This window comes from Streptomyces antioxidans (assembly GCF_000968685.2).
GTDB lineage: Bacteria > Actinomycetota > Actinomycetes > Streptomycetales > Streptomycetaceae > Streptomyces > Streptomyces antioxidans.
The window spans coordinates 1-53,110 of record NZ_LAKD02000005.1 but is presented as its reverse complement, the minus strand read 5'-3'; the positions used below and the strand labels follow the sequence as shown (position 1 = coordinate 53,110).

General features: G+C 70.9%; 67 protein-coding genes (1 of these 67 cut by a window edge). 53 read left to right on the top strand and 14 right to left on the bottom strand.

Going from position 1 to position 53,110, the window contains the following annotated elements; translation table 11 throughout:
- The 36 genes from rplC to VT50_RS03985 all read left to right on the top strand — a co-directional run.
- Positions 1-414 carry the 3' portion of a 50S ribosomal protein L3 gene (gene rplC / locus VT50_RS04165; protein WP_046086844.1) on the top strand. Its footprint begins 231 nt before the window's first position, so 414 of the gene's 645 nt are visible here — the last part of the coding sequence; the start codon falls outside the window, past its left edge; the stop codon is at positions 412-414.
- Positions 415-424: 10 nt separating this feature from the next.
- A complete protein-coding gene (gene rplD / locus VT50_RS04160; RefSeq protein ID WP_046086845.1) occupies positions 425-1,084 on the top strand; it encodes a 50S ribosomal protein L4 in 660 nt (219 codons plus the stop codon).
- Positions 1,084-1,410: a 50S ribosomal protein L23 gene (gene rplW / locus VT50_RS04155; protein WP_030835099.1), complete on the top strand. Its 327-nt coding sequence runs from the start codon at positions 1,084-1,086 to the stop codon at positions 1,408-1,410. Before rplD ends, rplW begins: the two co-directional genes overlap by 1 nt.
- A 47-nt stretch (positions 1,411-1,457) precedes the next feature.
- Entirely contained in the window at positions 1,458-2,294 is an 837-nt protein-coding gene (gene rplB / locus VT50_RS04150) for a 50S ribosomal protein L2 (RefSeq protein WP_046086846.1), read from the top strand.
- 12 nt (positions 2,295-2,306) lie between these two features.
- Complete coding sequence (rpsS, locus tag VT50_RS04145; RefSeq protein ID WP_030016988.1) at positions 2,307-2,588, top strand: 30S ribosomal protein S19; 282 nt, start codon at positions 2,307-2,309, stop codon at positions 2,586-2,588.
- 40 nt (positions 2,589-2,628) lie between these two features.
- A complete protein-coding gene (gene rplV, locus VT50_RS04140; protein ID WP_014054168.1) occupies positions 2,629-2,976 on the top strand; it encodes a 50S ribosomal protein L22 in 348 nt (115 codons plus the stop codon).
- On the top strand, positions 2,976-3,806 hold the full coding sequence (gene rpsC / locus VT50_RS04135; protein ID WP_046086847.1) for a 30S ribosomal protein S3: 831 nt from the start codon (positions 2,976-2,978) through the stop codon (positions 3,804-3,806). Before rplV ends, rpsC begins: the two co-directional genes overlap by 1 nt.
- A gap of 4 nt (positions 3,807-3,810) precedes the next feature.
- Complete coding sequence (gene rplP / locus VT50_RS04130) at positions 3,811-4,230, top strand: 50S ribosomal protein L16 (RefSeq protein WP_014178774.1); 420 nt, start codon at positions 3,811-3,813, stop codon at positions 4,228-4,230.
- Complete coding sequence (rpmC, locus tag VT50_RS04125) at positions 4,230-4,454, top strand: 50S ribosomal protein L29 (RefSeq protein WP_009715874.1); 225 nt, start codon at positions 4,230-4,232, stop codon at positions 4,452-4,454. Before rplP ends, rpmC begins: the two co-directional genes overlap by 1 nt.
- Positions 4,454-4,741 (top strand): 30S ribosomal protein S17, encoded by a 288-nt coding sequence (rpsQ, locus tag VT50_RS04120; RefSeq protein ID WP_014054172.1) that lies wholly within the window; start codon positions 4,454-4,456, stop codon positions 4,739-4,741. Before rpmC ends, rpsQ begins: the two co-directional genes overlap by 1 nt.
- Before the next feature lie 101 nt (positions 4,742-4,842).
- Complete coding sequence (gene rplN, locus VT50_RS04115) at positions 4,843-5,211, top strand: 50S ribosomal protein L14 (RefSeq protein ID WP_003992364.1); 369 nt, start codon at positions 4,843-4,845, stop codon at positions 5,209-5,211.
- Positions 5,212-5,214: 3 nt separating this feature from the next.
- Positions 5,215-5,538 (top strand): 50S ribosomal protein L24, encoded by a 324-nt coding sequence (rplX, locus tag VT50_RS04110; RefSeq protein ID WP_014054173.1) that lies wholly within the window; start codon positions 5,215-5,217, stop codon positions 5,536-5,538.
- Complete coding sequence (rplE, locus tag VT50_RS04105) at positions 5,538-6,098, top strand: 50S ribosomal protein L5 (protein WP_020869255.1); 561 nt, start codon at positions 5,538-5,540, stop codon at positions 6,096-6,098. The genes rplX and rplE overlap by 1 nt, the downstream gene beginning before the upstream one ends.
- 3 nt (positions 6,099-6,101) lie before the next feature.
- Positions 6,102-6,287 carry a type Z 30S ribosomal protein S14 gene (locus VT50_RS04100; protein ID WP_027749272.1) on the top strand — a complete coding sequence of 62 codons (186 nt, stop codon included), beginning with the start codon at positions 6,102-6,104 and terminating at the stop codon, positions 6,285-6,287.
- Positions 6,288-6,549: 262 nt separating this feature from the next.
- Positions 6,550-6,948 carry a 30S ribosomal protein S8 gene (gene rpsH / locus VT50_RS04090; RefSeq protein WP_046086848.1) on the top strand — a complete coding sequence of 133 codons (399 nt, stop codon included), beginning with the start codon at positions 6,550-6,552 and terminating at the stop codon, positions 6,946-6,948.
- Between the two features lie 20 nt (positions 6,949-6,968).
- A complete protein-coding gene (rplF, locus tag VT50_RS04085) occupies positions 6,969-7,508 on the top strand; it encodes a 50S ribosomal protein L6 (protein WP_046086849.1) in 540 nt (179 codons plus the stop codon).
- A gap of 3 nt (positions 7,509-7,511) precedes the next feature.
- Positions 7,512-7,895: a 50S ribosomal protein L18 gene (rplR, locus tag VT50_RS04080; RefSeq protein WP_046086850.1), complete on the top strand. Its 384-nt coding sequence runs from the start codon at positions 7,512-7,514 to the stop codon at positions 7,893-7,895.
- A 43-nt stretch (positions 7,896-7,938) separates the two neighbouring features.
- Positions 7,939-8,544 (top strand): 30S ribosomal protein S5, encoded by a 606-nt coding sequence (gene rpsE, locus VT50_RS04075; protein ID WP_020869250.1) that lies wholly within the window; start codon positions 7,939-7,941, stop codon positions 8,542-8,544.
- A 2-nt stretch (positions 8,545-8,546) separates the two neighbouring features.
- Positions 8,547-8,729: a 50S ribosomal protein L30 gene (gene rpmD / locus VT50_RS04070; RefSeq protein ID WP_037952898.1), complete on the top strand. Its 183-nt coding sequence runs from the start codon at positions 8,547-8,549 to the stop codon at positions 8,727-8,729.
- 1 nt (position 8,730) lies between these two features.
- On the top strand, positions 8,731-9,186 hold the full coding sequence (gene rplO, locus VT50_RS04065) for a 50S ribosomal protein L15 (protein WP_020869248.1): 456 nt from the start codon (positions 8,731-8,733) through the stop codon (positions 9,184-9,186).
- Positions 9,187-9,390: 204 nt separating this feature from the next.
- Entirely contained in the window at positions 9,391-10,704 is a 1,314-nt protein-coding gene (secY, locus tag VT50_RS04060; RefSeq protein ID WP_046086851.1) for a preprotein translocase subunit SecY, read from the top strand.
- Positions 10,704-11,360, top strand: a complete 657-nt coding sequence (locus VT50_RS04055; protein ID WP_046086852.1) for an adenylate kinase — start codon at positions 10,704-10,706, stop codon at positions 11,358-11,360. The genes secY and VT50_RS04055 overlap by 1 nt, the downstream gene beginning before the upstream one ends.
- Positions 11,361-11,492: 132 nt before the next feature.
- Positions 11,493-12,329, top strand: coding sequence for a type I methionyl aminopeptidase (map, locus tag VT50_RS04050; RefSeq protein WP_046086853.1), 837 nt, complete (start codon positions 11,493-11,495; stop codon positions 12,327-12,329).
- Between the two features lie 167 nt (positions 12,330-12,496).
- Complete coding sequence (gene infA, locus VT50_RS04045) at positions 12,497-12,718, top strand: translation initiation factor IF-1 (protein WP_003956442.1); 222 nt, start codon at positions 12,497-12,499, stop codon at positions 12,716-12,718.
- Between the two features lie 28 nt (positions 12,719-12,746).
- Positions 12,747-12,860 carry a 50S ribosomal protein L36 gene (gene rpmJ, locus VT50_RS04040; RefSeq protein ID WP_003956441.1) on the top strand — a complete coding sequence of 38 codons (114 nt, stop codon included), beginning with the start codon at positions 12,747-12,749 and terminating at the stop codon, positions 12,858-12,860.
- Positions 12,861-13,056: 196 nt separating this feature from the next.
- A complete protein-coding gene (gene rpsM / locus VT50_RS04035; RefSeq protein WP_046086854.1) occupies positions 13,057-13,437 on the top strand; it encodes a 30S ribosomal protein S13 in 381 nt (126 codons plus the stop codon).
- Between the two features lie 68 nt (positions 13,438-13,505).
- Entirely contained in the window at positions 13,506-13,910 is a 405-nt protein-coding gene (gene rpsK / locus VT50_RS04030; RefSeq protein WP_009715860.1) for a 30S ribosomal protein S11, read from the top strand.
- A 27-nt stretch (positions 13,911-13,937) separates the two neighbouring features.
- Positions 13,938-14,564 carry a 30S ribosomal protein S4 gene (rpsD, locus tag VT50_RS04025; protein WP_046086855.1) on the top strand — a complete coding sequence of 209 codons (627 nt, stop codon included), beginning with the start codon at positions 13,938-13,940 and terminating at the stop codon, positions 14,562-14,564.
- Between the two features lie 106 nt (positions 14,565-14,670).
- Positions 14,671-15,693, top strand: coding sequence for a DNA-directed RNA polymerase subunit alpha (locus VT50_RS04020; protein WP_009715858.1), 1,023 nt, complete (start codon positions 14,671-14,673; stop codon positions 15,691-15,693).
- 114 nt (positions 15,694-15,807) lie between these two features.
- A complete protein-coding gene (gene rplQ, locus VT50_RS04015; RefSeq protein ID WP_046086856.1) occupies positions 15,808-16,320 on the top strand; it encodes a 50S ribosomal protein L17 in 513 nt (170 codons plus the stop codon).
- Between the two features lie 85 nt (positions 16,321-16,405).
- A complete protein-coding gene (truA, locus tag VT50_RS04010; protein WP_046086857.1) occupies positions 16,406-17,272 on the top strand; it encodes a tRNA pseudouridine(38-40) synthase TruA in 867 nt (288 codons plus the stop codon).
- Between the two features lie 199 nt (positions 17,273-17,471).
- Positions 17,472-18,350: an STAS domain-containing protein gene (locus VT50_RS04005; RefSeq protein ID WP_046086858.1), complete on the top strand. Its 879-nt coding sequence runs from the start codon at positions 17,472-17,474 to the stop codon at positions 18,348-18,350.
- Positions 18,347-18,757 (top strand): STAS domain-containing protein, encoded by a 411-nt coding sequence (locus tag VT50_RS04000; protein ID WP_046086859.1) that lies wholly within the window; start codon positions 18,347-18,349, stop codon positions 18,755-18,757. Before VT50_RS04005 ends, VT50_RS04000 begins: the two co-directional genes overlap by 4 nt.
- A complete protein-coding gene (locus tag VT50_RS03995) occupies positions 18,741-19,220 on the top strand; it encodes an ATP-binding protein (RefSeq protein WP_078840745.1) in 480 nt (159 codons plus the stop codon). The genes VT50_RS04000 and VT50_RS03995 overlap by 17 nt, the downstream gene beginning before the upstream one ends.
- The gene (locus VT50_RS03990; protein ID WP_046086860.1) at positions 19,217-20,236 is read left to right on the top strand and encodes a SpoIIE family protein phosphatase; all 1,020 of its coding nucleotides are present in this window, start codon (positions 19,217-19,219) and stop codon (positions 20,234-20,236) included. Before VT50_RS03995 ends, VT50_RS03990 begins: the two co-directional genes overlap by 4 nt.
- On the top strand, positions 20,233-21,441 hold the full coding sequence (locus tag VT50_RS03985; protein ID WP_046086861.1) for a PP2C family protein-serine/threonine phosphatase: 1,209 nt from the start codon (positions 20,233-20,235) through the stop codon (positions 21,439-21,441). Before VT50_RS03990 ends, VT50_RS03985 begins: the two co-directional genes overlap by 4 nt.
- Here the strand turns inward: VT50_RS03985 and VT50_RS03980 are convergent.
- Positions 21,435-21,962, bottom strand: a complete 528-nt coding sequence (locus VT50_RS03980; RefSeq protein WP_046086862.1) for a hypothetical protein — start codon at positions 21,960-21,962, stop codon at positions 21,435-21,437. The two genes, VT50_RS03985 and VT50_RS03980, sit on opposite strands and share 7 nt — an antisense overlap.
- Before the next feature lie 99 nt (positions 21,963-22,061).
- The gene (locus VT50_RS03975; RefSeq protein ID WP_046086863.1) at positions 22,062-24,179 is read right to left on the bottom strand and encodes a glycosyltransferase family 4 protein; all 2,118 of its coding nucleotides are present in this window, start codon (positions 24,177-24,179) and stop codon (positions 22,062-22,064) included.
- A 254-nt stretch (positions 24,180-24,433) separates the two neighbouring features.
- Here VT50_RS03975 and VT50_RS03970 point away from each other — a divergent pair, with 254 nt between their 5' ends.
- Complete coding sequence (locus tag VT50_RS03970; RefSeq protein WP_240529032.1) at positions 24,434-25,228, top strand: hypothetical protein; 795 nt, start codon at positions 24,434-24,436, stop codon at positions 25,226-25,228.
- 45 nt (positions 25,229-25,273) lie between these two features.
- Here the strand turns inward: VT50_RS03970 and VT50_RS03965 are convergent, their stop codons facing one another.
- Positions 25,274-26,140 carry a hypothetical protein gene (locus VT50_RS03965; protein ID WP_046086865.1) on the bottom strand — a complete coding sequence of 289 codons (867 nt, stop codon included), beginning with the start codon at positions 26,138-26,140 and terminating at the stop codon, positions 25,274-25,276.
- Positions 26,141-26,520: 380 nt separating this feature from the next.
- On the opposite strand from VT50_RS03965, the gene rplM reads away from it, so the two are divergent.
- The 3 genes from rplM (at position 26,521) to glmM (ending at position 29,007) form a co-directional block, all read left to right on the top strand.
- On the top strand, positions 26,521-26,964 hold the full coding sequence (gene rplM / locus VT50_RS03960) for a 50S ribosomal protein L13 (protein ID WP_046086866.1): 444 nt from the start codon (positions 26,521-26,523) through the stop codon (positions 26,962-26,964).
- A 40-nt stretch (positions 26,965-27,004) separates the two neighbouring features.
- A complete protein-coding gene (gene rpsI, locus VT50_RS03955) occupies positions 27,005-27,508 on the top strand; it encodes a 30S ribosomal protein S9 (RefSeq protein WP_046086867.1) in 504 nt (167 codons plus the stop codon).
- A 140-nt stretch (positions 27,509-27,648) separates the two neighbouring features.
- A complete protein-coding gene (glmM, locus tag VT50_RS03950; protein ID WP_046086868.1) occupies positions 27,649-29,007 on the top strand; it encodes a phosphoglucosamine mutase in 1,359 nt (452 codons plus the stop codon).
- A 135-nt stretch (positions 29,008-29,142) separates the two neighbouring features.
- Here the strand turns inward: glmM and coaA are convergent, their stop codons facing one another.
- Positions 29,143-30,153: a type I pantothenate kinase gene (gene coaA / locus VT50_RS03945; protein WP_046086869.1), complete on the bottom strand. Its 1,011-nt coding sequence runs from the start codon at positions 30,151-30,153 to the stop codon at positions 29,143-29,145.
- 95 nt (positions 30,154-30,248) lie between these two features.
- Here coaA and glmS point away from each other — a divergent pair, with 95 nt between their 5' ends.
- Together glmS and VT50_RS03935 are read left to right on the top strand one after the other, a co-directional pair.
- Positions 30,249-32,096 carry a glutamine--fructose-6-phosphate transaminase (isomerizing) gene (gene glmS, locus VT50_RS03940; protein WP_046086885.1) on the top strand — a complete coding sequence of 616 codons (1,848 nt, stop codon included), beginning with the start codon at positions 30,249-30,251 and terminating at the stop codon, positions 32,094-32,096.
- A 34-nt stretch (positions 32,097-32,130) separates the two neighbouring features.
- The gene (locus tag VT50_RS03935; protein WP_046086870.1) at positions 32,131-32,499 is read left to right on the top strand and encodes a holo-ACP synthase; all 369 of its coding nucleotides are present in this window, start codon (positions 32,131-32,133) and stop codon (positions 32,497-32,499) included.
- Positions 32,500-32,850: 351 nt separating this feature from the next.
- On the opposite strand, the gene VT50_RS03930 is transcribed toward VT50_RS03935, so the two are convergent.
- Both VT50_RS03930 and VT50_RS03925 read right to left on the bottom strand, forming a co-directional pair.
- Positions 32,851-33,216 carry a hypothetical protein gene (locus tag VT50_RS03930; protein ID WP_046086871.1) on the bottom strand — a complete coding sequence of 122 codons (366 nt, stop codon included), beginning with the start codon at positions 33,214-33,216 and terminating at the stop codon, positions 32,851-32,853.
- 266 nt (positions 33,217-33,482) lie between these two features.
- Complete coding sequence (locus tag VT50_RS03925; RefSeq protein ID WP_046086872.1) at positions 33,483-34,940, bottom strand: bifunctional ADP-dependent NAD(P)H-hydrate dehydratase/NAD(P)H-hydrate epimerase; 1,458 nt, start codon at positions 34,938-34,940, stop codon at positions 33,483-33,485.
- Between the two features lie 105 nt (positions 34,941-35,045).
- On the opposite strand from VT50_RS03925, the gene alr reads away from it, so the two are divergent.
- The 4 genes from alr to VT50_RS03905 all read left to right on the top strand — a co-directional run bounded on the left by alr (position 35,046) and on the right by VT50_RS03905 (position 38,493).
- On the top strand, positions 35,046-36,200 hold the full coding sequence (gene alr / locus VT50_RS03920) for an alanine racemase (protein ID WP_046086873.1): 1,155 nt from the start codon (positions 35,046-35,048) through the stop codon (positions 36,198-36,200).
- Positions 36,201-36,202: 2 nt separating this feature from the next.
- A complete protein-coding gene (locus VT50_RS03915; protein ID WP_046086874.1) occupies positions 36,203-37,414 on the top strand; it encodes an alpha/beta fold hydrolase in 1,212 nt (403 codons plus the stop codon).
- Between the two features lie 143 nt (positions 37,415-37,557).
- Complete coding sequence (gene tsaE / locus VT50_RS03910; protein WP_107424719.1) at positions 37,558-38,058, top strand: tRNA (adenosine(37)-N6)-threonylcarbamoyltransferase complex ATPase subunit type 1 TsaE; 501 nt, start codon at positions 37,558-37,560, stop codon at positions 38,056-38,058.
- Positions 38,059-38,250: 192 nt separating this feature from the next.
- Positions 38,251-38,493 (top strand): hypothetical protein, encoded by a 243-nt coding sequence (locus VT50_RS03905; RefSeq protein ID WP_046086876.1) that lies wholly within the window; start codon positions 38,251-38,253, stop codon positions 38,491-38,493.
- 63 nt (positions 38,494-38,556) lie between these two features.
- On the opposite strand, the gene VT50_RS03900 is transcribed toward VT50_RS03905, so the two are convergent.
- A complete protein-coding gene (locus VT50_RS03900; protein WP_046086877.1) occupies positions 38,557-39,096 on the bottom strand; it encodes a hypothetical protein in 540 nt (179 codons plus the stop codon).
- 241 nt (positions 39,097-39,337) lie between these two features.
- On the opposite strand from VT50_RS03900, the gene tsaB reads away from it, so the two are divergent.
- The 4 genes from tsaB to VT50_RS03880 are packed head-to-tail and all read left to right on the top strand — an operon-like array spanning position 39,338 to position 42,006.
- Positions 39,338-40,006: a tRNA (adenosine(37)-N6)-threonylcarbamoyltransferase complex dimerization subunit type 1 TsaB gene (tsaB, locus tag VT50_RS03895; RefSeq protein WP_046086878.1), complete on the top strand. Its 669-nt coding sequence runs from the start codon at positions 39,338-39,340 to the stop codon at positions 40,004-40,006.
- Between the two features lie 41 nt (positions 40,007-40,047).
- On the top strand, positions 40,048-40,632 hold the full coding sequence (gene rimI, locus VT50_RS03890) for a ribosomal protein S18-alanine N-acetyltransferase (protein ID WP_046086886.1): 585 nt from the start codon (positions 40,048-40,050) through the stop codon (positions 40,630-40,632).
- Positions 40,625-41,746, top strand: a complete 1,122-nt coding sequence (gene tsaD / locus VT50_RS03885; protein ID WP_046086879.1) for a tRNA (adenosine(37)-N6)-threonylcarbamoyltransferase complex transferase subunit TsaD — start codon at positions 40,625-40,627, stop codon at positions 41,744-41,746. The genes rimI and tsaD overlap by 8 nt, the downstream gene beginning before the upstream one ends.
- Positions 41,743-42,006, top strand: coding sequence for a hypothetical protein (locus VT50_RS03880; protein WP_046086880.1), 264 nt, complete (start codon positions 41,743-41,745; stop codon positions 42,004-42,006). Before tsaD ends, VT50_RS03880 begins: the two co-directional genes overlap by 4 nt.
- A 401-nt stretch (positions 42,007-42,407) precedes the next feature.
- On the opposite strand, the gene VT50_RS03875 is transcribed toward VT50_RS03880, so the two are convergent.
- Positions 42,408-44,936: an AfsR/SARP family transcriptional regulator gene (locus tag VT50_RS03875; RefSeq protein WP_079343766.1), complete on the bottom strand. Its 2,529-nt coding sequence runs from the start codon at positions 44,934-44,936 to the stop codon at positions 42,408-42,410.
- 115 nt (positions 44,937-45,051) lie between these two features.
- On the opposite strand from VT50_RS03875, the gene VT50_RS03870 reads away from it, so the two are divergent.
- Entirely contained in the window at positions 45,052-45,981 is a 930-nt protein-coding gene (locus tag VT50_RS03870) for an alpha/beta fold hydrolase (protein ID WP_079343765.1), read from the top strand.
- 57 nt (positions 45,982-46,038) lie between these two features.
- Here VT50_RS03870 and VT50_RS03865 read toward each other — a convergent pair whose 3' ends face one another.
- Entirely contained in the window at positions 46,039-46,920 is an 882-nt protein-coding gene (locus tag VT50_RS03865; RefSeq protein WP_079343764.1) for a polysaccharide deacetylase family protein, read from the bottom strand.
- Between the two features lie 213 nt (positions 46,921-47,133).
- Here VT50_RS03865 and VT50_RS03860 point away from each other — a divergent pair, with 213 nt between their 5' ends.
- A complete protein-coding gene (locus tag VT50_RS03860; protein WP_046090802.1) occupies positions 47,134-47,874 on the top strand; it encodes a hypothetical protein in 741 nt (246 codons plus the stop codon).
- On the opposite strand, the gene VT50_RS03855 is transcribed toward VT50_RS03860, so the two are convergent.
- The 4 genes from VT50_RS03855 to VT50_RS03840 all read right to left on the bottom strand — a co-directional run bounded on the left by VT50_RS03855 (position 47,793) and on the right by VT50_RS03840 (position 50,262).
- Positions 47,793-48,164 (bottom strand): hypothetical protein, encoded by a 372-nt coding sequence (locus VT50_RS03855; protein WP_075200586.1) that lies wholly within the window; start codon positions 48,162-48,164, stop codon positions 47,793-47,795. The two genes, VT50_RS03860 and VT50_RS03855, sit on opposite strands and share 82 nt — an antisense overlap.
- A 101-nt stretch (positions 48,165-48,265) precedes the next feature.
- Entirely contained in the window at positions 48,266-49,105 is an 840-nt protein-coding gene (locus VT50_RS03850) for an arylamine N-acetyltransferase family protein (protein ID WP_079343763.1), read from the bottom strand.
- 82 nt (positions 49,106-49,187) lie between these two features.
- Positions 49,188-49,400: a DUF397 domain-containing protein gene (locus tag VT50_RS03845; RefSeq protein WP_046091080.1), complete on the bottom strand. Its 213-nt coding sequence runs from the start codon at positions 49,398-49,400 to the stop codon at positions 49,188-49,190.
- A gap of 10 nt (positions 49,401-49,410) precedes the next feature.
- Positions 49,411-50,262 (bottom strand): Scr1 family TA system antitoxin-like transcriptional regulator, encoded by an 852-nt coding sequence (locus VT50_RS03840; RefSeq protein ID WP_079343762.1) that lies wholly within the window; start codon positions 50,260-50,262, stop codon positions 49,411-49,413.
- A 190-nt stretch (positions 50,263-50,452) separates the two neighbouring features.
- Between VT50_RS03840 and VT50_RS03835 the strand changes: the two genes are divergently transcribed.
- Positions 50,453-50,920 carry an ATP-binding protein gene (locus tag VT50_RS03835; RefSeq protein WP_079343761.1) on the top strand — a complete coding sequence of 156 codons (468 nt, stop codon included), beginning with the start codon at positions 50,453-50,455 and terminating at the stop codon, positions 50,918-50,920.
- On the opposite strand, the gene VT50_RS03830 is transcribed toward VT50_RS03835, so the two are convergent.
- The gene (locus VT50_RS03830; protein ID WP_158083184.1) at positions 50,917-52,317 is read right to left on the bottom strand and encodes an acyltransferase; all 1,401 of its coding nucleotides are present in this window, start codon (positions 52,315-52,317) and stop codon (positions 50,917-50,919) included. The genes VT50_RS03835 and VT50_RS03830 overlap by 4 nt on opposite strands.
- Between the last annotated feature and the right edge of the window lie 793 nt (positions 52,318-53,110).

Below are 53,110 nucleotides of genomic sequence, written 5' to 3'. Positions count from 1 at the left end.
ACCCCGCGCCGCCACCTGGTGGAGCTGCGTACCGCCGACGCCGGTGAGTACACGCTCGGCCAGGAGGTCACGGCCGAGGTGTTCGAGTCCGGTGTCAAGGTCGACGTGACCGGCACCAGCAAGGGCAAGGGCACCGCCGGTGTCATGAAGCGCCACGGCTTCGGCGGCCTCGGCGCCGGCCACGGCACCCAGCGCAAGCACCGCTCGCCGGGCTCCATCGGCGGCTGCGCCACCCCGGGCCGCGTGTTCAAGGGCCTGCGCATGGCCGGCCGCATGGGCAATGAGCGGGTCACCACCCAGAACCTGACCGTCCACGCCGTTGACGCGGAGAAGGGTCTGCTCCTGATCAAGGGAGCGGTTCCTGGTCCGAACGGCGGCCTCGTCCTGGTCCGTACCGCGGCCAAGGGGGCCTGAGGTAAAAGCCATGACTACCAGTACCGTTGACATCCTTTCGCCGGCAGGCGACAAGGCCGGGTCCGTCGAGCTCCCCGCGGAGATCTTCGACGCGCAGGTCAGCGTTCCGCTGATCCACCAGGTCGTCGTCGCCCAGCTGGCCGCTGCCCGCCAGGGCACGCACAAGACCAAGACCCGTGGTGAGGTCCGCGGCGGTGGCAAGAAGCCGTACCGCCAGAAGGGCACCGGCCGCGCGCGCCAGGGCTCGACCCGCGCGCCGCAGTTCGCCGGCGGTGGCGTCGTGCACGGCCCCGTGCCGCGCGACTACAGCCAGCGCACCCCGAAGAAGATGAAGGCCGCCGCGCTCCGCGGGGCCCTCTCCGACCGGGCGCGTCACGAGCGCATCCACGTCGTGACCGGCGTGGTCGACGGGGACATCTCCACCAAGGCCGCGAAGGCCCTGCTGGGCAAGATCAGCGAGCGCAAGAACGTGCTCCTGGTCGCCGAGCGGAGCGACGAGGCCGCGTGGCTGTCCGCCCGCAACCTGCCCCAGGTGCACATCCTGGAGCCGGGCCAGCTGAACACGTACGACGTGCTCGTCTCCGACGACGTGGTCTTCACCAAGGCCGCCTTCGAGTCCTTCGTGGCTGGTCCCAAGGCCGCTGAGAAGACCGAAGGGAGCGCCGCCTGATGAGTGAGGCGACCGCTGTCACCAGCAAGACCTTCACCGACCCCCGCGACGTCCTCGTCAAGCCGGTGGTCTCGGAGAAGAGCTACGCGCTGCTGGACGAGAACAAGTACACGTTCATCGTCGACCCGCGCGCGAACAAGACCCAGATCAAGCAGGCCGTCGAGGCGGTCTTCTCGGTCAAGGTCACCGGGGTCAACACGATCAACCGGCAGGGCAAGCGCAAGCGCACCCGCACCGGTTTCGGCAAGCGCAAGGACACCAAGCGCGCCATCGTGACCCTCGCCGAGGGCGACCGCATCGACATCTTCGGCGGCCCGGTCTCCTAACGGAGACCGGAACGTCCAGAAGTCCGGAATCTTCCGAGGACTGAGAAATGGGTATCCGCAAGTACAAGCCGACGACCCCGGGCCGTCGTGGCTCCAGCGTCGCCGACTTCGTCGAGGTCACGCGGTCCACGCCGGAGAAGTCGCTGGTCCGCCCGCTGCACAGCAAGGGTGGTCGTAACAACGCCGGCCGCATCACGGTCCGCCACCAGGGTGGCGGTCACAAGCGTGCGTACCGCGTGATCGACTTCCGCCGTCATGACAAGGACGGCGTCCCGGCGAAGGTCGCACACATCGAATACGACCCCAACCGCACCGCGCGCATCGCGCTGCTGCACTACGCCGACGGCGAGAAGCGCTACATCCTCGCGCCGCGCGGGCTGACGCAGGGCGACCGGATCGAGAACGGCCCCGGCGCCGACATCAAGCCCGGTAACAACCTCGCGCTGCGCAACATCCCGGTCGGTACCACGCTCCACGCCATCGAGCTGCGGCCCGGCGGCGGCGCGAAGTTCGCCCGCTCCGCGGGCGCCTCCGTGCAGCTGCTGGCGAAGGAGGGCTCCATGGCCCACCTGCGCATGCCGTCCGGTGAGATCCGCCTGGTCGACGTCCGCTGCCGCGCCACCGTCGGCGAGGTCGGCAACGCCGAGCAGTCGAACATCAACTGGGGCAAGGCCGGCCGCATGCGCTGGAAGGGCGTTCGCCCGACCGTTCGTGGTGTGGTCATGAACCCCGTCGACCACCCGCACGGTGGTGGTGAGGGCAAGACCTCCGGTGGTCGCCACCCGGTCTCGCCGTGGGGTCAGAAGGAGGGCCGTACGCGCTCGCCGAAGAAGGCCAGCAACAAGTACATCGTCCGCCGCCGCAAGACGAACAAGAAGCGCTAGGAGCGGGTTTAGATGCCGCGCAGTCTCAAGAAGGGGCCCTTCGTCGACGACCACCTGAGCAAGAAGGTGGACACGCAGAACGAAGCAGGCACCAAGAACGTCATCAAGACCTGGTCCCGCCGCTCGATGATCGTCCCGGCCATGCTCGGCCACACGATCGCGGTGCACGACGGCCGCAAGCACGTCCCGGTGTTCGTCACCGAGTCGATGGTCGGCCACAAGCTCGGCGAGTTCGCGCCGACCCGCACCTTCCGCGGCCATGAGAAGGACGACCGCAAGTCGCGTCGTCGCTGATCAGCGGAAAAGACTCATGACAGACACCGAAGGGACAACCATGGAAGCCAGGGCCCAGGCGCGGTACATCCGCGTCACGCCCATGAAGGCCCGCCGCGTGGTGGACCTCATCCGTGGCATGAGTGCCACGGAGGCCCAGGCGGTCCTGCGTTTCGCCCCGCAGGCCGCGAGCGTGCCGGTCGGCAAGGTGCTGGACAGCGCCATCGCCAACGCCGCGCACAACTACGACCACACCGACGCCGACAGCCTCGTCATCTCCGAGGCATACGTCGACGAGGGCCCGACCCTGAAGCGGTTCCGTCCGCGTGCCCAGGGCCGCGCCTACCGGATCCGCAAGCGGACCAGCCACATCACCGTGGTCGTCAGCAGCAAGGAAGGAACCCGGTAATGGGCCAGAAGGTAAACCCGCACGGGTTCCGGCTCGGCATCACCACCGACTTCAAGTCGCGCTGGTACGCCGACAAGCTGTACAAGGACTACGTCAAGGAAGACGTCGCCATCCGCCGGATGATGACGAAGGGCATGGAGCGCGCCGGTATCTCCAAGGTGGAGATCGAGCGCACCCGTGACCGGGTCCGCGTCGACATCCACACCGCCCGGCCGGGCATCGTCATCGGCCGTCGCGGCGCGGAGGCCGACCGTATCCGCGGCGAGCTGGAGAAGCTCACCGGCAAGCAGGTGCAGCTCAACATCCTCGAGGTGAAGAACCCCGAGGTGGACGCTCAGCTGGTGGCCCAGGCCGTCGCCGAGCAGCTGTCCTCCCGCGTCTCCTTCCGCCGCGCCATGCGGAAGTCGATGCAGAGCTCGATGAAGGCCGGTGCCAAGGGCATCAAGATCCAGTGCGGTGGCCGTCTCGGCGGCGCCGAGATGTCCCGCTCGGAGTTCTACCGCGAGGGCCGGGTGCCCCTGCACACGCTCCGCGCGAACGTCGACTACGGCTTCTTCGAGGCCAAGACCACCTTCGGCCGCATCGGCGTCAAGGTGTGGATCTACAAGGGCGATGTGAAGAACATCGCCGAGGTCCGCGCCGAGAACGCCGCCGCCCGCGCCGGCAACCGCCCGTCGCGCGGTGGCAGCGACCGCCCGCAGCGCCGTGGTGGCGAGCGCGGTGGCCGCGGCCGCAAGCCGCAGCAGTCCGCCGCGGCCGCCGAGGCCAACAAGGGCGAGGCCCCCGCCGCTCCGGCGGCCGAGCCCAGCGCAGCCGGAAAGGAGAGCTGACCCCATGCTGATCCCTCGCAGGGTCAAGCACCGCAAGCAGCACCACCCCAAGCGGTCCGGCATGGCCAAGGGCGGCACGGAGCTGGCGTTCGGCGAGTACGGCATCCAGGCCGTCACCCCGGCGTACGTCACCAACCGTCAGATCGAGGCCGCTCGTATCGCGATGACCCGCCACATCAAGCGTGGCGGCAAGGTCTGGATCAACATCTACCCGGACCGTCCGCTGACGAAGAAGCCCGCGGAGACCCGGATGGGTTCCGGTAAGGGCTCGCCGGAGTGGTGGATCGCGAACGTCAAGCCCGGTCGGGTGATGTTCGAGCTGTCCTACCCGAACGAGAAGACTGCGCGTGAGGCGCTCACCCGCGCTGCTCACAAGCTCCCGATGAAGTGCCGGATCGTTCGGCGCGAGGCAGGTGAGTCGTGATGGCGGCCGGTACCAAGGCGTCCGAGCTGCGTGAGCTGAACAACGAGGACCTCGTTGGCAAGCTGCGTGAGGCCAAGGAAGAGCTGTTCAACCTCCGCTTCCAGGCGGCGACCGGACAGCTCGAGAACCACGGCCGGCTGAAGGCCGTCCGCAAGGACATCGCCCGGATCTACACCCTGATGCGGGAGCGCGAGCTCGGCATCGAGACGGTGGAGAGCGCCTGATGAGCGAGACGAATGTGACTGAGAACGCAACGCAGAACCGCGGCTTCCGCAAGACCCGTGAGGGTCTGGTCGTCAGCGACAAGATGGACAAGACCGTCGTCGTCGCAGTCGAGGACCGCGTCAAGCACGCGCTGTACGGCAAGGTCATCCGCCGTACCAACAAGCTCAAGGCGCACGACGAGCAGAACGCCGCGGGTGTCGGCGACCGCGTCCTCCTGATGGAGACCCGGCCGCTGTCCGCGACCAAGCGCTGGCGCGTCGTCGAGATCCTCGAGAAGGCCAAGTAACCCCCTGAGGACAGCAGTCCTCAGGTCAGTTCCGCCAGGCTCGGCGGGGGCTGGAAGCATCCAGCCCCCGCCGGGAACCGGCAGACGATCAGGAGATAGACGTGATCCAGCAGGAGTCGCGACTGCGCGTCGCCGACAACACGGGCGCGAAGGAGATCCTTTGCATCCGTGTTCTCGGTGGCTCCGGTCGCCGCTACGCGGGCATCGGTGACGTCATCGTCGCCACCGTCAAGGACGCGATCCCCGGTGGCAACGTGAAGAAGGGTGACGTCATCAAGGCGGTCATCGTGCGCACCGTGAAGGAGCGCCGCCGCCCGGACGGTTCGTACATCCGCTTCGACGAGAACGCGGCCGTCATCCTCAAGAACGATGGCGACCCCCGCGGCACCCGTATCTTCGGCCCCGTGGGCCGTGAGCTGCGCGAGAAGAAGTTCATGAAGATCATCTCGCTCGCGCCGGAGGTGCTGTAACCGATGAAGATCAAGAAGGGCGACCTGGTCCAGGTCATCACCGGTAAGGACAAGGGCAAGCAGGGCAAGGTCATCGCGGCCTTCCCGCGCGAGGACCGGGTCCTGGTCGAGGGTGTCAACCGGGTCAAGAAGCACACCAAGGCCGGACAGACCGCTCGTGGTTCGAAGACCGGCGGCATCGTGACGACCGAGGCCCCGATCCACGTGAGCAATGTGCAGCTCGTGGTGGAGAAGGACGGCAACAAGGTCGTTACCCGCGTCGGATACCGCTTCGACGACGAGGGCAACAAGATCCGCGTTGCCAAGCGGACCGGTGAGGACATCTGATGACTGCCACCACCACTGCACCGCGCCTCAAGGCGCGCTACCGCGAAGAGATCCAGGGCAAGCTGCAGGAGCAGTTCTCCTACGAGAACGTCATGCAGATCCCTGGTCTGACCAAGGTCGTGGTCAACATGGGTGTGGGCGACGCCGCCCGCGACTCCAAGCTGATCGAGGGCGCCATCCGCGACCTCGCCACGATCACCGGCCAGAAGCCCGCCGTCACCAAGGCCCGTAAGTCCATCGCGCAGTTCAAGCTGCGTGAGGGCCAGCCGATCGGTGCCCACGTCACCCTCCGCGGTGACCGCATGTGGGAGTTCCTGGACCGCCTGGTGTCGCTCGCGCTGCCGCGCATCCGCGACTTCCGCGGTCTGTCGCCGAAGCAGTTCGACGGCCGGGGCAACTACACCTTCGGTCTCACGGAGCAGGTCATGTTCCACGAGATCGACCAGGACAAGATCGACCGCGTCCGGGGTATGGACATCACCGTGGTGACCACGGCGACCAATGACGAAGAGGGCCGCGCCCTGCTGCGTCACCTCGGCTTCCCGTTCAAGGAGGCGTGAGCCGTGGCGAAGAAGGCTCTCATTGCCAAGGCCGGCCGTAAGCCCAAGTTCGCGGTGCGTGGTTACACGCGCTGCCAGCGCTGCGGACGTCCGCACTCCGTGTACCGCAAGTTCGGCCTGTGCCGCGTGTGCCTCCGTGAGATGGCTCACCGTGGCGAGCTGCCGGGCGTGACCAAGAGCTCCTGGTAACCAGCCCACCCGTCTTCCGCCACCGTCCTCAACGGACGCCCTGGCGGGCGAAAGATGGAATTTTGGGTTGATACCGGGCTCTCGGTAAGTAAATGGATGGCGAGGCCCACCCCTCCGCTCGCGTAGAGTGGAACGGTTGGGCGCTCGCCGTCCAGAATCCTTACTACGCCGTAGGTCCCCGCGCCGCACCCGTGCCCGCCACTGAGCGGGTGAGAGGGATGGCGCATACAGGAAACCCCGGCGAGAGAGGCCGAAGGCCATCATGACCATGACCGATCCGATCGCAGACATGCTGACGCGTCTGCGAAACGCGAACTCGGCGTACCACGACTCCGTTCTGATGCCCCACAGCAAGATCAAGTCGCATATCGCGGAGATCCTCCAGCAGGAGGGCTACATCACCGGCTGGAAGGTCGAGGACGCCGAGGTCGGCAAGAGCCTCGTCCTCGAGCTGAAGTTCGGCCCGAACCGTGAGCGCTCGATCGCCGGCATCAAGCGGATCTCGAAGCCGGGCCTGCGGGTCTACGCAAAGTCCACCAACCTGCCGAAGGTGCTCGGCGGCCTGGGCGTGGCGATCATCTCCACGTCGCACGGGCTCCTCACCGACAAGCAGGCCGGCAAGAAGGGCGTGGGTGGGGAAGTCCTCGCCTACGTCTGGTAACCAGGGAACGGAGGAAGCGCATGTCGCGCATTGGCAAGCTGCCCATCCAGGTTCCCGCTGGTGTGGACGTCACCATCGATGGCCGCACGGTCGCCGTGAAGGGTCCCAAGGGCTCTCTCTCGCACACCGTCGCCGCGCCGATCGAGGTCGCCCAGGGTGAGGACAACGCCCTCGTTGTCACCCGCCCGAACGACGAGCGTCAGAACAAGGCCCTGCACGGCCTGTCGCGCACGCTGGTGGCGAACATGATCACCGGCGTGACCCAGGGCTACAGCAAGGCGCTCGAGATCAGCGGTGTCGGCTACCGCGTCCAGGCCAAGGGCTCCAACCTGGAGTTCTCCCTGGGCTACAGCCACCCGATCCTGGTCGAGGCCCCGGAGGGCATCACCTTCAAGGTGGACTCCCCGACCAAGCTGAGCGTCGAGGGCATCGACAAGCAGAAGGTCGGCGAGGTCGCCGCGAACATCCGCAAGCTGCGCAAGCCCGACCCGTACAAGGCCAAGGGCGTGAAGTACGCGGGCGAGGTCATCCGCCGCAAGGTCGGAAAGGCTGGTAAGTAAGCCATGACATACGGTGTGAAGATCGCCAAGGGCAACGCTCGCAAGGCCGCTGCCGTCAAGCGCCGTCACATCCGCGTCCGCAAGCGGGTCTCCGGTACGCCGGTCCGCCCCCGCCTCGTGGTGACGCGGTCCAACCGTCACATGGTGGCGCAGGTCATCGACGACATCGCGGGCCACACGCTGGCCTCGGCGTCGACGCTGGACAGCTCCATCCGGGGGGCGGAGGGCGACAAGAGCGCCCAGGCGCAGCAGGTCGGCGCCCTGGTGGCCGAGCGGGCGAAGGCCGCGGGCATCGAGGCCGTCGTGTTCGACCGCGGTGGCAACAAGTACGCCGGGCGCATCGCCGCTCTGGCGGACGCCGCCCGCGAGGCCGGGCTGAAGTTCTGAGCCCCGGTTCCAACGCAAAGCGGAAACGAGAGAGGTAAATCCAATGGCTGGACCCCAGCGCCGCGGTGGCGGCGCCGGTGGCGGCGAGCGGCGGGACCGGAAGGACCGGCGGGACGGTGGCGCTGCCGCCGAGAAGACCGCTTACGTCGAGCGTGTTGTCGCGATCAACCGCGTCGCCAAGGTTGTGAAGGGTGGTCGTCGCTTCAGCTTCACCGCGCTGGTCGTGGTGGGCGACGGTGACGGCACCGTCGGTGTCGGTTACGGCAAGGCCAAGGAGGTGCCGGCCGCGATCGCCAAGGGCGTGGAGGAGGCCAAGAAGCACTTCTTCAAGGTCCCCCGGATCGCCGGCACCATTCCGCACCCGATCCAGGGTGAGGAGGCCGCGGGTGTCGTGCTGCTGAAGCCGGCGTCCCCCGGTACCGGTGTGATCGCCGGTGGCCCGGTGCGCGCCGTGCTGGAGTGCGCGGGCATCCACGACGTGCTGAGCAAGTCGCTCGGCTCGTCGAACCCGATCAACATCGTGCACGCCACGGTGGCCGCTCTGCGGGGCCTGCAGCGCCCCGAGGAGATCGCCGCCCGCCGTGGTCTGCCGCTCGAGGACGTCGCCCCCGCCGCTCTGCTGCGGGCGCGTGCCGGGGTGGGTGTGTGAGCATGGCCCGCCTGAAGATCACGCAGACGAAGTCGTACATCGGCAGCAAGCAGAACCACCGCGACACTCTGCGTTCGCTCGGGCTGAAGAAGCTCGGCGACGTGGTCGTCAAGGAGGACCGCCCCGAGTTCCGCGGCATGGCGCAGACCGTGCGGCACCTCGTGACGGTCGAGGAGGTCGACTGACATGGCGGAGAACAACCCGCTGAAGGTCCACAACCTCCGGCCCGCCCCGGGCGCCAAGACCGCCAAGACCCGTGTCGGTCGTGGTGAGGCGTCCAAGGGTAAGACCGCTGGTCGTGGCACCAAGGGCACCAAGGCCCGCTACCAGGTTCCGGAGCGCTTCGAGGGTGGGCAGATGCCCCTCCACATGCGGCTCCCGAAGCTCAAGGGCTTCAAGAACCCCTTCCGCACCGAGTACCAGGTCGTGAACCTGGACCGGCTGGCCGCGCTGTACCCCGAGGGTGGCGAGGTCACGGTGGCCGACCTGGTCGCCAAGGGTGCGGTTCGCAAGAACCAGCTCGTCAAGGTGCTGGGCTCCGGTGAGGTCTCCGTGGCGCTCCAGGTGACGGTCGACGCCGTCTCCGGCTCCGCCAAGGAGAAGATCACCGCCGCCGGTGGCACCGTCACCGAGCTCGTCTGAGCACGGTGGCTTTCTGACCGGGGGTGCCCCAGATACGGGGCATCCCCGGTTGGTCGTTCCAAGCGGGGCCGGGTCGCCGGTAAGGTGGCTGGCGTTGTTACCTTCCGCGCGGTACGCCTCCGCGCGGGTCCTGGCTGATATGTATTCGTCGATCCTCAAGACCGTCACCTCTCGCGAAGCGACGCGGGGGGCGCAGGAGGCACCGTGCTCACCGCGTTCGCCCGGGCGTTCAAGACGCCCGACCTGCGCAAGAAGCTGCTGTTCACCCTGGGCATCATCGTGCTCTTCCGGCTCGGGCAACACATCCCGATCCCGGGCATCGACTATCAGAACGTCCAGACGTGCATGGACCTCGCCAAGGGCCAGCAGGGGCTGTTCGGCCTGGTCAACATGTTCAGTGGTGGCGCACTGCTCCAGATCACCATCTTCGCGCTGGGGATCATGCCGTACATCACGGCGAGCATCATCCTCCAGCTGCTGACCGTGGTGATCCCGCGCCTTGAGGCCCTCAAGAAGGAGGGCCAGGCCGGTCAGGGAAAGATCACGCAGTACACCCGCTATCTCACCATCGCGCTCGCGATCCTGCAGGGCACCGGTGTGGTGGCCGCGGCTCGCAGCGGCTCGCTCTTCCAGAGCTGCCCGGTCGGCGGTCAGATCGTCCGGAACGACTCGATCTTCACCACCGCCGTGATGGTCATCACGATGACCGCGGGCACCGCGCTGATCATGTGGCTCGGTGAGCTGGTCACCGACCGCGGCATCGGCAACGGCATGTCGATCCTGATGTTCGTCTCGATCGCCGCCGGTTTCCCGAGCGCGATGTGGAGCATCAAGCAGCAGGGCAAGATCATGGGCGGCTGGCTGGAGTTCGGCCTGGTGATCCTCTGTGGTCTGGCCATGGTCGGCCTGGTGGTCTTCGTCGAGCAGGCCCAGCGCCGGATCCCGGTGCAATACGCCAAGCGCATGATCGGCCGTCGCTCCTACGGTGGTACGTCCACCTACATCCCGATGAAGGTGAACCAGGCGGGTGTGATCCCCGTGATCTTCGCCTCATCGCTGCTGTACATCCCGGCGCTGATCGTCCAGTTCTCCAATTCGAAGGCCAGCTGGGCGACCTGGATCTCGCAGAACTTCGTCAAGGGCGACCACCCGATCTACATCGCCACGTACTTCCTGCTGATCGTCTTCTTCGCATTCTTCTATGTCGCCATCAGCTTCAACCCCGAAGAAGTTGCCGACAACATGAAGAAGTATGGTGGGTTCATCCCGGGTATCCGGGCTGGTCGTCCCACCGCGGAGTATCTGAGCTACGTGCTGAACCGCATCACGTGGCCCGGTGCGCTCTATCTGGGCTTGATCGCCCTGGTGCCCACGGTGGCGCTGGTGACGCTCAACGCCAATCAGAACTTCCCGTTCGGCGGCACGAGCATCCTGATCATCGTGGGTGTCGGCCTGGAGACCGTGAAGCAGATCGAGAGCCAGCTTCAGCAGCGACACTACGAAGGGTTCCTCCGCTGATGCGAATCGTCCTCGTCGGGCCTCCGGGAGCCGGCAAGGGTACGCAGGCCGCGTACCTCGCCGAGAAGCTGTCGATCCCGCACATCTCCACCGGCGACCTGTTCCGCGCGAACATCAGCCAGGGCACCTCCCTCGGCAAGCAGGCGCAGGAGTACATGCGGGCCGGACAGCTGGTACCGGACGAGGTCACCATCGGCATGGCGGAGGACCGGCTGGACCAGGAGGACGCACAGCCGGGCTTCCTGCTCGACGGGTTCCCGAGGAACCAGATCCAGGCCGAGGCCCTGGATGGCTACCTGGGGCAGCAGGGTGTCTCGTTGGACGCGGTGCTGGACCTGGAGGTCCCCGAGTCCGAGGTGATCAAGCGCATCGCGGGTCGCCGTACCTGTCGCAATGACAGCTCGCACACCTTCCATGTGGAGTACAAGCCGCCGAAGGCCCAGGGGGTCTGCGACGTCTGCGGCGGCGAGCTGTACCAGCGCGAGGACGACAGTGAGGAAACGGTCCGCAAGCGCCTCGAGGTCTACCACCGGGAGACCGAGCCGATCATCGACTACTACAAGACCAAGGGCCTGGTCGTGACGATCTCGGCACTGGGCAAGGTGTCCGAGGTCACCCAGCGGGCGATGGACGCCCTGGCCGCGAAGGCGGCCTGAGGGCCGCGAGGACCCACACGGAACGGCCGCGGTGCCCGGCACGGGCACCGCGGCCGTATCGTTGAGCAGATACGTCCCTCCCGCGGACCGTACGGCACGGACCGCACCAGAGACCGATCCCGGAAGGCCCCCATGGTGGAGATCAAGACTCCCGAGCAGATCGCCAAGATGCGTGAGGCGGGACTGGTCGTCGCCGCCATCCACGAGGCGACGCGGGCGGCGGCCGTCCCCGGCGCCAGCACCAAGGACCTGGACGATGTCGCCCGTAAGGTCATCGCGGACCACGGCGCCAAGTCGAACTTCCTGGGGTACGGCGGCTTCCCCGCCACCATCTGCACCTCGGTCAACGACATCGTGGTGCACGGCATCCCGGACCGGGAGACCGTCCTCGGGGACGGCGACATCATCTCCATCGACGCGGGCGCGATCGTGGACGGCTGGCACGGCGACGCCGCCTTCACCGCCTTCGTGGGCACCGGCCACGCCCCGGAGCTGTACGAGCTCAGCCGGGTCACCGAGGAGTCGATGTGGGCCGGGATCGCGGCGGTCCACAAGGGCAACCGGCTGGTCGACATCTCCAGGGCGATCGAGGGCTACATCCGCCGCCAGCCCCGCCCGGCATCCGGCAAGTACGGGATCATCGAGGACTACGGCGGCCACGGCATCGGTACCCAGATGCACATGGACCCGCATCTGCTGAACTACGTCTCCAAGAAGCGCGGCAAGGGCCCCCGGCTGGTCCCCGGCTTCTGCATCGCGATCGAGCCCATGGTGAGCCTGGGCACCGCGAAGACGCATGTGCTGGCCGACGACTGGACGGTCAAGACGGACGACGGCACCTGGTCCAGCCACTGGGAGCACTCGGTCGCGCTGACCGAGGAGGGCCCGCTGGTGCTCACCGCCGTGGACGGCGGCAGGGCCAAGCTGGCCGAGCTGGGCGTGGAGACCGCGCCCGACCCGCTGGCCTGATGGTCAGCGACTGACCTGACGGTCAACGAGCGTAATGATCTCGAATCCGGGGCATGATGCCCCGGATTCGTGTTTCGGGATGCCCTGGCGTAGACTGACCCGTCGGCTCTCGCATGCCCTCCCGCATGTCGCGAGCCGATCAAGGTAGCCGATCCCGAAAGCAGGACATGGCCAAGAAGCAAGGCGCCATCGAAATCGAGGGCACCGTGATCGAGTCTCTGCCGAACGCGATGTTCAAGGTGGAGCTTCAGAACGGTCACAAGGTCCTCGCGCACATCAGCGGCAAGATGCGTATGCACTACATCCGCATCCTGCCCGATGACCGGGTGGTCGTGGAGCTGTCTCCGTACGACCTCACGCGCGGACGGATCGTCTACCGCTACAAGTAGATCTCACGACCCGGAGAACCTCACACCCATGAAGGTCAAGCCGAGCGTCAAGAAGATCTGCGACAAGTGCAAGGTGATCCGCCGCCACGGCCGGGTCATGGTCATCTGCGACAACCTGCGCCACAAGCAGCGCCAGGGCTGACGCACACCGGCCGGAATCCTGCACCACTCGCAGCATCTTCGCGCGACGTCATAACTTTTCGTACATACGCAGTCACCCGTTCCCGTCTCACGGGGACGACACCCCCGGTCGGAGGCCGGGGACCCGGGAGCCGTCCCGTACGGCGGCCGGGAGTGGTGCTGCGGAAGACCTCCGACAACCATCTGGAGCCAGATTCATGGCACGCCTCGCAGGCGTTGATCTCCCGCGCGAAAAGCGCGTCGAGGTCGCCCTCACCTACGTCTTCGGCATCGGTCGCACCCTTGCCCAGCAGACGCTCGCCAATACCGGTGTGAGCCCGGACACCCGCGTTCGCGACCTGGCCGAAGAGGACCTGGTCAAGATCCGCGAGTACGTGGACAACAACATCAAGACCGAGGGTGACCTCCGTCGCGAGATCCAGGCCGACATCCGCCGCAAGGTCGAGATCGGCTGCTACCAGGGTCTGCGTCACCGCCGCGGCCTTCCGGTCCACGGCCAGCGCACGTCGACCAACGCCCGCACCCGCAAGGGCCCGCGTCGCGCGATCGCCGGCAAGAAGAAGCCGGGCAAGAAGTAGTCCGCACCGGACGCTGACAAGCGGTCCGAGCTGTAGGACCGACCACCTCCACGGGAGATTTCAAGAGAATGCCTCCGAAGAGCAGGACGGCCGGCGCCAAGAAGGTGCGCCGCAAGGAAAAGAAGAACGTCGCCCACGGGCACGCTCACATCAAGAGCACGTTCAACAACACCATCGTCTCGATCACCGACCCGACCGGGAACGTGATCTCTTGGGCCTCTGCCGGCCACGTCGGCTTCAAGGGCTCGCGCAAGTCCACTCCGTTCGCCGCGCAGATGGCCGCCGAGTCGGCCGCCCGCCGGGCGCAGGAGCACGGCATGCGCAAGGTCGACGTGTTCGTCAAGGGTCCGGGCTCCGGCCGTGAGACCGCGATCCGCTCGCTCCAGGCCACCGGCCTGGAGGTGGGTTCGATCCAGGACGTCACTCCGACTCCGCACAACGGATGCCGCCCGCCCAAGCGTCGGCGCGTCTGACCGGCTGAAGTAGGAGACAACAGAAATATGGCGCGTTACACCGGGGCCGACTGCAAGCGTTGCCGTCGGGAGAAGCAGAAGCTCTTCCTCAAGGGGAGCAAGTGCGAGAGCGCGAAGTGCCCGATCGAGATCCGTCCTTACCCCCCGGGTGAGCACGGTCGCGGGCGCACCAAGGACAGCGAGTACCTGCTGCAGCTCCGTGAGAAGCAGAAGGCGACCCGCATCTACGGCGTCCTTGAGAAGCAGTTCCGTGGTTACTACGCGGAGGCGAACAAGAAGACCGGCAAGACCGGTGAGAACCTTCTTCGCATCCTCGAGACCCGGCTCGACAACGTGGTCTACCGGGCTGGCTTCGCCAAGTCCCGCGACCACGCCCGTCAGCTGGTCCGCCACGGCCACTTCATCGTGAACGGCGTCAAGACCGACATTCCGTCGGCTCGGGTCACCGTGAACGACATCGTCGAGGTTCGTCCGAAGTCCCGGACCATGACCCCCTTCCAGGTGGCTCAGGCCGAGGCGGGCGAGCGCACCGTGCCGGCGTGGCTGGAGGCCATTCCGTCGCAGCTGCGGATCCTCGTGCACTCGCTGCCCGAGCGCCAGGTGATCGACACCCAGGTGCAGGAGCAGCTGATCGTCGAGCTCTACTCGAAGTAGCGGAGAGTGACGATACGGGCGGTACGGAGCCGTTTGGCACGTACCGCCCGTACCATTGAAGGGTTCGGCGTCAAATAGCGGGCGCCGAAGACTGGAGGCAATACCCATGCTGATCGCTCAGCGTCCCTCGTTGACCGAAGAGGTCGTCGACGAATTCCGCTCCCGGTTCGTGATCGAGCCGCTGGAGCCGGGCTTCGGCTACACCCTCGGAAACTCCCTGCGTCGTACGCTCCTCTCCTCGATCCCCGGTGCGGCGGTCACGTCCATCCGGATCGACGGGGTCCTGCACGAGTTCACCACCGTGCCGGGCGTCAAGGAGGACGTCACCGACCTGATCCTCAACATCAAGCAGCTGGTCGTCTCCTCGGAGCACGACGAGCCGGTCGTGATGTACCTGCGCAAGCAGGGCCCGGGGCTGGTCACCGCCGCCGACATCGCGCCGCCGGCCGGTGTCGAGGTGCACAACCCCGACCTGGTCCTGGCCACGCTGAACGGCAAGGGCAAGCTGGAGATGGAGCTGACCGTCGAGCGCGGTCGCGGCTATGTCTCCGCCGTGCAGAACAAGCAGGTCGGCCAGGAGATCGGCCGGATCCCGGTCGACTCGATCTACTCGCCGGTGCTCAAGGTCACCTACAAGGTCGAGGCGACCCGTGTCGAGCAGCGCACCGACTTCGACAAGCTGATCGTCGACGTCGAGACCAAGCAGGCCATGCGGCCGCGTGACGCCATGGCGTCGGCCGGTAAGACCCTGGTCGAGCTGTTCGGCCTGGCCCGCGAGCTGAACGTGGACGCCGAGGGCATCGACATGGGCCCGTCCCCGACGGACGCCGCCCTCGCCGCCGACCTGGCGCTGCCGATCGAGGAGCTCGAGCTCACCGTCCGTTCGTACAACTGCCTCAAGCGCGAGGGCATCCACTCCGTGGGTGAGCTCGTGGCGCGGTCCGAGGCGGACCTGCTCGACATCCGGAACTTCGGCGCCAAGTCGATCGACGAGGTCAAGGCGAAGCTGGCCGGTATGGGCCTGGCGCTCAAGGACAGCCCGCCCGGATTCGACCCGACCGCCGCGGCGGACGCCTTCGGCGCCGACGACGACGCGGACGCCGGTTTCGTCGAGACCGAGCAGTACTAGAACCTCCCGGTCCGCTGTGGCTGAGGTCTTGTCCTCAATCGCCGGACAGGCTGGATTTTGTTCACTGACACCGGTACCTGATACGGCCGGTGCAGACACCTAGGAGACAGACCAATGCCGAAGCCCACCAAGGGCGCCCGTCTGGGCGGCAGCGCCGCGCACGAGCGGCTCCTGCTGGCGAACCTCGCCACCGCGCTGTTCGAGCACGGCCGGATCACCACCACCGAGGCGAAGGCCCGCCGCCTGCGCCCGGTCGCGGAGAAGCTGGTCACCAAGGCGAAGAAGGGCGACCTTCACAACCGCCGTCTGGTGCTCCAGACCATCCGCGACAAGAGCGTCGTGCACACCCTCTTCACCGAGATCGGCCCGCGCTACGAGAACCGGCCCGGTGGCTACACCCGCATCACCAAGATCGGTAACCGCCGTGGGGACAACGCCCCGATGGCGGTCATCGAGCTGGTCGAGGCGCTGACCGTGCAGCAGGAGGCGGTGGGCGAGGCCGAGGCCGCCACCAAGCGCACCGCCAAGGACGCCGCCGGTGACCAGGCCGCCGCGGACCTCACGAAGGAGACCCCGGCCACCGAGGCTCCGGCCGAGGCCGAGGCCGAGGAGTCGAAGGACGCCTGAGGCGTCCCGACGGCTTGCGTCGTAAGGACGGGCCCGCCCCCAGATCCTGGGAGCGGGCCCGTTCCGCATGGAGAGGAACGGCCCAGTGAGTGACGAGGCGGCGCCCGGTTTCGTACGGGTCCGGCTGGACGTGAGCTACGACGGCAAGGACTTCTCGGGCTGGGCCAGACAGCGCGAGCGGCGCACCGTACAGGGCGAGCTGGAGAGCGCGCTGCGGACGGTGACGCGCGCCGCGGAGATCTTCGAGCTGACCGTCGCGGGCCGTACCGACGCGGGGGTCCACGCCCGCGGCCAGGTGGCGCACGTGGATCTGCCCGGGGCGCTGTGGGCCGAGCACCGGGACAGGCTGCTGCGGCGGCTGGCCGGCCGGCTGCCCCATGACGTCCGGGTCTGGAGGGTGGCCGAGGCCCCGTCCGGGTTCAACGCCCGCTTCTCCGCGATCTGGCGGCGCTACGCCTACCGGGTCACCGACCACCCCGGCGGGGTCGACCCGCTGCTCCGCGGCCATGTGCTGTGGCACGACTGGCCGCTGGACGTGGACGCCATGAACGCGGCCTCGACACGGCTCCTGGGCGAGCACGACTTCGCCGCGTACTGCAAGAAGCGCGACGGTGCCACCACCATCCGCACCCTCCAGCGGCTGGACTGGGCGCGCGGGGCGGACGGCGTGATCACGGCCACGGTGCGGGCGGACGCGTTCTGCCACAACATGGTGCGCTCGCTGGTGGGTGCGCTGCTCTTCGTCGGTGACGGTCACCGCCCGCCGGACTGGCCCGCCACGGTGCTCTCCGCCGGGCTGCGCGACTCCGCCGTCCATGTCGTACGCCCCCATGGCCTGACCCTGGAAGAGGTCGGCTACCCCGCCGATGACCAACTCGCCGCCCGCAACCGCGAGTCCCGCAACAAGCGCTCCCTGCCGGGCGCGACGGCGATCGGCTCCGGCTGCTGCTGAGGCGTGGTGGGGTCCGGACGGGGGCGTGGTGGGTGTGGTCGGGCGATCACGGGGTACTCGCCACGCGCATCGTGTGCGGACGGCGGGGCGGTAACAGGTCACGGCGGGGCGGCGATCGGCATGATGCGGCTTCCGGGGCCCCCGGAAGATCGATAAAATTTGCCAACCGACAACGGTCGCCGACCGCGAAGGGAACCGCGTGACTATCAGCGAGACCGCTGTGCGAGAGCGTCTGACCAGGGCGCTTCATGAACGCGGCGAGGAGATCGCCGATCGGTGGGTCGAGCTGCAGATGGAGCAGGCCCTGCTCGACACCGACATCGGGGAGGCCGAACTCCGCGAGGAGGCCGACGCGTTGATCGAGGCGCTGGTCCCGGGACTGCAGAGCGAGATACCCGTGGACCGGGTGGTGACCTCCAGCCCGGGGCTGCACGAGGCCGTGGTCGGCCTGTCGATGCGCCGTGCCCGGGCCGGGGCCACCCCGACGGCGACCTCGCTCGCGGTGCTCGCGCTCAAGGAGGCGCTGCTCAAGGCGGTGCAGCGGGACACCCGGGACGCCGAGGAGCTGTTCTCCTCGGCCGTCTTCATGAACCGGCTGCTCGATGTGGCGGGGGCGCTGTCCTTCGAGACGTATGTGGAGGGCCGGGAGGAGATCATCCGCCGGCAGAGCCAGCAGCTCATGGAGCAGTCGACGCCGGTGGTGCGGCTGTGGCGGCAGGTGCTTGCCGTGCCGCTGATCGGCACGCTGGACACCGCCAGGACCCAGGTGGTGATGGAGAACCTGCTCCAGGCCATCCAGGACCACGAGGCGCTGGTCGCGATCGTCGACATCACCGGTGTGCCCACCGTGGACACCGCCGTCGCCCAGCATCTGATGCAGACCGTCAACGCGGTGCGGCTGATGGGCGCGGACTGTGTGATCAGCGGGGTGCGCCCGTCGATCGCCCAGACCATCGCCCAGCTCGGCATCGATCTGTCCACCATCCTCACGCGGGCGACGCTGGCCGACGCGCTGGCCGCCGCGATCAAGCTGATCGACGGGCCCGGTCCCGACGGAGAAGAAGGAGACGGACGGTGACCAGCCGTCGCCAGCCCGGCGTTCCGATTCTGCGACTGGGAGACGTCCTGGTCACCGGCCTGCTCAATGAGCTCGACGACCGGGCCGCCATCGCCTTCACCGAGGAGCTGACCGAGCGGATCTCGGCCGAGGGCGCCCGCGGGGTGCTCATCGACATCTCCCGGCTGGAGGTCATCGACTCCTTCGTGGCCCGGACGCTGATGGAGCTGACCACGGTGGCCCGGCTGCTGGGGGCCCGGGTGATCGTGGCCGGGATGCGACCGCCGGTGGCGATCACCCTGGTGGAGCTGGGGATCGAGCTCGTCGGAGTGGAGACCGCACTCAATCCGGAGCAGGGCTTGGCCGCGCTGGGGTGGCGACAGGCCCCGCAGCCCCTGGAAGGGGCCCGACGTGGCACTGCCCGGTGAATCCATCCTCGCCTCCCGCGGGGCCAAGAGGCCCGCACGGTCGGAGGGGCGGCGCCCGCCCGCGCCCGCCTCGTACCCGGTGCGCACGGAAGAGGACCTGCTGACGGTCCGCCATGCGGTGCGCGCTGCCACCATCGAGGCGGGCTTCGGCCTGGTGGACCAGACCCGTGTGGTCACGGCCGCCAGCGAGCTCGCCCGTAACGCCTATGTCCACGGGGGCGGCGGCACGGTGACCGTGGAGTATCCGCGCGACCCCCGCGGACGTCGGGGGCTGCGGCTGGCCGTCAAGGACGAGGGGCCGGGGATCGCCGACCTCGACGCGGCGCTCACCGACGGCTTCACCACCGGCTCCGGCCTGGGCCACGGGCTGGGCGGCGCACGGCGGCTGATGGACGAGTTCTCGGTGCGCACCGGCCCGGGTGAGGGCACCGTGGTGGTCGTCACCCGCTGGACGGTCCGGTGACCGATACGTTCACGGCGCCCACCGTCCAGGTGCGCGTCGACCACCGCAGCGCGGTGCATCTGGCCGCCGAGGCGGCGCGTGGGGTGGCCCGGGAGTGCGAGCTTCCTGGGGCGCTGCCCGACCAGGCGGCCGTGATCGCCTCGGAGCTGGCGACCAACCTGGACAAGCACGCCAGCGACGGCACCCTCTATGTCCAGCCGCTGCCGCTGGGCCACGGGGTGGAGATCCTCGCCGCCGACCGCGGCCCCGGTATGCACGACCCCGAGCGCTGCCTCACGGACGGCTACACCACCTCCGGAACGCTGGGGGTCGGGCTCGGCGCCGTCAAGCGGATGGCGACCCACTTCCACATGCGCAGCGCCGATGGCACCCATCCGGGCACCTGGGCCTGCGCCCAGCTCACCGCGACGGGCGAGCAGCGGCCGCGGTGGCAGGGGGTGGGCACGGTCTGTCTGCCCGCCGAGGGGGAGGAGGGGTGCGGCGACGCCCGCGCGATCGTCGACACGGACTCCGCCCGCACCGCGGTCGTCCTGGACGGTCTCGGCCACGGGCGGCCCGCCGCCGAGGCGGCCCAGGCGGCGCTGCGGACCTTCCACGCCGACCCCGACCGGCCGCTGCCTGAGGTGCTCACCCGGATGAACCGGGCCCTGCGGCACACCCGGGGGGCCGCCGTGGGCGTGCTGCGGCTGTACCTCGAGCGCGCCGACTACTGCGGCGTCGGCAACATCCGCGCGCTCGCCCTGACCCACGACCGGGTACGGCACCGGCTGACCGGGCAGCCCGGTATCGTCGGCTGGGGAATGCCCACCCCCCGCGTCCATGACTTCCCGCTGCCCCAGGGCGGTACGGCGGTGCTGCACAGCGACGGCATCGACGCCCGCTGGTCGCTCGACCCGCCCCCGTCCCTGCTCCGCCTCCCGCCGCCCCTGCTGTCCGCCGCACTCGCCCATGGCCATCGCCGCGTCCGCGACGATGCCACGGTGCTCGCGGCCAGGTCCCCCTTAAGGCTTCCATGACGACGAGGAACCTCATCTGCGCCACAACGGCGGCGCTCAGCCGGGCCGTTCGGGCGCTGGCCCGGGAGCATGCCCTGGACCCCGCGGTCCGGGCGCGCCTCGTGCTGTCCGCCGCCGAGGCCGCAGGGGCGGCGCTGCGCGCCGGGCGGGAGACGGGCCTCGAGTGGGCGTACGACCCGGACGGGGGGCTGCTGACGGTGGTGCTGCGGACCCCGGACGATACGGTCCCCGCGGCGGCGGACCTCCCGATCGCCCCCGACGCGGTGACCGGGGGCGAGGTGGTCTGGCGCCTCCCGGCGTCACCGCCGTCCGGCGCCGTGGACGCGGCGCCCGACGAGGACGCCCTGGCCGCGGAGGAGCTGCGCGCGGTCGTGGCCGCCGCCGACGCGCTCACCTCCGAGCACCGCCGTCTCAAGGACGAACTCGCGGAGACCAACAGCGGGGTGCTCGCCCTCTACGTCCAGCTCGACGAGCGGGACGAGCAGTTGCGCACCGCGCACGGCCAGACCCTGCGGGAGCTGGAGGACGCGCTGCGCCCGGCGCCCATCAAGGCCGACGGTCTCGAACTCGCCGTGCACTACGAGCCGGCCGGCACCGACGCGCCGACCGGCGGGGATCTCTACGACTGGTTCGTGCTGCCCGACGGCACCGTCCACATCACCATCGTGGACGCCCTGGGCCACGGGGTGACCAGTACGCGCAGCGCGCTCAACGTCACCCACGCGGTGCGCACCCTGGCCCTGGAGGGCCATCGCCTCGAGTCGATCGTGGCCCGCACCGACGAGATCCTGCGCCCCTTCGACCGGTCCGTGATGGCCACCGTCCAGCTCGCCCGCATCGATCCGGCCACCGGCGAGCTGTGGCTGGCCAATGGGAGCCATCCGCCCGCGCTACTGCTGCGCCGCGACGGAACGGCCCGGTATCTGGAGGCCAGGGGGCGCGGCATCGGCTTTCCGCTGCCCGGCAGCGAGACCCCGCTGACCGAGCGGCTGGCCCCCGGGGACCTCCTCCTGCTCTACACCGACGGTCTCACCGAGAGCCGCCGGGACCCGATCGAGGGCGAGGAGCGCCTGATCGAGGCCGCGCACAAGCATCTGCAGAGCCCGACGGAGGAGGTCCCCGGCGCCATCGCGGAGGATATGCACACGGTGATCCTGCATCCGGATGACACCCTCGCGCTGGCGGTGCGGCTCACCGGTCAGTGATCGGCGGCCGGGCCGAGGCGCTGCCCCGGGATACGGCCCCGCCGGAGGTCCCGCTGACGGGGGACCGGAGGCGGGAGCGGGCGCTCGTCGTGCGGCTGGGCGCGGACCAACTGCTCGAACAGGGGACGCGCCGCGACCAGCGCCTCCCGCATCCGCTCGGTGGCCGTCTCGCCCTCGTGCGCCCGCGCCGCCATGGCGTGCAGCCGGCGGTAGCCGTCGGTCTCCTCGGGGTGCCGGACGGACAGCGCGTCCATCCGCTTCTCCTCGGACTCGGCCGGATAGCCGCGGTCCACGGCCAACGCGCCCAGCAGCCGGTCGGCTTCGCGCAGGGCCCATCCGGGGGAGTCCACGAACCGCTCCTGCAGGCCCGCCCACCGCGCCGCGTACTGCTCCCTGGCTTCCGAGGGCAGGCTTCGGACCGGCAGTTCGCCCTTGCGTCCCTGCCGCACCGAGGGGGCGATCACAAGGCCGGCCATGGCGGCCAGTGCCGCCAGCAGGATGATGAGCGTGACTGTTGACATCGCTGTGCCTTCCGCAGAGATTTTCCTCGCTCGAGGCTGGTATCACCGAGTGTTACCGGTGATCCCGACGGCAAACCCGGCACCAGTGGGCCGATTCTCTCAATTCCGTATGGTGACGGAGATGATGGTGAGGTCACCGGTGCGGCTGAGGTGGGGCCGGACACCGTGGGTGATCGGAAAGAGGTCCGTCCTATCGCGGTCCACGATGTCGCCGACGATGCGTCCGATCCGGATCGGGGTCCCGTCCCGGGCGGACTTATGGAGCGTCAGGGTCCAGCTCGCGGTGGCCCCTTCGCCGTCCCTGGCCTCCCGGATCCGCTCGTACGGGACGGTGAAGCGGAACCGGCCGCCGTCGAGCGCCGTGACTCCGGTGAGGAAGGGCCGGGCCGGGCCCTTGGACGGGGTGGCCACCGCGGTCGGGGCGGCGCCGGGCCCGAAGCGCGCCCCGTACAGGGTGCCTTCGACGGCCAGCCCCTCGGCGTCCAGTCGGATGACCCGGGCCTCGGCGTGGGCCGGGCGCCGCCAGGCGCGCAGCGCGAGATAGCCGTCCACGGTGGAGTAGGGGATCCACCAGGCGAACGGGGAGCCGGGCAGCGGCTCCAGGTCCAGCAGCCCGCGCCCCTCGGCGAAGCGGCAGCGGACCCGGCGGCGGACGCCGTCGGAGGCGCGGACCACATGCAGGTCCCAGCGGCCCTCGGCCAGGTCGAGCGTCGCCCGGTCGAGGGTGGCCGTCCAGGGCGCGGACGGCGTGGCGCCGACCGGGGGCAGCAGCGGTACACGGAACGGAGGCTCGTCGCTCCTGCGGCGGGTGACGGTCAGTTCGAGCTCGCCGCCGTGCAGTCCGGCGGCCTCCAGCAGCACCGACAGATCGCCCTCGGCGGTGACCCGGCAGGAGGCGACGGGCCGCAGCGGCTTGCGGATCAACTGTTTGACGGCGTCCTTGAGGGTGCCGGTCAGCGGCGCTCCGGTCGGCCGGCCCCGTAACGGCGCGGCCGTGCGGCGCCGGTGGGCCGGTGCCGCGGTGGAGCGGGCGGTGTGGGCGGTACGGGCGGTGTGGAGCTCCTCGATCAGCCGCTCGTAACCGGCGGCCACGCGCTCGGGTGCGTAGCGCTCCGCCGAGATCCGGGCCGCCTCGCCCATCGAGCGGCGCAGTTGGTCGTCCTCGATCAGGGCCAGCAGCCCCTTGGCGATCCCGTCCGCGTCGCCGACCGGCACCAGCAGCCCGTCCCGGCCGTCGGTGATGATCTCGCCGGGGCCGTGCGGGCAGTCGGTGGCGACCACGGGCACTCCGCAGTGCATCGCCTCGACGATCGTCATGCCGAACGACTCCTCGCGGGAGGTGACGGCGGCGATCGCGCCCTTGGCCCACTCGGTCTCGATGGGGGAGTGGGCGCCCATCAGGGTGATCTGACCGGCCAGCCCGAGCTCGTCGATCTGGCGGCGCAGCGCGGGGAGTTGGGGGCCGCGGCCGTAGATGCGCAACCGCCAGTCGGGGTGTTTGGCGGCCACCGTCTCCCAGGCGGCCACCAGCAGGTCATAGCGCTTGACGGGGATCAGCCGGCCCGCGGCCACGACGAGTTTGGCGCGGCCGTCTGAGGGCTCGATGCCGGTGGCGGGCACCCCGTTGGGCAGGGCGGTCAGCCGGGTGGTGACGCCGGGGAGGTGGGCCCGGTGGGTGGCGGCGTCGGCCTCGGAGACGGAAGTGTACGCGTCGAGGTGGGGGATGGCGGCGTCACAGGCGGCGCGGATCTCGGCGCGGTGGGTGCCGTAGAGGCGGTGCTCCTGGCCGATCCGCAGAAAGCGTCCGGTGCGGCCGAGCGCGGCGAGATAGATGACCAGGCCGGGGCGGGTGGCGATGACGACATCGGCGTCGGTGCGGTCGAGGTAGACGGCGACGCGCTCGTCGGTGAGGGCGTTGAAGTTGGTGGTGCCCCTGGCCTCGGCGGCGGGGACATGGGCGCTGGGCCGGGTCAGCAGCGGATGGCCGAGGTCGGCGGTGCGGCGCCCGGCGCGGGGCGGGTCCTCGTGGGGGCGCAGGTCGATCAGGGGTCTGAGCCGCACGGCGGGGTGGAGGGGGAGGTTCGGGGTGTCGATGGTGCGGATCAGGGAGACGATCTCCACGGTGTGGTGGGCGGCGAGCGCCCCGGCCACATTGAAGGTCGACCGGATGGTTCCGCCGATGCCATAGGCATTGTGGAGCAGGAAAGAAATCTTCATGGTGATGTACGCGCGGCGGGGTGAGCTGCCGCGGTGTGCCCTCCCCTCCGGGGTGGAGCCAGCAATGACCGGTCTGTCGGTAAGACTGGCCAGGGCCTCGAAGGTTGCTTATGCGTGTGGTGATATGGGATCCACCACATTCGCCAAAGGGATTACAACCTTCCCCGGGTTCTGGGAGTCTGCGGGGTGTCCGTGCGGCGGCCGTACGGGCCCGATACCGACCAGGGGTGGACAGAGAAATGAACGAGTCCGGTATGAAACGGACCGTGGGTGCGGCCATCGCGGTGGTGGCGGCGCTGGGGCTGATGACCGGATGCGGCAGCGACTCCGGCGACGGCAAGGCGGACGGCGCCAAGCAGTCGGGCAGCGCTGAGCACAGCGACGGGGCTAAGCAGGGCGACGGCGCTTCGCAAGGGGGCGAGGCCGCGAGCTCCGATCCGGCCGCGAAGCCGTTGTCCGCGTCCGCCCTGGAGCGGGCCGCCCTGACCAATGGCGAGGTCAAGGGGGTCAAGGTGCAGAAGATGACGGACAAGGAGGTCAGCCAGGGCGGCTCGGCCAAGTCCCAGAAGGCCGCGTGCCAGCCGCTGGCCGCGCTGATGGGGAGCCACTACGACCCGGCGCCCAAGGCCAGCGTCCACCGCGCCTTCGCCACCGGCCTCACCAAGGCGGACGTCGGCTCCACCGGACTGATCCGGATCTCCTCCTACGGACCGGGCGGCGCCGAGCGCACGGTGAAGGACCTGCGCGAGGCCGCCACCGCCTGCCGGGGCGGCTTCCCGGCCAAGGACGGCACGGGCGAGAAGGCGGACGTCGCGAAGGTGACACCGCTGGACGCGCCGAAGGCCGGGGACGAGGTGGTGTCCTTCGGCCTGCACGACGCGGGCAAGGAGGCGGTCGTCATCAAGTTCACGGCCGTGCGGACCGGGCCGCAGGTGACGGTGTTCTTCGGGGTGAACGTCGCGGACCCGGCGAAGTCCGAGATCCCGGCCGCGCTGGTGGACGCCCAGGTGGCGAAGGTGGAGAAGGCCACGAAGGGCGCCGCGTCGTAGCGTCCGGCGGTGCCCAGTCCTGGCTCTTGGCGGGCCCGGCCTTAGTCAGTCGGTCCCGGAGGCGGCCGAGGCGGCCTCCGCGGACGCCTGGGCGCTGCCCCGGGCCAGGATCCGGCGGAAGGTGTAGTCGGCCACATCGCGGGCGGCCTGGAGGGCGGCGGTGTCCGACGCCGTGACCGCCTTCCCCGACGTATAGCCGGAGATCGTGAAGTAGGCGTACCGCCCGATCGCGTTCGCCGAGCTCTGGCAGGCCGTACGGCGGCAGAAGCTCGGCACGCCCCCGCCCGGGAGCGAGGCGATGTTCGGCTTGTACCCGTCCTTGGCCTTCTCGGCCGCCGCCTTGCCGTCGAAGACCGCGACACCGACCGTCACCGCGACGCCGTCCCGGGTGAAGGTGGCCCGCAGCAGCTTGCGGCAGCCGTTGTCCACCAGAACCGGGCCGAGCGCCCCCTGGGCCGCGGCCGAGCAGCTGGTGGTGGAGGCGGACGCCGCCTTGGTGTACGAGCGGTCGTCCCTCGCGGCGCGCTTGTCGGGGAAGAGCGTGCCCGCGCTCAGCGGCGCCTTGTCCCGCTCGGCGCTGGAGATGATGTCCAGCGGCTTGGGCGGCGCGGGCGGGGCCACATCGGAGAAGGTCGGCTCGGGCGTCGCAGAACCGCTGGGCAGGTCCTGCGGGGTCGGCAGCCCCCCGGCCGAATCGCCCCCACCGCTGTCCTTGTGGCCGCTGCTGACCACGGCGGTGGCGACGATCGCGGCGACGGCGGCCGTCGTCAGGACCCCGCCCCCGATGAAGAGCAGCTTGCGGCGGCGGTTGCGCGCGGCGGACTGGTCGGCGAGCGCCGCCCAGTCCGGCGTCGACGGCTGAGGCGGCTGAGAACCCCCGGGCCCGTAAGGCCCCCCTTGCCCAAAGCTCATGGCGCGCATCTTAGACCGGCCGGGTGACGGGAACGTCACGGTCGGCGTCGGACGGGCACGCCCCACCTCACCCCGGACGGGGGCGCGGGCGGTGCGTGACGGCACGGGGGTGTCTGAACCGTACGGGTTCGCGTTTTGACCCGTGCGGGTTCAGGCCGGTATTCTGCCAGTTCGTTATGCGTACTGGCTTGCTCGTTCTCACGTGAGAGGCCGTTACGCCGGTCCACCGGGCCGATGACCAGCGGCAAGCACTCGGCATGCGTCACCGAGGTGCGGCCACGGCTGTCGTGATCGTCCGGGTGGCCTTGTCCGGACCTGTCCTCCCGTGCCCTCGCGGGCCCGGGGAGACTCCACTCACTGAAGAAGCGAAGGCTACGACCGTGCGTACGTACAGCCCCAAGCCCGGCGACGTCCAGCGTCAGTGGCATGTCATCGACGCCACCGACGTGGTTCTGGGCCGTCTGGCCACCCAGGCCGCCACCCTTTTGCGGGGCAAGCACAAGCCGGTGTACGCGCCGCATGTCGACGCTGGTGACTTCGTCATCATCATCAACGCCGACAAGGTGCACCTCTCCGGTAACAAGCGGACCCAGAAGATGGCGTACCGCCACTCCGGCTACCCGGGTGGTCTGCGCTCCATCCGCTACGACGAGCTGCTGGACAAGAACCCGGAGAAGGCCGTCGAGAAGGCCATCAAGGGCATGCTCCCCAAGAACACCCTGGGCCGTCAGATGCTCTCGAAGCTGAAGGTGTACTCGGGCGACCAGCACCCGCACGCCGCTCAGCAGCCGGTTCCGTTCGAGATCACCCAGGTCGCGCAGTAGTCCGGCCACCCCTTACGACGAAGAGAATCTGAGGAGCATCGTGGCCGAGACCACCGCAGAGACCCCCCTCGATGTCGAGGAGTACACCACCGAGAGCGTTGAGACGGTCGAGTCGGAGTACACCTCCGAGTCGCTCGCTTCCCGCTTCGGTGACCCGCAGCCCGCCGCCGGCACCGGGCGCCGCAAGAACGCCGTGGCGCGTGTCCGCATCGTGCCGGGCAGCGGGCAGTGGAAGATCAATGGGCGTACTCTCGAGGAGTACTTCCCGAACAAGGTCCACCAGCAGGAAGTCAACGAGCCCTTCAAGGTGCTCGAGCTCGACGACCGCTACGACGTCATCGCCCGTATCGCGGGCGGCGGCGTCTCCGGCCAGGCCGGGGCGCTGCGTCTGGGCATCGCCCGGGCGCTGAACGAGGCGGACGTGGACAACAACCGCGGCCCCCTCAAGAAGGCCGGTTTCCTGACCCGTGACGACCGCGCCACCGAGCGTAAGAAGGCCGGTCTGAAGAAGGCCCGCAAGGCGCCGCAGTACAGCAAGCGCTGACGCCCATCGCGGCACCGCTGCTTCACCCGAACGCCCCGGCGGCACCATCCGTGCCTCCGGGGCGTTCGGCTATCGCCGCCGGGGGGCGTATACCTACAAGCAAGCTTCAGCCCCCCAGCTCGTAACTTCGGAGGACACCAGTGGGACGACTCTTCGGTACGGATGGTGTGCGCGGCGTCGCGAACGCCGATCTGACGGCTGAGATGGCGCTCGGCCTGTCGGTAGCGGCGGCGCATGTGCTCGCCGAGGCGGGAACCTTCGAGGGCCATCGTCCGGTGGCGGTGGTCGGGCGGGATCCGCGAGCGTCCGGGGAGTTCCTGGAGGCGGCCGTGGTGGCGGGGCTGGCCAGCGCCGGGGTGGACGTACTGCGGGTCGGCGTGCTGCCCACACCGGCGGTCGCGCATCTGACCGGGGCGCTCAACGCGGACCTCGGGGTGATGCTCTCCGCGAGCCACAACCCGATGCCCGACAACGGGATCAAGTTCTTCGCCCGCGGCGGCCACAAGCTGGCCGACGAGCTGGAGGACCGCATCGAGACCACCTACCGCGCCCATGCCTCCGGTGAGCCGTGGGACCGGCCGACGGGCGCCGGGGTGGGCCGGGTCCGGGACTACGACGAGGGCTTGGACGTCTATGTGGCCCATCTGGTCGGCGTACTCCCCAACCGGCTCGACGGCCTCAAGGTCGTCATCGACGGAGCACACGGCGCCGCCGCCCGGGTCTCCCCCGAGGCGTTCACGCGGGCCGGGGCCGAGGTCGTGACGATCGGCACAGAACCGGACGGGCTCAACATCAACGACGGCTACGGCTCCACCCACCTCGACCGCCTCCAGGCGGCCGTCGCGGAGCACCGGGCGGACCTCGGCGTCGCCCACGACGGGGACGCCGACCGCTGTCTCGCGGTGGACGCCTCGGGCCGGGAGGTCGACGGCGACCAGATCCTCGCCGTCCTGGCCCTGGCCATGCGCGAGGCGGGCGGGCTGCGCGGGGACGCGGTGGTCGGCACCGTGATGTCCAACCTCGGCTTCAAGCTGGCCATGGAGCGGGAGGGCGTCGAGCTGGTCCAGACGGCGGTCGGGGACCGCTACGTCCTGGAGGAGATGAAGTCCCGCGGCTATGCGCTGGGCGGCGAGCAGTCCGGCCACGTCATCGTCCTCGACCACGCCACGACGGGTGACGGCACCCTCACCGGCCTGCTCCTCGCGGCCCGGGTCGCCGCGACCGGCCGCACCCTGGCCGACCTCGCGGGCGTCATGGAGCGGCTGCCCCAGGTCCTGGTCAACGTCCCCGACGTGGACAAGTCCCGCGTCGCCTCCAGTGCGGACGTGGCCGCGGCCGTCGCCGAGGCCGAGCGCGAGCTGGGCGAGACCGGCCGGGTGCTGCTCCGCCCCTCGGGCACGGAGCCGCTGGTCCGGGTCATGGTCGAGGCCGCCGACATCGAGCAGGCCCGCTCGGTCGCGGGCCGCCTGGCGGACGCGGTGAAGTCGGCCCTGGGCTAACTGGCAAATCCACCCCCGTCCGGGAAAATCCGCCCTCAGGAAAATCCAGCTCCGTCCGGAGGAAATCCAGCTCCGTCCGGGGAAAGTCCAGCCCCCCCCGGCGTTTGAGGAGCGGGGTCCGGGGCGGAGCCCCCGTTACAGCTTGCGCAGCGAGAGCCGCTGCACCTTGTGGTCGGGCCCCTTCCGCAGCACCAACGTCGCCCGCCCCCGCGTGGGCTGCACATTCTGCTGCAGATTCGGCTTGTTGATGGTCCGCCAGATCATCCGCCCGTAGTCCAGCGCCTCCTCCTCCGAGACCTGGGTGTACTTGCGGAAGTACGAGGACGGATCCTGGAAGGCCGTCTCCCGCAGCTTCTTGAAACGGCCCAGGTACCAGCGCTCGATGTCCCCGGTCCGGGCGTCCACGTACACGCTGAAGTCGAAGAAGTCCGCGAGCCCCACCCGGGTCAGCCCGTCCTTGCCCGGCAGCGCGGGCTGCAGCACATTGAGCCCCTCGACGATGAGGATGTCGGGGCGGTGCACGGTCAGCCGCTCGTCCGGCACGATGTCGTAGATCAGATGGGAGTAGACCGGCGCGGAGACCTCCGCCCGGCCCGCCTTCACATCGGCGACGAAGCGGGTCAGCGCCCTGCGGTCGTAGCTCTCCGGGAACCCCTTGCGGGACATCAGCCCGCGGCGCCGCAGCTCGGCGTTGGGGTAGAGGAAGCCGTCCGTGGTGATCAGCTCCACCCGCGGATGCTCGGGCCAGCGGGCCAGCAGCGCCTGGAGCAGCCGCGCGGTGGTCGACTTGCCGACCGCGACGCTCCCCGCCACGCCGATCACGAACGGCGTGCCGGGCTGGGCCCCGTTGCCCCGCTTGGTGTCGCCCAGGAAGGTGTTGAGCGCGCCGCGCAGATTGCCGGTGGCGGCCACGTAGAGGTTGAGCAGCCGGGACAGCGGCAGATAGACGTCCCGCACCTCGTCGAGGTCGATGACGTCGCCGAGTCCCCGCAACTTCTCGACCTCGTCGGCGGTCAGCGGCAGCGGCGTCTTGTCCCGCAGCGCACTCCACTCGGCGCGGGACAGGTCCACATACGGGGTCGCCTCGCCGCTCCGCCGCTGCGGGCCGCGCACGGTGCGCGCCTCGCGCGCGGTTGACGTGATCACCCCCTCATTGTCATGCCAGGGACCGGCCGAGTGAGGGGTGCCGGGGCGTGGGGTCGGTCACCCCGGGCCGGGACCGGGGGCCGTACGCTGCGTCCATGTGCGGAATCGTTGGTTATGTGGGAGGGCGGTCGGCCCTCGATGTGGTCCTCGCCGGGCTCAAGCGGCTGGAGTACCGCGGCTATGACTCGGCGGGCGTCGCCGTGCTGGCCGACGGCGGGCTGGCGGCGGCCAAGAAGGCGGGCAAGCTCGGCAACCTGGAGAAGGAGCTGGCCGACCGCCCGCTGCCCACCGGCGGCACCGGCGTCGGCCACACCCGCTGGGCCACCCACGGCGGCCCGACCGATGCCAACGCCCATCCGCACCTGGACAACGCGGGCCGGGTCTCCGTCGTCCACAACGGCATCATCGAGAACTTCGCCGCGCTCCGCGCCGAGCTGGCCGAGCGCGGTCATGAGCTGGCCTCCGAGACCGACACCGAGGTCGTGGCGCATCTGCTCGCCGAGTCGTTCTCGTCCTGCGGCGACCTCGCCGAGGCCATGCGGCAGGTCTGCCGCCGCCTGGAGGGGGCCTTCACGCTGGTCGCGGTGCACGCGGACGCGCCCGATGTGGTGGTCGGGGCGCGCCGCAACTCGCCGCTGGTCGTCGGCGTCGGCGAGGAGGAGGCGTTCCTCGCCTCCGATGTGGCCGCCTTCATCGCCCACACCCGCGAGGCCATCGAGCTGGGCCAGGACCAGGTCGTGGAGGCCCGCAGGGACGGTGTGACGGTCACCGACTTCGAGGGGGCACCGGCCGAGGTCCGCCCGTACCACGTGGACTGGGACGCCTCCGCCGCCGAGAAGGGCGGCTACGACTACTTCATGCTCAAGGAGATCGCCGAGCAGCCGAAGGCCGTCGCGGACACCCTGCTCGGCCGGATCGACCTGGCCGGGAACCTCTGCCTGGACGAGGTGCGCATCCCGGCCTCGGTGCTGCGCGAGGTCAGCAAGGTCGTGATCGTGGCGTGCGGCACCGCGTACCACGCGGGCATGATCGCCAAGTACGCCATCGAGCACTGGACCCGGATCCCCTGCGAGACGGAGCTGGCCAGCGAGTTCCGCTACCGCGACCCGATCCTGGACCAGCGCACCCTCGTCATCGCGATCTCCCAGTCCGGCGAGACCATGGACACCCTGATGGCGCTGCGGCACGCCCGTGAGCAGGGCGCGAAGGTGCTGGCGATCTGCAATACGAATGGCTCCACGATTCCGCGCGAGTCGGACGCGGTGCTCTACACCCACGCCGGGCCCGAGGTGGCCGTCGCCTCCACCAAGGCGTTCCTCACCCAGCTGGTGGCCTGCTACCTGGTCGCCCTCTACTTGGGCCAGGTGCGCGGCACCAAGTGGGGCGACGAGATCCTCTCCGTGGTCCGCGAGCTGTCGGAGATCGCGACCCAGGTGGACGAGGTCCTGGAGACCATGGAGCCGGTACGGGAGCTGGCCCGCACCCTCGCCGAGAAGAACACCGTGCTCTTCCTGGGGCGGCATGTGGGATTCCCCGTCGCCCTGGAGGGCGCGCTCAAGCTCAAGGAGCTCGCGTATATGCACGCCGAGGGGTTCGCGGCGGGCGAGCTCAAGCACGGGCCGATCGCGCTGATCGAGCAGGACGTGCCGGTGGTGGTGGTCGTACCGTCGCCGCGCGGGCGGTCGGTCCTCCACGACAAGATCGTCTCCAATATCCAGGAGATCCGGGCCCGGGGCGCCCGCACCATCGTGATCGCCGAGCGCGGCGACGAGGCGGTGGCCCCGTACGCCGACCACCTCATCGAGATCCCCGCTACCCCCACGCTCCTCCAGCCGCTGGTCGCGACCGTGCCGCTGCAGGTCTTCGCGTGCGAGCTGGCGACGGCGCGCGGCAACGAGGTCGACCAGCCGAGGAACCTGGCGAAGTCGGTGACGGTCGAGTGAGCGGTGGGCCCGGCCGGACCCGTCGAGTGACGCCGTGATCATCGGCGTCGGCATCGACGTCGCCGAGATCGATCGCTTCGACGACGCGCTGCGGCGCACCCCCGGGATGGCGGACCGGCTGTTCGTCGAGCGCGAGCTGTGGCTGCCGAGCGGGGAGCGCCGCGGCACGGCCTCCCTGGCCGCCCGCTTCGCGGCCAAGGAGGCGCTGGCCAAGTCCCTGGGCGCCCCCGGCGGCCTCCGCTGGACCGACGCCGAAATCCTCACCGAACCAACCGGCCGCCCCCGCCTCTCGGTCCGCGGCACGGTCGCCGTATGCGCGGACCGGCTGGGCGTACGGGGCCTCCACGTCTCCCTGAGCCACGACGCGGGCGTCGCCTCGGCGGTGGTGATCGCGGAGGGCTGAGGGCTCGCGGGGTGCGGGTTGCGGGTGCGGGTGCGGGTGCGTGGGTGGTGTCGGTGCGCTTGCGTGTGCGGGGGCGTGGGTGGTGTGCCTGCTGTTCGTGGTGGGTGCCGGGGGCGGGGCCTGCGGGGCGGCGCCCTGGACCGCACATTTACGGCGCCCTTGGCCGGGGGCTTTGCGTGGGCCGGAGATTGGCGCCACAAATATGCGTGAGCGTCCAGGACACCACCCCTCCGACCCCACCCCCTCCCGCCTCGTCGGCGGCCGCACCCCGGCGGCCCAGACCCCGTCCGATCGGGTACGCCCGCCGGGACCGTTCCATGACAAGGGCAAGCCGCCGTAGCCTGACGCCGGTCAGTCGGCGTCCTTCACGATCTCCTCGAAGATGTCCGCGTCCGTCTCCTGCTGCCAGCCGGGAAGATCCGGCCAGTCGGCGACGTACCCGGGCTTCGGGTCCTCGAAGTGCCGGTACATCTGCGCGGTCCAGCACGTGGCGACGAAGCGCCCCTTCTGCTCCCGCGAAAGTCGCCCGGCCTGCCCCTCGCTTACCTCCAGGAACTGCTTCACCTGCTCGTACACCGCCCCGGCAGCAATCCGTTCCCATTCCGGGGTCTCTTCCCAGGGGGTCACATAACCCGGCTTGGGCTCCCCGGGGAAGTGCCGCCGCACTCCCGCGATCCACGCCTCCCGGAACAGCCGGGCACCCTCGGTCCGTGACATCCCTGCCCCTTTCGTCACTCGGCATCCAACTCGGCGACTCGCACATCGCGAGCGAGGGAACCGAAGTCCGTACGCAGGGCCTGGAGTCTACGATCGCCAGTCCTGCGGCGCGGGTTGCATATGCAGGTGCGTGGAGGTGCGCCTGGGGCGCGCGGTGGGTGCCGGGGGGCGCCGCCCCGGAGGCCCCGCCCCCGGCATCCACCACGAGTGGCGGGCGCACCCCAGCAACCACCACGCACCCGCAACCAGCGGAACGCGCGGGACCCTTAGGCCAGTACGTCCCGCCACGTGTCCGTAAGCGCCGTGGAGACGTCGTACGCCGCGATGGGTGCGCCGTGTGGGGCCGTGGTGCGGCGGGCGGCCAGGCCGTGGAGGTAGGCGCCCACCGAGGCCGCGTCGCGGGCGGGGAGACCCGTGGCGAGCAGGGAGCCGATCAGGCCGGACAGCACATCGCCGCTGCCCGCCGTGGCCAGCCAGCCGACGCCGGTGGGGTTGACGCGCACCGGGTGGTGCTCGGCGGCGATCAGCGTGGTCGAGCCCTTCAGCAGTACGGTCGCGCCGTAGCGCTCGGACAGTGCCCTTACGGCGGCCAGCCGGCCCGACTCGACCTCCTCGCGGCTTACGCCGAGCAGCGCCGCCGCCTCGCCCGCATGTGGGGTGAGGACCGTGGCCGCCTCACGTTTGCGCAGGTCACCGCCGGTGGGCAGTAGGTGGAGTCCATCGGCGTCGACCAGGACCGGCACATCGGAGGCGAGGACGTCCTCCAGGGAGTGCCGGGCCGCCGCACCGTCGCCGAGGCCCGGGCCGACGACCCACGACTGGACCCGGCCCGCCTTGGCCGGGGGCCCGGCGTGGACGAGGGTCTCGGGGAAGCGCGCGATGACGTTGTCGGCGGCGGGGCCGACGTAGCGCACCGCCCCCGCGCCGCCCCGCAGCGCGCCCGAGACGGCCAGTACGGCCGCGCCCGGGTAGCGGGCGGAGCCCGCGACCACGCCCACCACGCCGCGCCGGTACTTGTCGCTCTCCGCCGAGGGCCGGGGCAGCAGCGCCGCCACGTCCTCGTGCTGCAGCGCCTCCACGCCGGGGTCGGCCGGGAGGTGGGCGCCCAGCCCGATGTCGACCAGCCGCAGGGCGCCCGCGTGGGTGCGGGCGGGGTCGATGAGCAGCCCCGGCTTGTACGTGCCGAAGGTGATCGTGGCGTCCGCGTCCACGGCGGAGCCGCGTACCTCGCCCGTGTCGGCGTCGACCCCACTGGGCAGGTCCACGGCGACGAGGGTGCCGCGCACCGCCCGTACCAGGCGCTCCGCGTCGGGCCGCAGCCCGCCCTTGCCGCCGATGCCGACGATTCCGTCGATGACGAGATCGGCGCGCGCCACGGCCGCCTCGGCGTCACCCTTCGCCTCGCCGTCACCGACGGCCACTCGCCCGCCCGCCGCCCGCAGCGCGGTGAGGCCGCCCGCGTGGGCACGGTCAGGGCTGAGCAGTACGGCCGTGACGCCCGCGCCGCGGTGGGACAGGCGGGCGCCCGCGTAGAGTGCGTCGCCGCCGTTGTCGCCGCTGCCGATGAGCAGGGTGACCCGGGAGCCGTACACCCGGCCCAGCAGATCGGCGCACGCCGCCGCGAGTCCCGCCGCCGCGCGCTGCATGAGCGCTCCTTCGGGCAGCCGCGCCATCAGTTCGCGCTCGGCGGCCCGTACGGTCTCGACGCTGTAGGCAATCCTCATACCCATAGTCTCCCGAACAGAGGGCACTCCTTGCGTGGAAGCGAGGCACTCCATGCGGAGAAGCACACACTCCGTTCGGGGGACGCGCCTGAGAGACTGACGGAGATGGACGAGACACCGATGCGTGCCCGTGCCGTGGTCGATCTGGCCGCCCTACGGGCCAACGTGAGGGCGCTGCGCGCCGCGGCACCCACGGCCGAGCTGATGACCGTGGTCAAGTCGGACGCCTATGGCCACGGCATGGTGCCGTGCGCGCGCGCCGCCCGCGCGGCGGGCGCGGACTGGCTGGGCGCGGCCACGCCCGAGGAGGCGTTCGCGCTGCGGGCGGCCGGGGACACGGGCCGGCTGATGTGCTGGCTGTGGACGCCCGGCGGCCCCTGGCGGCAGGCCATCGAGGCGGACATCGACGTCTCGGCCAGCGGGCTGTGGGCGCTGCGCGAGGCCGTCGCCGCGGCCCGCGCGTGCGGCCGTACGGCGCGGCTGCACCTCAAGGCGGACACCGGGCTCGGCCGCAACGGCTGTCAGCCCGCCGACTGGCCCGCCCTGGTCGACGAGGCGCGCGCCGCCGAGGCGCAAGGGGCCATCCGGGTGACGGGGCTGTGGTCCCACTTCGCCTGCGCGGACGAGCCGGGCCATCCGTCCATCGCCGCCCAGCTGTCGGTCTTCCGCGAGATGGTGGCCCACGCCGAACGGGCGGGGCTGCGGCCCGAGGTGCGCCACATGGCCAACTCCCCGGCGACCCTGACCGTCCCCGAGTCCCACTTCGACCTCGTACGGACCGGCATCTCCACGTACGGCATCTCCCCGAGCCCCGAACTCGGCGCGGCCGCCGACTTCGGGCTGCGCCCGGTGATGACACTGTCCGCCGCGCTCGCCTCCGTGAAGCGGGTGCCGGGCGGTCACGGCGTCTCCTACGGGCACCGCTATGTGACCCCCGGTGAGACGACCCTCGCGCTGGTGCCCGTCGGCTACGGTGACGGCATCCCGCGCCATGCGTCGGGCACCGGCCCGGTGCTGGTCGCGGGGAAGTGGCGGACCATCGCGGGTACGGTCGCCATGGACCAGTTCGTGGTGGATCTGGGCGGCGACACCGCCGCCCCGGGGGACGAGGCGGTGCTGTTCGGCCCGGGGGACCGGGGCGAGCCGACCGTCGAGGACTGGGCGCGGGCCGTGGGCTCGATCGCGTACGAGATCGTGACCAGGATCTCGGCCCGTATCCCCCGCGTTTATGTAGGTGAGGACGGGGGCACAGGGAACTGACCATGGGCGACGAGAGCACGGCAGAGATGGCGACACGAGTCGCGGCGGGGGCCACAGCCGTGAGCTGGCGCCGGGGCGCCGGATTCGCGGGGGCCGCGATCGGCGTGCTGGCGGCGGGGGCGGCGGCCGGTGTCGCGCTCGAGCGGCTGACGGTCGGCCGCGGCGTACGGCGCAAGGCGCGGCTCGCCCTGGACGCCGAGGGTCCGTACGGCACGCTGCGCGGCACCCCGGGGACGGCGGTCGCCGAGGACGGCACCGAGATCTACTACGAGGTCGAGGAGATGCGGGAGAACGCCGCCTCGCCCTCGCCCCGGCGCAAGCGGAGGTTCGGGCGCCGCGCCCCCGCCCCCGTCACCATGATCTTCAGCCATGGCTACTGCCTCGCCCAGGACTCCTGGCACTTCCAGCGCTCCGCGCTGCGCGAGGTGGTCCGCACCGTCTACTGGGACCAGCGCTGCCACGGCCGCTCGGCGCGCGGCTGCGCCCAGGCGGACGGCGAGGCGATCAGCATCGACCAGCTCGGCCGCGACCTCAAGGCGGTGATCGACGCGACGGCGCCCGAGGGGCCGCTGGTGCTCGTCGGCCACTCCATGGGCGGCATGACGATGATGGCGCTGGCCGCGCAGTACCCCGATCTGATCCGGGAGCGGGTGATCGGCGCGGCCTTCATCGGCACCTCTGCGGGGCGCCTCGGCGAGGTCAGCTTCGGCCTCCCGGTGGTCGGGGTGAACGCGGTGCGGCGGGTGCTGCCCGGGCTGCTGAAGGCGCTGGGCTGGCAGGCCGACCTGGTCGAGCGCGGGCGGCGGGCGACCGCGGACCTGTTCGCGGGGCTGATCAAGCGCTATTCGTTCGGCTCGAAGGACGTGGACCCGGGGGTGGCGCGGTTCGCCGAGCGGCTGATCGAGGCCACACCGATCGATGTGGTCGCGGAGTTCTACCCGGCGTTCATCGCCCACGACAAGGCGGCCGCGCTGCCGCACTTCGACGGTGTGCCGGTGCTGGTGCTCGCGGGTGACAAGGACCTCATCACCCCGATGGAACACAGCGAGGCCATCGCGGAGCTGCTTCCGGGCGCCGAGCTGGTGATCCTCGAGGAGGCCGGGCACCTGGTGATCCTCGAGCACCCGGAGGTGGTCAACGGCCACCTGACGGAGCTGCTCTCGCGGTCGGTGGACGGGGTCGGCGACCGGGCGGGGCGGGGCGTGACGGGCTGAGGGCGTGACGGGCTGAGGAGCGGTGCCGCCGGTGCCGTGCCCTCCTCCTGGTCGCCCCTGCCTCGGTGCCTCTGTCCGGGGTGTTCGGGATGCGGCGTGAGCCCGTCCGCGGCGGGCTTTTCTGGCCCGTACCATCGGCGAGTATGGACGTAGCCACGCGCATCACCGTCACCTCTCCCGACCAGATGCGGGACCTGGGCCGCAGACTCGCCAAGCTGCTGCGTCCCGGCGATCTGGTGCTGCTCACCGGCGAACTCGGCGCGGGCAAGACGACCCTGACGCGCGGCCTCGGCGAGGGCCTGGGCGTCCGGGGCGCCGTCACCTCGCCCACCTTCGTGATCGCCCGGGTGCACCCCTCACTGGGCGACGGCCCGCCGCTGGTCCATGTCGACGCCTACCGGCTGAACGGTGGCCTCGATGAGATGGAGGACCTGGACCTCGATGTCTCCCTGCCGGACTCGGTGGTGGCCGTGGAATGGGGCGAGGGCAAGGTCGAGGGGCTGGCGGAGGACCGGCTGCATGTGGTGATCCAGCGGACGGTGGGCAGCGATACGGCCGCCGACGTCGACGACGTACGGGACGTGGTGGTGACGGGCGTGGGTGCCCGCTGGGCGGGGGAGGACCTGGCGGCGCTCGCGGGGTAGTGCGGCGGGCGCGTCAACCGGCAACGCCGCAGCGTAGAGCTTGCGTGCAGATGCCGGATAGTTTCCGACAAGCCGTCGGCATGCTGTTGCGTTCCAGGCATCAGCCGTGGTCACATGGTGGGAGAAAACGTGGGTTAGGTCTGCCTAACTCCGCTCGACGCTCGACTGCCCCAGGACCCTCAGGAGGCACCCATGTCGGCCCACGACCCTGTGGCCGTGACCGGCGCCGCGCGCGACGACCGGTCACCGTCGATGGACGACCGGTCACCGTCGATGTCGGAGCTCCTGGCGGCGTGTGCGGCGGCGAGCGCGGTCTCGACGCCGCCGCGGCCGACCGAGGAGGAGACCCCGGCGCCCGCGCCAGCATCCGCGTCTGCCTCCGCATCCGCGTCCGCCGAGCCCGAGGCGGATGACGGGGAGCGGGACGCGGCGTAGCCGCGCGCAGCCAGGTCAGCTGGCTGGCCACGTCCTCCGGGTCCTCCGGGTCCTCCGGGTCCGCTAGGGGACGACGACCACCTTCACGTCCACCTGCGCGAACTCCCACATCGCCGCACCATCCGCCCGGCTCTCCCGGACGGCCCCGGTCCGCTTGCGCGCGTTCGGGTCCGGCATCGACCCGTCCACCGCCGCGCTGAAACCGAACACGACCCCCCCTTCCGAGTGGAAGACGACGACGTGCTCGACCTGCACTCCGTCAGAGCCGACCCCGCCCTTGTTGCGCGAGGTCACCGCGTAGGTCCCCGGGTCGGGGCTGGCCGGGCTGGGGCCCACCTCGAAGGTGCGGCTGGCCTTGCCGTCGGCGCCGACCAGCCAGACCCGCTTGTCGCCGAGGGCGTAGACGACCCGTACGCCGGTGCCGGAGCGGGCCGGGAGGGCGGTGGACTTCTTCTTCGCCCCAGCGTCGTCCTTGTCCTTCTTCTTGGACTCGGCGGAGTGCGACCCCGGCCGGGCCTGGGTCGGGTGGTCGGGCGCGGTCGCCGCGGCCTGGTAGCCGAGGAACCCGACGACGCCCAGCGCGGCGGCGGTGAGTACGGCCACAGCTGGCCCGGTACTGCTCCTTGGCACGGCGGCTTCCCTCTCCTGCGGTCAGTACGTGCTGACGGCCCGTACGCACTTACGGTGACGGTAGCACCGGCGCGCGCCGCCCGGCCGCGCTCCGGGCGTCCGGTGGCCGAGCTGTTCCACCCTCGGTACGAAAGCCGGTACCGGTACCTGTACCGGGGCCGGTACCAATGCCGGTACGAATCACCGGCCTCCCGGCGCGCCGTAGGCTGTTCTCGTGCTGCTGCTCGCTCTTGATACCGCCACCCCCGCCGTGACCGTCGCCCTGCACGACGGCTCCGCAGTGATCGCCGAGTCCTCGGACGTGGACGCCCGGCGCCACGGCGAGCTGTTGTTGCCCGCCGTACACCGGACGCTGAAAGCCGCGGGCACCGAGCTTGGCGCGGTGACGGAGATCGTCGTCGGCACCGGCCCCGGCCCGTACACCGGCCTGCGCGTGGGCCTGGTGACCGCGGCCACCTTCGGGTCGGCCCTCGGCGTCCCCGTCCACGGGCTGTGCACGCTGGACGGGATCGCGTACGCCGCCGGGCAGGCCGGTCTGGAGGGCCCCTTCGTCGTGGCCACGGACGCGCGGCGCAAGGAGGTCTACTGGGCGCGCTATGACGACGCCCGTACCCGCGTCACCGAGCCCGCCGTCGACCACCCCGCGGATCTCGCCGAGCGGGTGGCAGGGCTGCCCGCGGTCGGCGCGGGCGCGCTGCTCTACCCGGCGGCCTTCGCCGACGTACCGCCCGCGATGCCGGAGCACCAGTCGGCCGGGGCGCTCGCCTCGCTCGCCGCCGGGAAGCTGGCGCGCGGCGAGGAGCTGCCGCCGCCCCGGCCGCTGTATCTGCGCCGCCCCGACGCCAAGGTGCCCGCCAACTACAAGGTGGTCACCCCGAAGTGACCGGCACCGGCACCGGCACGACGGCCGTGACCCTGCGCGAGATGCGCTGGTGGGACCTGGAGCGGGTGATGGCGCTCGAGGAGGAGCTGTTCCCCGAGGACGCCTGGTCGCCGGGGATGTTCTGGTCCGAGCTCGCGCATGCCCGGGGGCGGGACGCGACCCGTCACTATGTGGTGGCGGAGAGCGGGCCCCGGCTGGTCGGGTACGCCGGGCTCGCGGTCGTCGACCGTACGGGCGACGTCCAGACCATCGCCGCCGCCCGCGACCACTGGGGCACCGGCCTCGGCGCCCGCCTCCTCACCGACCTCCTTACGGCCGCCACCGCCTTCGAGTGCCGTGAGGTGCTGCTGGAGGTACGGGTGGACAACGGCCGCGCCCAGCGGCTGTACGAGCGCTTCGGCTTCGAGCCGATCGGCATACGCAAGGGCTACTACCAGCCCGGCAATGTGGACGCCCTGGTGATGCGGCTGGCCGACCCGGCGACGGCGAGTACGGGGACGGCGAGCGCTGCCGCGATCGCGGCGGACGGCGAGCCCGCGCCGCCCGCGTTGCCCACGCCCACGGCGAACCCCACGGACCCCACGGACCCCACGACCCCAGTACAAGGAACCGAGACCCATGGCTGACGAACCCCTCGTCCTCGGCATCGAGACCTCCTGCGACGAGACCGGCGTCGGCATCGTCCGCGGCCACACCCTCCTCGCCGACGCCGTCGCCTCCAGCGTGGACGAGCACGCCCGCTTCGGCGGCGTCGTCCCCGAGGTCGCCAGCCGCGCCCATCTGGAGGCGATGGTCCCCACGATCCAGCGCGCGCTGAAGGAGGCCGGGGTCGCCGCCTCCGACCTCGACGGCGTCGCCGTCACCGCGGGCCCCGGGCTCGCGGGCGCGCTGCTGGTCGGCGTCTCGGCCGCCAAGGCGTACGCCTACGCCCTGGGCAAGCCGCTGTACGGCGTCAACCACCTCGCCTCCCACATCTGCGTCGACCAGCTGGAGCACGGTCCGCTGCCCGAGCCGACGATGGCGCTGCTGGTGAGCGGCGGCCACTCGTCGCTGCTGCTCGCGCCCGACATCACCGCCGACGTCCGCCCGCTGGGCTCGACCATCGACGACGCGGCGGGCGAGGCGTTCGACAAGATCGCCCGGGTGCTGAACCTGGGCTTCCCGGGCGGCCCCGTCATCGACCGCATCGCCCGCGAGGGCGACCCGGACGCGATCGCCTTCCCGCGCGGGCTGACCGGTCCGCGGGACGCCGCGTACGACTTCTCCTTCTCGGGGCTGAAGACCGCCGTCGCCCGCTGGATCGAGGCGAAGCGGGCGGCGGGCGAGGAGGTCCCGATCGCCGATGTCTCGGCCTCCTTCCAGGAGGCGGTCGTGGACGTGCTGACCCGCAAGGCCGTTCGCGCCTGCAAGGACGAGGGCGTGGAGCACCTGATGATCGGCGGCGGCGTCGCCGCCAACTCCCGGCTGCGGGCGATGGCCGAGCGTCGCTGCGAGGACGCGGGGCTCACCCTGCGGGTGCCGCGGCCGAAGCTGTGCACGGACAACGGGGCGATGGTCGCGGCGCTCGGCGCGGAGATGGTGGCGCGGGGGCGGTCGGCGTCGGCGTGGGACCTGTCGGCCGACTCGTCCCTCCCGGTGACGGACCCCCACGTCCCGGCCCCGGACGCGGACTCCGCCCCCCACCATTCCCATTCCCACGACCATGTGCACGAGTTGAGCCGGAAGAACCTGTACGCATGACCGTCGCGTTGATGTGGGAGGCCCGGGCCGTGGCCGGAAAGGGCGAGGAGCTCCTGACCTGGGCCACCCAACAGCCCCTCGACCCGCCCCCACTCCGCCGCGAAACCTTCCGCGCACCCGAGGACCGCGTCCTCGTGATCACCTGGTGGGACGGCGCCTACGACACCCAGGGCCTGCCGGAACTCCCCGAGCCGGGGGAGGACTTGGCGCGTCGAGCGGTCCACCGCTGGCGCTTCGAGACGGTACCGGACGGGGGCTAGGGCGTCCGGCGGATCGTGACGCCTGCGGCGAGCTGATCTCCCCTCCCCGCCCCTTCCCGAAACTGGGTCTCCGCCCCAGCCCCCGGCCCGGGCCCCCGCCCAGACCCCGAGCCGGGGCTCCGCTCCAGGCTCCGGGCTGGGGCTCCGCTCCAGACCTCGGCCCGGGAGCCCGCCAGACGCCGGGGCGGGAGCCCGCGCCAGATCCCGGGGCGGGGCCCTGCCTAGGACCCCGGGCCGGGGCTCCGTCCCAGACCCCGGCCCGGGGCCTGCCTCAGACCCCGGGCCGGGGCCTCGCCCCAGAGCCCGGGGTCCAGGGGCGGAGCCCCTGGTATCGGGAAGGGGCGGGGAGGGGAGAGATCCGCCGCACACCCCGCAGCCGTAACGGCAGCCCAGCCGTGCCCTTATCGCAGGGCCTCGGCCAGATCGGTCAGGTGCCGGGAGACCGGGCCCAGGGTGAGCAGGCCGCTGCCCGCGCCAGCGAGTTCGGCCGCCGCAGGGGCCAGCGCCGCGTGGGCGCGCGCGATCGTCTCCCGGTCGCCGACGGCGATGGCCGCCCGCCCGGTGAGGCACCACAGGGCCTCAAGCAGCAGATCGCGGGGCGGCTCCGGAACCGTGCGCAGCGCCGCCGCGGCCTCGGCACGGCGGTCCCGGGCCAGCAGCACCAGCGGGCGGGCCCAGGGCGCGTACGGCCCCCAGTCGAGGTCCGCGCCGGTCGGGGCGGGCCGCCCCCGCTCCACGCGCAGACAGAGCAGCGCGAGGGGCAGCAGACCGCGTTCCATACCGGGCATCCCGGCGCCGTCCAGCCGCGCGGCGGCGTCCCGGTACGCCGCCTCGACCTCGGCCTCGTCCGGCCGCCCCGTCGCGGCCAGCCGCAGCGCCCGGTACCACGCGGTGAACACCCCCACCAGCGGCCGCTCATGGCGCTCGCCCAGACGCTCGGCGGCGGCCGCGTGCCGGTCGGCCGCCGCGAAGTCCCCGAACGCGCTGTGGGCTTGGAGCCGGATGAGACGGCCGAGCACCTCGAAGGCGACCAGCCCGTGCCGCGCCGCGAGGGCGATCAGCTCGGCCCCGGTGGCGTCCCGGTGCGGCGCCAGCCCCGCACGCTCGAAGCTCTGCATGAAGACGCCGTTCAGCGCGAACGCCAGCAGCCCGGGATCGTCCAGCCGCCGAGCGATCGCCTCCGCCTGCCGAGCCGCCTGCCGCCCCCGATCGGACCGCCCACCCCGCGACTCCACGGCGATCGTCGCCAACAGCCGCGCCCGAATCGCATCATGGCCGCTCGACTCATGGCTGGGCGCGTCGTGCGCGGGGGCGTCGGGGCTGGGCGCGCCGCGGCCGTTTGCCGCGTACGCAGGCGCGTCCTGGCTGGGCGCGCGATGTCCGGGGGCGCACTGGCCGTGTACGTGGTGGCCCGGTGCTTCGGGGCCGATTGCCTCGCCCCTGGGCGCGTCGTAGCCGGGCGCGTCGTGGTTGGGCGTCTGGCGGCCGGGCGCGTTCTGGCTGGGCGTTTCGCGGCCCAGCGCGTCGTGGTTGGGCGTCTCGCGGCCGGGCGTGCGATGTTCGGGGACCTCGCCGCCGTGTACGTGGTGGCCCGGTGCTTCGGGGCCGATTGGGCCGATTGCCTCGGCCCTGGGCGTCTCGCGGCCGGGCGTGCCGGGGCCGGGCGCGTCCCGGCTGGGCGCCTCGCCGCCGGGGGCCTCGTGGCTGGGGGCGTCGGGATCCCTTGCCCCCCTGCCGAGGGGGTGGAAGCCGGGGGCACCGAGCCGGGGCGGGCCGGAGTTGGCCGGGAAGGCGGCCGTACCGCCGGTCGGGGAGTCGGCCGCCAGGGCGGCCAGGGTGCGTTCGGCTGCTCTTACGATCGACGCCGCCTGTTCCGGGTCGTCCAGGCGGGTCCAGATCGCGGGGACGTCGTAGGCGCCGATCACCCGGGCGGTCAGTTCGGGGTCGCCCAGTTCTTCCGCCGCCGCGACGGCCGCCACGCGTTGTCGCCGGGCCGCCAGCAGGCCGCCGCCACCGGTCATCGAGAGGTCGCGGAGCAGAGCGACCGTCGACTCCAGGCGGGTGCGGGCGCCGGACGCCACGGTGCGGTCGTACGCGGCGGTCGCCTCCGCCCACACCTGGGCCGCCGCGCCGCCCCGCACCGTGGTGGGGTCGAGGTGGGGCGCCTGGCCGAGGATGTCCGCCTCCAGGCGGCGCAGCTCCGGGCCGGGGTCCAGGCCCAGCCGCTCGACCAGCAGCGTCCGGGCCCGGCGCAGTACCGCCAGCGCGTCGCCCTGGCGGCCGGTGCGGTACAGCGCGAGGGCCAGCGCCCGCCAGGCGCCCTCCCGCCAGGGGTGCTCGGCCAGATGCGCCTCCAGGTCAGGCACCGCCTCGGCGGCCCGGCCCAGCGCCAGCCGGGCGTCCGCCTGCCGCTCGACGGCGTACAGCCGCAGCTCCGCCAGCCGGGAGCGCTCGCCCCGGGCCCAGCCCTCGTCGGCGAACTCCGCGTACGCGGGCCCTCGCCACCGGCTCAGCGCCTCCTCCAGCCGGGGCAGCGCACCGTCCGGGCGCAGGGCCGCGGCGTCGGCCACGTCCCGCTCGAAGCGCCACGCGTCCACCGCATCGGCGTCGGCCCGCAGCGCGTACCCCGGTCCCTGGGTGACCAGCAGCCGGGCCGGGGCGCGCGGCGGGCGCTGCGGCTCCAGCGCCCGCCGCAGCGCGGCCACGAACGTACGCACCGCGCCCACCGCGCCCGGCGGCGGCACCGTCCACAGGTCCTCGATCAGCCGGGAGACGGGTACGACGCGGCGGCGGGCGACGATCAGCCTGGCCAGCACCGCGCGGTGCCGTGGCCCCTTGAGCGCGATCACGCGCCCGTCGGCGTCGGCGTCCGCGTCGGCGTGCGCGTCCCAGGCCACCACCGGCCCCAATACTCCGAAACCGACCCGCATGCGGTCACCGTAGCGCGCTGATCGGATGCTCATCCGCACCCGGCAGGCTGACAGCCACCACCTGTTCGCTTACGTCATCCGGTCGCCCGGCCCTCTACAGAAAGCGCGCTCACCCATGGCCCTAGTCATTCCCGGCTTCGACTACCGCCGCGTCCCCGTCGCCGACCGCGTCTCCCTGAACGTGGCCGTCGGGGGCTCGGGCAGCCCCATCGTCCTGTTGCACGGCTTCCCGCAGACCCACCTCATGTGGCGGCACGTGGCCGCGGACCTCGCCGCCGATCACACCGTGATCTGTCCCGACCTGCGCGGCTACGGCGCCAGCGACAAACCGGCGGCCAACGCCGACCCCGACCCCGACCCCGACGCCGACACCAATGCCGAGACGGGCGCCGACCCCACCGCCTACGCCAAGCGCACCATGGCCGCCGACATCCTCGCCCTGGCCCGCGAGCTCGGGCATGACCGCTTCGCGCTGGCCGGTCACGACCGCGGCGCCCTGGTCGCCTTCCGGGCGGGACTCGACCACCCCGACACGATCACCCACCTCGCCTGCCTGGACGTGCTGCCGACCCTCGACATGTGGGACGTGCTGCACGGCACCACCGCCGCCGTGGGCTTCCACCTCTTCCTGATGGCCCAGCCCCCGGGGCTGCCCGAGCGGATGATCGCCGCCTGCCCCGACGACTTCTTCGGCCACTTCCTCGACCTCTGGGCGGGCGACCCGCGGGCCATCCCCGCCGAGGTCCGTACCGCCTATCTGGACGCCTGCCGCGCCGCGGTGCCGTCGATCGTGGCCGACTACCGCGCCTCCGCCGGTATCGACCTCGACCACGACCGGGCCGACCGGGACGGCGGACGCCGGCTGACGATGCCGCTCAGCGTCATCCAGCAGGACTGGGGCGCCGCCCTCGGCTATGACGCGGCGGCGCTGTGGCGCGCCTGGGCCGACGACCTGGAGCACTACACCGTCGGCTACGGCCACTTCATGGCCGAGGAGGCGCCCGTCGACATCGCCAAGGCGCTGCGGGAGCTCCTCACCCGTTAACCCGCGGCGTGGCAGGGGCTCCACCCCGGACCCCAGGGGTCCGGGGCGCGGCCCCGGTTACGCACCTACACCGGACACCCCCGAGTGGGCCGCTGAGTAGTGCTCGGCGATCTCGTCGCTGGTCGTCACCCACACCCCGGGGTGGTTCACCACGTACTCCAGTGCCTGGTCCACATACCGGTGCCGGAAGGGCTGGCTGATCACGAACGGATGCAGCACCAGCGACATCACCCGCCCACTGCTGGCCGAGTCGGCGTAGAGCTGGTCGAGCTGGTCCTTGACGATCCGGACGAACTCCGGCCCGCTGAGGCTCTTGCCGACGAACAGCTGGATGTCGTTGACCTCGATCGAATACGGCACGCTCAGCATCCCCGGCACGTTCAGCCGGTACGGCTGGTCGTCGTTGGCCCAGTCCAGCACGTACCGCAGCCCCAGCTCGGCCAGGAGCTCCGGGGTGCGGAAGGTCTCCGTCAGCGCCGGTCCCAGCCAGCCGCGCGGCCTGCGGCCGGTGGCCCCCTCGATGGTGCCGATCACCTCGGTGAGGTAGGCGCGCTCCTCTTCGGGGGACATGTCCGCCTGGAGGGTCGAGTTGTTCTTGCCGTGCGCCGCCCACACCCAGTTCCGCTCCCGCCCGGCCCGGATGATCTGGGGATAGCGCTCGGCGACATCGGAGTTGAGCATCACGCTCGCCCGCACCTGGTGCCGGTCCAGGCTCTCGATCAGCCGCCAGATCCCGACCCGGGGCCCGTAGTCCCGCCATCCGTAGTTCAGCGGATCGGGGGCCAGCGCCCTGGTGTCGGGGAAGATGCTGGTCGAGGGGCGGTCGATCTCGTAGTGCTCGACGTTCAGCCCGACGTAGAAGGCCACCCGGGCGCCGTCGGGCCAGTGGATCGGGGGGCGTTCGACGATGGGGCTGTAGTCGAAGAGCTGATGGTCCATCAGGGATCACCTCATCTGTGCGGCTTAGCCGTACGGCTCAGCTCTACGGCCCGGCTGTACGGCGGTTCGGCTTCGCGCGATGGACATCGTGAAACCCTCACACAAGTGAGAAGGTCAAGCCGAAAAGGCCAGGCCACCACCGAAGAGCTGAGACACTGCGTCGGCGTACGGCGCGATGCCACGAGTGCCACGAGTGCCATGAGGAAGGACGTCATGACGCCGCCCAACGAGCTTCGGCTTCCGCTTCCGCCACCGCCGCCCGCCCCGGACGAGCGGCCGTGGAAGGACCGCGCCGGGCTGCTCGATGAGCGCGCGCGGGCGATGGGGGCGCTGGCGCGGTGGTATCTGGCGCCGCACCGGGCGCTGCTGCTGTGGCTGTCCACGCTCGTCTTCGCGCTGGGGTGGAGCCTCGCGGTCTCTGGGTTCCAGTTCCTGGTGAAGGGCGAGATCATCGAGCACGTACTGGGCGTGATCTTCCTGGGTCTCGCCCTGGGCGCCACGGTCCCCTCCAGCCTCGGGGTGGCCTCCGGCATCCGGCGCGATGTCTTCGTGGGCGCGTGTCTCCGCGACTGGGCGGAGCTGGAGCGGGATCCCCAGACGCTGCCGCACTGGCGGGTCTCCGGCGGCGCGCTGCTGTGGCTGGGCCCGTCCATCGTGCTGGCCTGCCTGGGGCTGGCGCTGGGCGGGTTCGCCGCCTTCTCGGACGTCGGCACGGAGAGCGTGGGCACCGTCGCCGGTATCGGCCTGGTCTTCGCGGCCGCCGGGGCACTCGGCATGGCCAAGGCGATCGACTACTACCGTCTGGTCGGCCGCGAACTCCGCCCCCTCCGCCCCGACACCGGCGGTCCGGACGCGTACGGTCCGGACGCGGGCTACGCCGAGGGCTTCCCCGAAGGCCCCTCCGAGGACTGCTCCGACGGCGGTCCGTCCGACGACGGTTTCTGCAACGACTGAAAGCGGGTCCGCAGTTCCTCGTACCGCTCGCCCGGACTCTCCCCGCGCTCCTTGGCCACCTCCTCGATGCGGGTCAGCAGTTGCCTGACCCGCACGGCGCCCGTATAGGCGTCGCGCTCCAGCTTCTTGTACGCCGCGGCGGCCGGGCCCTTGTGATCGTCGGGGTCCATCGACTGCCGCAGCTGGCCAAGACGCTCGATCTGTTCCTCAAGGTAACTGAGCATTCCCTCAAGGTCTTTGATGAGATCCGACAGATCCTGGTCCGATACGGACAGTTTGTCTTTACTCATGTTCCATCCGTCCCTGCCACCCTCCCATCGGCCCACTAGCGGGATGATCGTGCCATGAGCGGGGCCGGTGTGGAGAGTCACCCGGGTCAACTCCTGTGCCGTCAGCCCGGCAGAGCCGTTCCCGGAGGCGGCTCGATGCCGAAGTCGGCGGCGAGAACGTGCAGCACCTCGTCGTTGTCGGCGAGTTCGCGCTCCTTACGGGTGCCATCGGGCCGCGTGCCGATGAGGGTCCGCCCCCACAGGTGGAGATGGTGGTCGAGGGCGGTGCGCTGGACGAAGAGGGTGTGCCGGAAGGGCGAGCGCGGATTGGTGGCGACGTGCCAGTTGATGACCTCGTAGTCGGACGCGTCGAACGGCTCGCGGGTGAAGGCGTACTGGTCCTGCCAGGAGCCGTCGAGGAACGCCTGGAACACCCATAGGTCCTCCAGCCCCTCCGGGTGCGGCTCGCGGACGTAGCGGTGGCGGCGGGTGCCGTCGTGGAACTCGGTGTCGGCGACGAGCGGCACCGCCTCCAGGAGGCCGCCGACGCTGCCGAAGCCCACGTCGGCGACCTGACGCCGCTCCTCGCCCGGGACCCCGACCAGCAGCAGCATATGGGTGCGCGGACGGACCGCCCCGGGGGCCGCTCCGACCCGGACGCGTGCGGTGAGGCCGGTGACCCGGAAGCCGAGGGCGGTGAGGGCGGCGGTCAGCAGCGTGTTGTGCTCGTAGCAGTAACCGCCGCGCCGACCGCGCACCAGCTTGGCCTCGAGGTCGGGGACGGCGAGGGAGGGGGCCGAGCCGAGGAGGGGGTCGAGGTTCTCGAACGGAATGGACGTGAGGTGCGCCCGATGCACCGCCCGCAGCGTCTCCACGGTGGGGGCGGGGCGCCGGTCGCCCGTCCAGCCGATACGCGTCAGATAGGCGTCGAGGTCAAGGGCGATACGGGCGGCGTGTTCCATGCTGTCGACCGTAACGCCGGAGCCCTGCTACCGGCTTCCGCTGATGGTGGGGGCCTCGCCTGGTCCCCTGGACGTAGGTCCGTTACGCCTCCGGCACCGCCGCGAGGTGATCGAGCGCGCCCACCTTGATCGACCGGAGCAGGGCTCCCAGCCTCGCGGGGCTCGTGGTGAGGACCGTACGGGGGTCATCGCTCTCGCGGAGGGCGACGGTGGTGCCTATGAGGGCGAGCTCTATGCAGGAGTTCCCGTCCCCCGCACCGGAGTAGGACGACTTGCGCCAGTTGATCTCGGACATTCCTTCGCCCTCACATCTGTTGAACGGTCTCGCGGATGAAGTCACGTGACTCCTTCTCGGACAAAGCCAGCTCTTCGGTCCGGTCCATGACCGCCCGGTAGTTCAGAAGCTGGGACTCCCCGTCAAGGAACGCCGCGTCCTGCGCGACGTCGAGTTGAACGGTATCCAACTGCGGCACCGGACCCGTGGCGTAAGTGACGGAGATGCCCGCGAGGTGGAAACCTCCGGCCGCGATCGGGACGACCCGGACGGAGACGTTCGGGCGCTCCGAGGACTCCAGCAGGCTGTCGAGCTGCGCGCACAGCACGCGCTGATCGCCGAACCGTACGCGGAGTGCGGTTTCGTGGATGATGAATGTGCAGGATGGCGGCTGGTCCCGATCCAGGATGTCCCGGCGCTTCATGCGGTGGGAGAGCCTTCGGCGGAGTTCCGTCGGCGACCAGCCGGGGACGGCTGTGCTCAGTACCGACCGGGCGTAGTCCTCGGTCTGCAGGAGTCCTGGGATGTGCATCAGTTCCACGACGCGCAGGCTCGTGGCGAAGTACTCCAGTTCCGCCAGATCGAGACCGGCGGCGCCGAGCGTCCCCCGGTACTCCTCCCACCACCCGCGCTTGCGCTCGGTCGCCATCGCGACCAGCGCCTCGACGTACGCCTGGTCCGGGCAGGCGTAGTTGGCGGCGAGTGTGCGTACGCGCTCTTCGCTGACGCCGAATCGGGCCAGCTCCATATTGGTGACATGCGAGCGGTTCGTGCCCAGCCGGTCGGCCGCTTCCTGGATGGTGAGACCCGCGTGCTCGCGCATCCTTCGAAGCTCCGTGCCAAGTCGGCGCTGACGTGCCGTGATGGTGGTCCTCGAAGCCATGCCTGCCTTCCTCGTGGGTCGTCACCCAGTGTGGCGTGTGACCACGAATGGGTCTATCTACTCACTAATTTCGACGATCTGGTGGCACTAGTTAGGTGCCAGCCTCTACCGTAGGTGCCGTTGCCGCTACTACGCGTTGATCGCCGTAACGGTAACGCGCGCTGTCGGCCCCCTCACAGGGAGTTGCCCCATGGATTCCGATCACGAGTCCGACGACCGTCCCCCACGCCGCCCGCCCGTTCCCTCCACGGATCCGTACGTCTACACCCTGCAGAGCAGTCGGCACGCGACCTCCGCCAAGGTCTGCCGGGACTTCGTCGCCTGCGTCCTGAGCTCCGTGGGGCAGGCGGAACTGGTCGACACGGCGGCGCTGTGCACCTCGGAGCTGGCCACCAACGCCTTTCTGCACGCCGAGGGCGACTCCGTGATGCTGCGCGTGGTGATCGAGCCGCCCCGCTTCCGCGTCCTGGTCTACGACGCCTCCGCCGAGCTCCCCACCGCCGCCTGCCTCCCCGCGGGGGACCGTCTCCACGGCCGCGGCCTCGGGGTGGTGGCGGCCCTGGCCGACGCGTGGGGGACGGCGGAGGGGGACGCGGTGGGCATGTACGCCAAGGGGGTCTGGTTCGAACTCGCGGGCAAGGAGGAGAGCGAGGCTTAACCGGCCGTGGCGAAGGTCAGCGGAAAGGCCTCGCCGGAATCCGCGTAACGGTGGAACCGCCCTACCCAGGACGGCTCCTGGAGGGCCCGGACCTGGGTGCGGGGCAGCGCGATATGCACATCGCGGCCGCCGTCCTGGTCGGCCGGGGTCGGCGCGATATGTACGGTCCAGGGAATGGGGATGAGGGAGAAGTCGTACCAGAAGGGGGCGCCCTGCCCGAAGTCGATGCGATAGAAGGGCAGCTTCGACCAGTTGTTGATCGCGATGGTGTTGTCGAACGAATCCAGGCCCATGGTGGTCATGACCCGCTTGAGGCGCCCCGCGTCACGTTCAGCACACAGGAACGCCGCTTCCTCGCGGATCCGCTGCTCCGTGTTCTCCGCATAGCCCGCGCGCACCGCCGCGGCGATCTCACCGAGTGGGCGGGAGCGCAATTCGGCGGCGGTCATTCCGGGCCGGGTGTTGGTGACGGCGTTTCCCCAGTAGTCATCCGGTACGGCCGCACCGGCGAACGAACGGAAGTCGGCGATGAGGCCGAGCCGTTCCTCGCTCGTATCGGGGCGGTCACGCAATGCGCCGAGCACTTTCCACAGATGGGCGGTGAGCGCGTCATTGGTCGACACCCAACGATCCGTGCCCGCCAGGTCGGCCATCGCGGCGTCCTTCATGGCGGTCAGCTCGGCGGCGGTGAAACGGGTGGTCACCGTCGTCACACCGCCGAGGCTGCCGCGCAGGGCGCGGCCCACGAAGGCGGTCTTCTGGCCGCGCCCGGTGACCGTGAGATGGGCGCAGCCCTGACCGGTGTCCCCGGTGGCGGACGAACCGAGCGCGTCGATGACCGTACGGTCATGGCTGGGCTTGGCGTATCCGAGGCCGCGGTGCTCGTGCGACCAGGCCTGAAGGAAACTCATATAGCTGGATCCGTCGCCCACGGCGTGGTTCATCGTGAGCCCGAGGATGGAGCCGCCGCCTTTCATATGGGTGAGCTTCACCGTGAAAAGCGGCGTATCGCGGTCGACCACCCAGAACGGCATGGCGTGACTGAGATAGCGGTCCAGCCCCTTTTTCGCCGTACGGCGGGGCCCGTAGTCCGGCATGGGCACGGATGCCCGTGCCTCGACGAAACGCACCCCGGAGTCATCGCAGAGCACGCTGAGTCCGCCGTCGGGGTCCTTCTTCATGCGGCCGGAAAGGACGGGGAAGTTACGCAACGTCAGGCCGAGCGAGGCACGCAGCGCCTCGCCGTCGAGCGTTTCCCGGTAGAAAAAGGCGCGGGGCGTATAGACCGTGCCGATGAGCATGTCGTAAACGCTCAGCCGTATGCGGTCACCGCTCGCCTCTCCGGCACACACGGTGAACGATCGCTTGCCGTCGCCCTCGGTGGCGGAAGCCGTCATACTCACACGCTCTTTCGTCGGGCCCAAACGCGCTGTCACGTCGACGCGTTGACCGTGACCGCCGATGCGTTGACCGTAGCCCCCGAGGCGCGGCGGCCCCATGAACTGCAACCGGGTTTAGGGAATCCCCCACGTGTCCGTCGGACCACGCGGTCGGCACAACTGGCGCAGCGAGCGAGCAGACACCCCCGCACCCGGGCCCCCGGCCGGGCTCTGGGGCGAGGCCCGTCGGGCGTCAGCACTGCCCGCAGCCCCGGGTCCTTGAGGACCCGTCGCATAGGGGCGCGGGCCAGCCGCTCCCGGCTTGGCAATCAGCTCACCGCCCGGGGCGCCGACCGCGCCCCCGCGACACGGCCGGGATCTGGGGCGAGAGCCCCAGACCCGGCCCGCCGCTGGCGCCATGAGCCGTCGTGAAGCACTCGCGTCGGCGGGCTGAGCGGTGGGCACGCCGACGCGGCGGACGACCGAGTGGACGACCACGCGCATCAGGGTTGCCCGGCCGAGGCCTGGGGGCGGGGTCCTGGTTTCGCCGCGCCCGCCTGGGCTCCAGGGGGGCGACGAGCCGATCATCGCGCTGTGAACGCGTCCACTGGTGCGCTGGTCGCGGTCGGCGCGCCCGCGCGGCGGACGACCGCGCTCCCCCGCGACACGGCCGGGGCCCGGGGCGGAGCCCCGGTTTCGGGAAGGGGCGGGGTGGGGAACAGCCCGCCGCAGGCGCCACAGTCCCCCGCAGGCGCCACCGTCCCGCCGGACGACACACCTAGATGAATGAGTCCGATGTCTGGGTTGGCCG

Bases quoted from the DNA above. Each gene is read 5' to 3' on its own strand.
- rplD (WP_046086845.1), top strand. From the start codon at position 425: ATGACTACCAGTACCGTTGACATCCTTTCGCCGGCAGGCGACAAGGCC.
- rplW (WP_030835099.1), top strand. From the start codon at position 1,084: ATGAGTGAGGCGACCGCTGTCACCAGCAAGACCTTCACCGACCCCCGC.
- rplB (WP_046086846.1), top strand. From the start codon at position 1,458: ATGGGTATCCGCAAGTACAAGCCGACGACCCCGGGCCGTCGTGGCTCC.
- rpsS (WP_030016988.1), top strand. From the start codon at position 2,307: ATGCCGCGCAGTCTCAAGAAGGGGCCCTTCGTCGACGACCACCTGAGC.
- rplV (WP_014054168.1), top strand. From the start codon at position 2,629: ATGGAAGCCAGGGCCCAGGCGCGGTACATCCGCGTCACGCCCATGAAG.
- rpsC (WP_046086847.1), top strand. From the start codon at position 2,976: ATGGGCCAGAAGGTAAACCCGCACGGGTTCCGGCTCGGCATCACCACC.
- rplP (WP_014178774.1), top strand. From the start codon at position 3,811: ATGCTGATCCCTCGCAGGGTCAAGCACCGCAAGCAGCACCACCCCAAG.
- rpmC (WP_009715874.1), top strand. From the start codon at position 4,230: ATGGCGGCCGGTACCAAGGCGTCCGAGCTGCGTGAGCTGAACAACGAG.
- rpsQ (WP_014054172.1), top strand. From the start codon at position 4,454: ATGAGCGAGACGAATGTGACTGAGAACGCAACGCAGAACCGCGGCTTC.
- rplX (WP_014054173.1), top strand. From the start codon at position 5,215: ATGAAGATCAAGAAGGGCGACCTGGTCCAGGTCATCACCGGTAAGGAC.
- rplE (WP_020869255.1), top strand. From the start codon at position 5,538: ATGACTGCCACCACCACTGCACCGCGCCTCAAGGCGCGCTACCGCGAA.
- rpsH (WP_046086848.1), top strand. From the start codon at position 6,550: ATGACCATGACCGATCCGATCGCAGACATGCTGACGCGTCTGCGAAAC.
- rplF (WP_046086849.1), top strand. From the start codon at position 6,969: ATGTCGCGCATTGGCAAGCTGCCCATCCAGGTTCCCGCTGGTGTGGAC.
- rplR (WP_046086850.1), top strand. From the start codon at position 7,512: ATGACATACGGTGTGAAGATCGCCAAGGGCAACGCTCGCAAGGCCGCT.
- rpsE (WP_020869250.1), top strand. From the start codon at position 7,939: ATGGCTGGACCCCAGCGCCGCGGTGGCGGCGCCGGTGGCGGCGAGCGG.
- rpmD (WP_037952898.1), top strand. From the start codon at position 8,547: ATGGCCCGCCTGAAGATCACGCAGACGAAGTCGTACATCGGCAGCAAG.
- rplO (WP_020869248.1), top strand. From the start codon at position 8,731: ATGGCGGAGAACAACCCGCTGAAGGTCCACAACCTCCGGCCCGCCCCG.
- VT50_RS04055 (WP_046086852.1), top strand. From the start codon at position 10,704: ATGCGAATCGTCCTCGTCGGGCCTCCGGGAGCCGGCAAGGGTACGCAG.
- map (WP_046086853.1), top strand. From the start codon at position 11,493: ATGGTGGAGATCAAGACTCCCGAGCAGATCGCCAAGATGCGTGAGGCG.
- infA (WP_003956442.1), top strand. From the start codon at position 12,497: ATGGCCAAGAAGCAAGGCGCCATCGAAATCGAGGGCACCGTGATCGAG.
- rpmJ (WP_003956441.1), top strand. From the start codon at position 12,747: ATGAAGGTCAAGCCGAGCGTCAAGAAGATCTGCGACAAGTGCAAGGTG.
- rpsM (WP_046086854.1), top strand. From the start codon at position 13,057: ATGGCACGCCTCGCAGGCGTTGATCTCCCGCGCGAAAAGCGCGTCGAG.
- rpsK (WP_009715860.1), top strand. From the start codon at position 13,506: ATGCCTCCGAAGAGCAGGACGGCCGGCGCCAAGAAGGTGCGCCGCAAG.
- rpsD (WP_046086855.1), top strand. From the start codon at position 13,938: ATGGCGCGTTACACCGGGGCCGACTGCAAGCGTTGCCGTCGGGAGAAG.
- VT50_RS04020 (WP_009715858.1), top strand. From the start codon at position 14,671: ATGCTGATCGCTCAGCGTCCCTCGTTGACCGAAGAGGTCGTCGACGAA.
- rplQ (WP_046086856.1), top strand. From the start codon at position 15,808: ATGCCGAAGCCCACCAAGGGCGCCCGTCTGGGCGGCAGCGCCGCGCAC.
- VT50_RS03985 (WP_046086861.1), top strand. From the start codon at position 20,233: ATGACGACGAGGAACCTCATCTGCGCCACAACGGCGGCGCTCAGCCGG.
- VT50_RS03980 (WP_046086862.1), bottom strand. From the start codon at position 21,962: ATGTCAACAGTCACGCTCATCATCCTGCTGGCGGCACTGGCCGCCATG.
- VT50_RS03975 (WP_046086863.1), bottom strand. From the start codon at position 24,179: ATGAAGATTTCTTTCCTGCTCCACAATGCCTATGGCATCGGCGGAACC.
- VT50_RS03970 (WP_240529032.1), top strand. From the start codon at position 24,434: ATGAAACGGACCGTGGGTGCGGCCATCGCGGTGGTGGCGGCGCTGGGG.
- VT50_RS03965 (WP_046086865.1), bottom strand. From the start codon at position 26,140: ATGAGCTTTGGGCAAGGGGGGCCTTACGGGCCCGGGGGTTCTCAGCCG.
- glmS (WP_046086885.1), top strand. From the start codon at position 30,249: ATGTGCGGAATCGTTGGTTATGTGGGAGGGCGGTCGGCCCTCGATGTG.
- VT50_RS03930 (WP_046086871.1), bottom strand. From the start codon at position 33,216: ATGTCACGGACCGAGGGTGCCCGGCTGTTCCGGGAGGCGTGGATCGCG.
- VT50_RS03925 (WP_046086872.1), bottom strand. From the start codon at position 34,940: ATGAGGATTGCCTACAGCGTCGAGACCGTACGGGCCGCCGAGCGCGAA.
- alr (WP_046086873.1), top strand. From the start codon at position 35,046: ATGGACGAGACACCGATGCGTGCCCGTGCCGTGGTCGATCTGGCCGCC.
- VT50_RS03915 (WP_046086874.1), top strand. From the start codon at position 36,203: ATGGGCGACGAGAGCACGGCAGAGATGGCGACACGAGTCGCGGCGGGG.
- tsaE (WP_107424719.1), top strand. From the start codon at position 37,558: ATGGACGTAGCCACGCGCATCACCGTCACCTCTCCCGACCAGATGCGG.
- VT50_RS03905 (WP_046086876.1), top strand. From the start codon at position 38,251: ATGTCGGCCCACGACCCTGTGGCCGTGACCGGCGCCGCGCGCGACGAC.
- rimI (WP_046086886.1), top strand. From the start codon at position 40,048: ATGCGCTGGTGGGACCTGGAGCGGGTGATGGCGCTCGAGGAGGAGCTG.
- tsaD (WP_046086879.1), top strand. From the start codon at position 40,625: ATGGCTGACGAACCCCTCGTCCTCGGCATCGAGACCTCCTGCGACGAG.
- VT50_RS03880 (WP_046086880.1), top strand. From the start codon at position 41,743: ATGACCGTCGCGTTGATGTGGGAGGCCCGGGCCGTGGCCGGAAAGGGC.
- VT50_RS03875 (WP_079343766.1), bottom strand. From the start codon at position 44,936: ATGCGGGTCGGTTTCGGAGTATTGGGGCCGGTGGTGGCCTGGGACGCG.
- VT50_RS03870 (WP_079343765.1), top strand. From the start codon at position 45,052: ATGGCCCTAGTCATTCCCGGCTTCGACTACCGCCGCGTCCCCGTCGCC.
- VT50_RS03865 (WP_079343764.1), bottom strand. From the start codon at position 46,920: ATGGACCATCAGCTCTTCGACTACAGCCCCATCGTCGAACGCCCCCCG.
- VT50_RS03860 (WP_046090802.1), top strand. From the start codon at position 47,134: ATGACGCCGCCCAACGAGCTTCGGCTTCCGCTTCCGCCACCGCCGCCC.
- VT50_RS03855 (WP_075200586.1), bottom strand. From the start codon at position 48,164: ATGAGTAAAGACAAACTGTCCGTATCGGACCAGGATCTGTCGGATCTC.
- VT50_RS03850 (WP_079343763.1), bottom strand. From the start codon at position 49,105: ATGGAACACGCCGCCCGTATCGCCCTTGACCTCGACGCCTATCTGACG.
- VT50_RS03845 (WP_046091080.1), bottom strand. From the start codon at position 49,400: ATGTCCGAGATCAACTGGCGCAAGTCGTCCTACTCCGGTGCGGGGGAC.
- VT50_RS03840 (WP_079343762.1), bottom strand. From the start codon at position 50,262: ATGGCTTCGAGGACCACCATCACGGCACGTCAGCGCCGACTTGGCACG.
- VT50_RS03835 (WP_079343761.1), top strand. From the start codon at position 50,453: ATGGATTCCGATCACGAGTCCGACGACCGTCCCCCACGCCGCCCGCCC.
- VT50_RS03830 (WP_158083184.1), bottom strand. From the start codon at position 52,317: ATGACGGCTTCCGCCACCGAGGGCGACGGCAAGCGATCGTTCACCGTG.